This window comes from Gottfriedia acidiceleris (assembly GCF_050457485.1).
Taxonomy (GTDB): domain Bacteria; phylum Bacillota; class Bacilli; order Bacillales; family Bacillaceae_G; genus Gottfriedia; species Gottfriedia acidiceleris_D.
The window spans coordinates 1-57,671 of record NZ_JBCMJM010000029.1; the positions used below are offsets into that span (position 1 = coordinate 1).

Annotated in this window: 54 protein-coding genes, 1 pseudogene and 1 other annotated feature (1 of these 56 running past the window's edge); of the genes and pseudogenes, 51 read left to right on the plus strand and 4 right to left on the minus strand. The window is 33.8% G+C overall.

Annotated elements, in window-relative coordinates; all coding sequences use genetic code 11:
* Positions 1-158: 158 nt before the first annotated feature.
* Positions 159-1,415, minus strand: coding sequence for a sporulation integral membrane protein YlbJ (ylbJ, locus tag ABEY15_RS22805; RefSeq protein ID WP_429892300.1), 1,257 nt, complete (start codon positions 1,413-1,415; stop codon positions 159-161).
* Between the two features lie 140 nt (positions 1,416-1,555).
* On the opposite strand from ylbJ, the gene ABEY15_RS22810 reads away from it, so the two are divergent.
* Both ABEY15_RS22810 and ABEY15_RS22815 read left to right on the plus strand, forming a co-directional pair.
* Positions 1,556-2,362 (plus strand): patatin-like phospholipase family protein, encoded by an 807-nt coding sequence (locus tag ABEY15_RS22810; protein ID WP_429892301.1) that lies wholly within the window; start codon positions 1,556-1,558, stop codon positions 2,360-2,362.
* On the plus strand, positions 2,337-3,362 hold the full coding sequence (locus ABEY15_RS22815; RefSeq protein WP_429892302.1) for a SepM family pheromone-processing serine protease: 1,026 nt from the start codon (positions 2,337-2,339) through the stop codon (positions 3,360-3,362). The genes ABEY15_RS22810 and ABEY15_RS22815 overlap by 26 nt, the downstream gene beginning before the upstream one ends.
* Positions 3,363-3,457: 95 nt before the next feature.
* Here ABEY15_RS22815 and ABEY15_RS22820 read toward each other — a convergent pair whose 3' ends face one another.
* Positions 3,458-4,729: a nucleotidyltransferase gene (locus ABEY15_RS22820; RefSeq protein WP_429892341.1), complete on the minus strand. Its 1,272-nt coding sequence runs from the start codon at positions 4,727-4,729 to the stop codon at positions 3,458-3,460.
* A gap of 762 nt (positions 4,730-5,491) precedes the next feature.
* On the opposite strand from ABEY15_RS22820, the gene ABEY15_RS22825 reads away from it, so the two are divergent.
* From ABEY15_RS22825 to ABEY15_RS22840, 4 genes are all read left to right on the plus strand, one after another.
* Positions 5,492-6,007 (plus strand): YceD family protein, encoded by a 516-nt coding sequence (locus ABEY15_RS22825; protein ID WP_429892303.1) that lies wholly within the window; start codon positions 5,492-5,494, stop codon positions 6,005-6,007.
* 55 nt (positions 6,008-6,062) lie between these two features.
* A complete protein-coding gene (gene rpmF, locus ABEY15_RS22830; protein WP_025672195.1) occupies positions 6,063-6,236 on the plus strand; it encodes a 50S ribosomal protein L32 in 174 nt (57 codons plus the stop codon).
* A 174-nt stretch (positions 6,237-6,410) separates the two neighbouring features.
* Positions 6,411-7,178, plus strand: coding sequence for an enoyl-CoA hydratase/isomerase family protein (locus ABEY15_RS22835; RefSeq protein ID WP_429892304.1), 768 nt, complete (start codon positions 6,411-6,413; stop codon positions 7,176-7,178).
* A 76-nt stretch (positions 7,179-7,254) separates the two neighbouring features.
* Positions 7,255-7,836, plus strand: coding sequence for an RsfA family transcriptional regulator (locus tag ABEY15_RS22840; RefSeq protein ID WP_429892305.1), 582 nt, complete (start codon positions 7,255-7,257; stop codon positions 7,834-7,836).
* Between the two features lie 47 nt (positions 7,837-7,883).
* Here the strand turns inward: ABEY15_RS22840 and ABEY15_RS22845 are convergent, their stop codons facing one another.
* A complete protein-coding gene (locus ABEY15_RS22845; RefSeq protein WP_248266466.1) occupies positions 7,884-8,297 on the minus strand; it encodes a GNAT family N-acetyltransferase in 414 nt (137 codons plus the stop codon).
* A 147-nt stretch (positions 8,298-8,444) separates the two neighbouring features.
* Here ABEY15_RS22845 and ABEY15_RS22850 point away from each other — a divergent pair, with 147 nt between their 5' ends.
* The 17 genes from ABEY15_RS22850 to ftsZ all read left to right on the plus strand — a co-directional run bounded on the left by ABEY15_RS22850 (position 8,445) and on the right by ftsZ (position 29,040).
* The gene (locus ABEY15_RS22850; RefSeq protein WP_429892306.1) at positions 8,445-9,332 is read left to right on the plus strand and encodes a 2-dehydropantoate 2-reductase; all 888 of its coding nucleotides are present in this window, start codon (positions 8,445-8,447) and stop codon (positions 9,330-9,332) included.
* Positions 9,333-9,338: 6 nt separating this feature from the next.
* Positions 9,339-9,731 (plus strand): DUF3397 family protein, encoded by a 393-nt coding sequence (locus tag ABEY15_RS22855; protein ID WP_056471117.1) that lies wholly within the window; start codon positions 9,339-9,341, stop codon positions 9,729-9,731.
* Positions 9,732-9,757: 26 nt separating this feature from the next.
* A complete protein-coding gene (gene bshC, locus ABEY15_RS22860) occupies positions 9,758-11,386 on the plus strand; it encodes a bacillithiol biosynthesis cysteine-adding enzyme BshC (protein WP_429892307.1) in 1,629 nt (542 codons plus the stop codon).
* A gap of 196 nt (positions 11,387-11,582) precedes the next feature.
* Positions 11,583-12,014 carry a division/cell wall cluster transcriptional repressor MraZ gene (gene mraZ, locus ABEY15_RS22865; protein WP_025672272.1) on the plus strand — a complete coding sequence of 144 codons (432 nt, stop codon included), beginning with the start codon at positions 11,583-11,585 and terminating at the stop codon, positions 12,012-12,014.
* 30 nt (positions 12,015-12,044) lie between these two features.
* A complete protein-coding gene (gene rsmH / locus ABEY15_RS22870) occupies positions 12,045-12,977 on the plus strand; it encodes a 16S rRNA (cytosine(1402)-N(4))-methyltransferase RsmH (protein WP_429892308.1) in 933 nt (310 codons plus the stop codon).
* 12 nt (positions 12,978-12,989) lie between these two features.
* Complete coding sequence (gene ftsL, locus ABEY15_RS22875; RefSeq protein ID WP_429892309.1) at positions 12,990-13,355, plus strand: cell division protein FtsL; 366 nt, start codon at positions 12,990-12,992, stop codon at positions 13,353-13,355.
* A gap of 11 nt (positions 13,356-13,366) precedes the next feature.
* Positions 13,367-15,559, plus strand: a complete 2,193-nt coding sequence (locus ABEY15_RS22880; protein ID WP_429892310.1) for a penicillin-binding protein — start codon at positions 13,367-13,369, stop codon at positions 15,557-15,559.
* Positions 15,560-15,691: 132 nt separating this feature from the next.
* A complete protein-coding gene (locus ABEY15_RS22885; RefSeq protein ID WP_429892311.1) occupies positions 15,692-17,644 on the plus strand; it encodes a stage V sporulation protein D in 1,953 nt (650 codons plus the stop codon).
* 25 nt (positions 17,645-17,669) lie between these two features.
* The gene (locus ABEY15_RS22890) at positions 17,670-19,136 is read left to right on the plus strand and encodes a UDP-N-acetylmuramoyl-L-alanyl-D-glutamate--2,6-diaminopimelate ligase (RefSeq protein WP_429892312.1); all 1,467 of its coding nucleotides are present in this window, start codon (positions 17,670-17,672) and stop codon (positions 19,134-19,136) included.
* Positions 19,137-19,244: 108 nt separating this feature from the next.
* Entirely contained in the window at positions 19,245-20,219 is a 975-nt protein-coding gene (mraY, locus tag ABEY15_RS22895; RefSeq protein WP_097975606.1) for a phospho-N-acetylmuramoyl-pentapeptide-transferase, read from the plus strand.
* Positions 20,220-21,572 (plus strand): UDP-N-acetylmuramoyl-L-alanine--D-glutamate ligase, encoded by a 1,353-nt coding sequence (gene murD / locus ABEY15_RS22900; protein ID WP_429892313.1) that lies wholly within the window; start codon positions 20,220-20,222, stop codon positions 21,570-21,572.
* 61 nt (positions 21,573-21,633) lie between these two features.
* Positions 21,634-22,707 carry a stage V sporulation protein E gene (spoVE, locus tag ABEY15_RS22905; protein ID WP_429892342.1) on the plus strand — a complete coding sequence of 358 codons (1,074 nt, stop codon included), beginning with the start codon at positions 21,634-21,636 and terminating at the stop codon, positions 22,705-22,707.
* Between the two features lie 227 nt (positions 22,708-22,934).
* Positions 22,935-24,026 carry an undecaprenyldiphospho-muramoylpentapeptide beta-N-acetylglucosaminyltransferase gene (murG, locus tag ABEY15_RS22910; protein WP_429892314.1) on the plus strand — a complete coding sequence of 364 codons (1,092 nt, stop codon included), beginning with the start codon at positions 22,935-22,937 and terminating at the stop codon, positions 24,024-24,026.
* A 74-nt stretch (positions 24,027-24,100) separates the two neighbouring features.
* Complete coding sequence (gene murB, locus ABEY15_RS22915) at positions 24,101-25,009, plus strand: UDP-N-acetylmuramate dehydrogenase (protein ID WP_429892315.1); 909 nt, start codon at positions 24,101-24,103, stop codon at positions 25,007-25,009.
* A gap of 594 nt (positions 25,010-25,603) precedes the next feature.
* Entirely contained in the window at positions 25,604-26,359 is a 756-nt protein-coding gene (locus ABEY15_RS22920; RefSeq protein ID WP_429892316.1) for a cell division protein FtsQ/DivIB, read from the plus strand.
* A gap of 222 nt (positions 26,360-26,581) precedes the next feature.
* Positions 26,582-27,862 carry a cell division protein FtsA gene (gene ftsA / locus ABEY15_RS22925; protein ID WP_429892317.1) on the plus strand — a complete coding sequence of 427 codons (1,281 nt, stop codon included), beginning with the start codon at positions 26,582-26,584 and terminating at the stop codon, positions 27,860-27,862.
* Positions 27,863-27,897: 35 nt separating this feature from the next.
* Positions 27,898-29,040, plus strand: a complete 1,143-nt coding sequence (ftsZ, locus tag ABEY15_RS22930) for a cell division protein FtsZ (RefSeq protein ID WP_429892318.1) — start codon at positions 27,898-27,900, stop codon at positions 29,038-29,040.
* Between the two features lie 49 nt (positions 29,041-29,089).
* Here ftsZ and ABEY15_RS22935 read toward each other — a convergent pair.
* Positions 29,090-29,758: pseudogene (locus ABEY15_RS22935) on the minus strand (class I SAM-dependent methyltransferase).
* Positions 29,759-29,959: 201 nt separating this feature from the next.
* Here ABEY15_RS22935 and spoIIGA point away from each other — a divergent pair.
* From spoIIGA to ABEY15_RS23075, 28 genes are all read left to right on the plus strand, one after another.
* Positions 29,960-30,865, plus strand: a complete 906-nt coding sequence (spoIIGA, locus tag ABEY15_RS22940; protein WP_248269387.1) for a sigma-E processing peptidase SpoIIGA — start codon at positions 29,960-29,962, stop codon at positions 30,863-30,865.
* Positions 30,866-30,875: 10 nt separating this feature from the next.
* A complete protein-coding gene (gene sigE / locus ABEY15_RS22945) occupies positions 30,876-31,595 on the plus strand; it encodes an RNA polymerase sporulation sigma factor SigE (RefSeq protein WP_069035602.1) in 720 nt (239 codons plus the stop codon).
* 269 nt (positions 31,596-31,864) lie between these two features.
* Positions 31,865-32,644: an RNA polymerase sporulation sigma factor SigG gene (gene sigG / locus ABEY15_RS22950; RefSeq protein ID WP_056471070.1), complete on the plus strand. Its 780-nt coding sequence runs from the start codon at positions 31,865-31,867 to the stop codon at positions 32,642-32,644.
* Positions 32,645-33,386: 742 nt separating this feature from the next.
* Positions 33,387-33,668 (plus strand): YlmC/YmxH family sporulation protein, encoded by a 282-nt coding sequence (locus ABEY15_RS22955; RefSeq protein ID WP_069035603.1) that lies wholly within the window; start codon positions 33,387-33,389, stop codon positions 33,666-33,668.
* A 247-nt stretch (positions 33,669-33,915) separates the two neighbouring features.
* Entirely contained in the window at positions 33,916-34,740 is an 825-nt protein-coding gene (pgeF, locus tag ABEY15_RS22960) for a peptidoglycan editing factor PgeF (RefSeq protein WP_429892319.1), read from the plus strand.
* Positions 34,741-34,744: 4 nt separating this feature from the next.
* The gene (locus ABEY15_RS22965; RefSeq protein ID WP_429892320.1) at positions 34,745-35,419 is read left to right on the plus strand and encodes a YggS family pyridoxal phosphate-dependent enzyme; all 675 of its coding nucleotides are present in this window, start codon (positions 34,745-34,747) and stop codon (positions 35,417-35,419) included.
* A 5-nt stretch (positions 35,420-35,424) separates the two neighbouring features.
* The gene (locus ABEY15_RS22970; RefSeq protein ID WP_429892321.1) at positions 35,425-35,937 is read left to right on the plus strand and encodes a cell division protein SepF; all 513 of its coding nucleotides are present in this window, start codon (positions 35,425-35,427) and stop codon (positions 35,935-35,937) included.
* A 4-nt stretch (positions 35,938-35,941) separates the two neighbouring features.
* Complete coding sequence (locus ABEY15_RS22975; protein WP_429892322.1) at positions 35,942-36,202, plus strand: YggT family protein; 261 nt, start codon at positions 35,942-35,944, stop codon at positions 36,200-36,202.
* A 68-nt stretch (positions 36,203-36,270) separates the two neighbouring features.
* Positions 36,271-37,044, plus strand: a complete 774-nt coding sequence (locus ABEY15_RS22980) for an RNA-binding protein (RefSeq protein WP_429892323.1) — start codon at positions 36,271-36,273, stop codon at positions 37,042-37,044.
* A gap of 89 nt (positions 37,045-37,133) precedes the next feature.
* Complete coding sequence (locus tag ABEY15_RS22985; RefSeq protein WP_088013026.1) at positions 37,134-37,622, plus strand: DivIVA domain-containing protein; 489 nt, start codon at positions 37,134-37,136, stop codon at positions 37,620-37,622.
* A gap of 55 nt (positions 37,623-37,677) precedes the next feature.
* Positions 37,678-37,901 (plus strand) — a binding site (T-box leader).
* Between the two features lie 197 nt (positions 37,902-38,098).
* Positions 38,099-40,855: an isoleucine--tRNA ligase gene (gene ileS / locus ABEY15_RS22990; protein ID WP_429892324.1), complete on the plus strand. Its 2,757-nt coding sequence runs from the start codon at positions 38,099-38,101 to the stop codon at positions 40,853-40,855.
* A 158-nt stretch (positions 40,856-41,013) separates the two neighbouring features.
* Entirely contained in the window at positions 41,014-41,379 is a 366-nt protein-coding gene (locus tag ABEY15_RS22995; protein WP_429892325.1) for a hypothetical protein, read from the plus strand.
* 115 nt (positions 41,380-41,494) lie between these two features.
* A complete protein-coding gene (locus ABEY15_RS23000; protein ID WP_429892326.1) occupies positions 41,495-42,175 on the plus strand; it encodes a CAP domain-containing protein in 681 nt (226 codons plus the stop codon).
* A 253-nt stretch (positions 42,176-42,428) separates the two neighbouring features.
* The gene (locus tag ABEY15_RS23005) at positions 42,429-42,752 is read left to right on the plus strand and encodes a TraR/DksA family transcriptional regulator (RefSeq protein ID WP_097975574.1); all 324 of its coding nucleotides are present in this window, start codon (positions 42,429-42,431) and stop codon (positions 42,750-42,752) included.
* Between the two features lie 71 nt (positions 42,753-42,823).
* Positions 42,824-43,282, plus strand: coding sequence for a signal peptidase II (lspA, locus tag ABEY15_RS23010; protein WP_419471617.1), 459 nt, complete (start codon positions 42,824-42,826; stop codon positions 43,280-43,282).
* On the plus strand, positions 43,279-44,187 hold the full coding sequence (locus ABEY15_RS23015) for an RluA family pseudouridine synthase (RefSeq protein WP_429892327.1): 909 nt from the start codon (positions 43,279-43,281) through the stop codon (positions 44,185-44,187). The genes lspA and ABEY15_RS23015 overlap by 4 nt, the downstream gene beginning before the upstream one ends.
* Before the next feature lie 186 nt (positions 44,188-44,373).
* Positions 44,374-44,916, plus strand: coding sequence for a bifunctional pyr operon transcriptional regulator/uracil phosphoribosyltransferase PyrR (pyrR, locus tag ABEY15_RS23020; protein ID WP_056471028.1), 543 nt, complete (start codon positions 44,374-44,376; stop codon positions 44,914-44,916).
* A 139-nt stretch (positions 44,917-45,055) separates the two neighbouring features.
* Positions 45,056-46,354 (plus strand): solute carrier family 23 protein, encoded by a 1,299-nt coding sequence (locus tag ABEY15_RS23025; RefSeq protein ID WP_429892343.1) that lies wholly within the window; start codon positions 45,056-45,058, stop codon positions 46,352-46,354.
* Positions 46,355-46,433: 79 nt separating this feature from the next.
* Positions 46,434-47,345 carry an aspartate carbamoyltransferase catalytic subunit gene (locus ABEY15_RS23030; RefSeq protein WP_429892328.1) on the plus strand — a complete coding sequence of 304 codons (912 nt, stop codon included), beginning with the start codon at positions 46,434-46,436 and terminating at the stop codon, positions 47,343-47,345.
* Positions 47,329-48,615, plus strand: a complete 1,287-nt coding sequence (locus tag ABEY15_RS23035) for a dihydroorotase (protein ID WP_429892329.1) — start codon at positions 47,329-47,331, stop codon at positions 48,613-48,615. Before ABEY15_RS23030 ends, ABEY15_RS23035 begins: the two co-directional genes overlap by 17 nt.
* A complete protein-coding gene (locus ABEY15_RS23040) occupies positions 48,612-49,712 on the plus strand; it encodes a carbamoyl phosphate synthase small subunit (RefSeq protein WP_429892330.1) in 1,101 nt (366 codons plus the stop codon). Before ABEY15_RS23035 ends, ABEY15_RS23040 begins: the two co-directional genes overlap by 4 nt.
* Positions 49,697-52,909 carry a carbamoyl-phosphate synthase large subunit gene (gene carB / locus ABEY15_RS23045; protein ID WP_429892331.1) on the plus strand — a complete coding sequence of 1,071 codons (3,213 nt, stop codon included), beginning with the start codon at positions 49,697-49,699 and terminating at the stop codon, positions 52,907-52,909. Before ABEY15_RS23040 ends, carB begins: the two co-directional genes overlap by 16 nt.
* Complete coding sequence (locus tag ABEY15_RS23050; protein WP_056471012.1) at positions 52,906-53,676, plus strand: dihydroorotate dehydrogenase electron transfer subunit; 771 nt, start codon at positions 52,906-52,908, stop codon at positions 53,674-53,676. The genes carB and ABEY15_RS23050 overlap by 4 nt, the downstream gene beginning before the upstream one ends.
* Positions 53,673-54,614 carry a dihydroorotate dehydrogenase gene (locus tag ABEY15_RS23055; RefSeq protein WP_429892332.1) on the plus strand — a complete coding sequence of 314 codons (942 nt, stop codon included), beginning with the start codon at positions 53,673-53,675 and terminating at the stop codon, positions 54,612-54,614. Before ABEY15_RS23050 ends, ABEY15_RS23055 begins: the two co-directional genes overlap by 4 nt.
* Complete coding sequence (pyrF, locus tag ABEY15_RS23060) at positions 54,586-55,299, plus strand: orotidine-5'-phosphate decarboxylase (protein WP_056471007.1); 714 nt, start codon at positions 54,586-54,588, stop codon at positions 55,297-55,299. The genes ABEY15_RS23055 and pyrF overlap by 29 nt, the downstream gene beginning before the upstream one ends.
* The gene (gene pyrE, locus ABEY15_RS23065) at positions 55,296-55,934 is read left to right on the plus strand and encodes an orotate phosphoribosyltransferase (RefSeq protein ID WP_429892333.1); all 639 of its coding nucleotides are present in this window, start codon (positions 55,296-55,298) and stop codon (positions 55,932-55,934) included. The genes pyrF and pyrE overlap by 4 nt, the downstream gene beginning before the upstream one ends.
* 373 nt (positions 55,935-56,307) lie before the next feature.
* Positions 56,308-56,850 carry a DUF1572 family protein gene (locus ABEY15_RS23070; protein WP_429892334.1) on the plus strand — a complete coding sequence of 181 codons (543 nt, stop codon included), beginning with the start codon at positions 56,308-56,310 and terminating at the stop codon, positions 56,848-56,850.
* A 403-nt stretch (positions 56,851-57,253) separates the two neighbouring features.
* On the plus strand, positions 57,254-57,671 hold the 5' portion of the coding sequence (locus tag ABEY15_RS23075; RefSeq protein ID WP_429892335.1) for a YiiX/YebB-like N1pC/P60 family cysteine hydrolase. It continues 308 nt past the right edge of the window; the window shows 418 of its 726 coding nt (coding positions 1-418); its start codon is at positions 57,254-57,256; its stop codon lies off the right edge, out of view.

A 57,671-nucleotide genomic window follows, 5' to 3' on the forward strand; every position in this document is an offset into this window, starting at 1 on the left:
TCTCGCCCCATGGAAAGCGAGCAGACTGTAGTGGAAATCAACCACACTAAACTCCTTTTGCGAAAATTTGGTAATATTTTTGACGAGTTTGTTTTTCAATAGCGTTAGAAACCTCAAGTCTAATTTGAACTGAGGTTTCTTTTTTTATATAAAAAGGTTTAAGCAGATAACTTTTTAATATACAGTTTATAAATCAAGATGATTACATAAATGTAAAGAGAAATTAATGTTATAAATGAACCTGTTGAAATCAATGATTCGAGGTTTAACTGTTTCTCTGTAAAAATCTTAATAACAGGTAACGCATTTTTAGTAGCATTAGAAGTTAACTGATTAAGATATAGTGGCTTCCAAAAGATAATTGACAATATAGGTGCAATTCCAGATTGTAATAAACGACCAATTAAATAAGGTTTCATACTTAATTTCACTTCAGAAATAATACTTGCTACTTGGGCTTGTATTGAAAAACCACCAAATCCTAAAATAAAGCTTGTTAAAGCCACTTGTTGCAATAATGTACTCTTGCCTAATTCACTGACTAATTTAGATCCTAAAGTAATCTCAAATAATCCAGATAAGAAAGGCGTAGATAAATTGTGATTAATCTTTAAATTTGAAAAGCAATATGCAATTATTTTTCCAACATTAGATATAAATCCAATTTCAATTAAAAGCATATTAAGAACAGAAAAAACGATAATAAATCCACCAATCATTAATAATGTCTGTACGGAAGAAGCTATTGCGTCCCCTAATATTTTTCCAATCGGTCTTCTTTCACTTAATCTTTTTTCATGCATAACTTTAAAAGCGTATTTAAAGCGGTTAGAATGGATTCTTTCTTTACGAGAGTAGTTAGGTTGGTTTCTTCCATAAAACCTCATAATGAGGCCTACAATAGCGTTAGATAAATAATGACTGAGTGCAAGTACGAGCCCGATTTTTGGGTTATGAAAAAAGCCAACAGATATTGCAACAAAAATAAACAACGGATTAGATGAATTTGTAAATGAATTTAGTCGTTCGGCTTCTAATTTTGTTAATTCCCCATCTTTATATAATTTTGCAGAAAGTTTTGCACCTGAAGGAAACCCTGATGCCATCCCCATAGCCCAAACGAATGCCCCAACACCCGGAACTCTAAATAAAGGTCTCATAATCGGCTCTAAAAATACACCAATAAATTGAACAATTCCAAAGCAAATTAGAAGTTCACTTAAAATGAAAAAAGGAAGGAGCGAAGGAAATACGATTCCCCACCACATATTTAACCCTCTAATTGACCCTTTAAATGCTACCTCTGGATGCAAAATAATTGTTGAAGTCAGAAATATGAGTAATAAAAAAATTAGTAAGGTAATGAAGTAATTTTTTTTCACATATAAACCTCCAAAGATAAACTTAAAAACCATATAGATTTTTGTCTAATTGTAGTAATACCAATGAGTAGGAAATAAGATAGTAATATATGTATAAAAAAAACTTGTACAATTAAATATACGTTGCTGGAATTCAATTTTAGACCAAAGAGTTTAATTGGAGGGGAAACAACTTGGAACCGAAAATTGGTATAGCATTAGGTTCAGGAGGTGCACGAGGATTTGCACATGTTGGTGTAATTTCCGTTTTAAAAAAGCATAATATTCCTATAGATCTGATTGCAGGCAGTAGTATCGGTGCTTTAGTTGCTGTTTTATACGGTGCTGGTGCGGATGTAGATCGTCTATATAAAATTGCAAAAGTATTTCAATCTAAATACTATATTGACTATGTTGTTCCAAAAATGGGTTTGATTTCTGGGAACAGAGTGAAAGAATTGATAAAAGTACTATCATTTGGTAGAAAGCTTGAAGAATTAGATTTGCCAGTGTCGGTAATCGCTACAGATTTATTAACAGGAGAAAAAATTGTATTTCAAAAAGGAGATATTGCTACTGCAGTCCGTGGGAGTATTTCAATACCGGGAATTTTTGTACCAGAAAATTGGAATGGAAGACTTTTAGTTGATGGTGGAGTCATCGATCGTATCCCCGTTTCAGTTGTAAAGGAGATGGGGGCGGATTTTATTATTGGAGTAGATGCTTCACCGATTCAAGTTAGTGGTGAAGTTTCGACGATCTATGATGTGATTATGCAAAGTATTGAAATAATGCAGCACGAGCTCGTTAGAAATAGAGAATTTGCTTCGAATGTTATGATAAGACCTAAATTAGACCATGTTAATTCTAGAAACTTTACTGACCTTGAAAATGTCATAAAAATAGGTGAAGAAGCTACAGAAAAATTAATACCAGAGATTCTTGAAAAGATTGAGCAATGGAAGGAGAAAAATGGTGATAAAAAGGATCAGAATTCTTAATGTACTATTAGTACTTGGTATTACGCTAATTCTTTTATATTTCATTCCATTACCATACTATGTTACAAAACCAGGCTTAGCCGAGCCTTTAAGGCCATATGTAAGAGTTGAAGGTGCAAAAAAAGATAAAGGTGAATTTATGCTAACGACCATAGCAATGGGGAAGGCAAATGTCTATTCATATATCAGTACGAAAATTAATGACAATTACCATTTATACAAGATAGATGAAATAAAAGTAAAAGGTGAAAGTGATGAAGATTATCAATTCCGCCAATTAAGGTATATGGAGGAGTCAAAGCAAGCTGCAATTTTAAACGCATATAAGCAGGCTAAAAAATCTTATAAAGTGACGGAAAACGGAATAGTAGTTGTATCTGTTTTAAAGGATATGCCAGCCCATAACGTATTAATGCTAGGTGACATTATCACTAAAATCGACGGGAAAGAAATTCGTACGATTAATGATTTTACCAATACTGTAAAAAGCAGAAAACCTGGTACAAATTTTAATCTAGAAGTAAGTAGAAAAGGAAAAATTAAATACTTTAATATTAAAACTAAAGCTTTTAAAGACGAACCGAATCGTGCTGGAATTGGTGTTTCTATAGCAGAAAATTTAAATCTAACTACAAATCCAAAAGTTAAAATAAATTCAGAAGAGATCGGTGGACCTTCAGCGGGACTGATGTTTGCTCTAGAAATTTATGATCAATTAAAAGACGAAAGTCTAGCAAAAGGTCATGAAATAGCTGGAACTGGAACAATTGATAAAAACGGAGTCGTTGGTCCGATAGGTGGTATATCTCAAAAAATAATTGCAGCTTCGGATTCGGGGGCAGAGATTTTCTTTGCACCAAATGAGAACGGTAAAAAGAATTCTAATTATAATGAAGCTATAAAAAGTGCGAAAAAACATGACTTGAAAATGAAAATAATACCAATTGATACATATGACCAAGCAATCAATTATCTTGAAAAGTTAAAGACAAAAAAATAATGATTAGAATAAGTGCATGATAAAAAATGGCAGGATATAAGGGGGATCTCCCTAAACCTGCCATTTTTGAGTTTATATTATTTAGTTGAAACAACTTAAGATCTACTAAATTGATTACTTTTTTCATCATAAATAATTGGATACAGTGAATATTCGGTTTTTATTAATTTTTGTTGGTTTTTTAATGAAAGCATCGAAGCATAAGTATGGGTTGCTTTCAAATCAGTACTTAGTTCTTTTTGATTTTGTTGATTAATGGTCGTGTAAATTGGTAATTCAATTAATTTTTTTTTGCTATTTAAATAAGTTTTTCCCATTGAACTCATACCAAGTAAACGAATATAAGGAACTCGATCTTTCTCTAATATTGCTGCCATTTCCTTTTTCGATGTATTTGTTAACATATGTGTTAACAATCTTTGAATTCGAGTCCAAGTATATCTCTTTGTTTTTATTGAGGTCATTAACTCTTCAAAATTAAGACAGTTTAATACAGAATGTAATACTCTTCTTTCTAAACCTTCGACAGCTTCGTATATTCCTTCAAGTTCTTCTTTAGTTGAAGTCATTAATTTATATTTCAAAAATGGTAAATATTCATTCCAAGAATGAAGAGCACCATACTCGTTTATGTAATCTTCAATCGAATTTTTAGTAAAGCTTGGAACAAAGTCAGAAATCGATTGATTGTCACCTTTTAGAATTTTTCTAATTGCTGTAGCGCTAGCGATGCTATGATGATTGGTTTCTTCATCATGATAATTTGCAGCTATTCGCTGAATTGTTCTTCCTTCCATTCGACTATTAAAGTGTTCAATAGCTTCTAAATAATGTATTCCTAAAATATTATTTGGAAGTGAAACATCTAGTTTTGATGATTCAAGATTTTTTTGTAAAGCAGTGCTATATGCAGCTGGATAACTTAGTCCTTCATCAAGAAAAGTACGTATACTTGTATTGATTGAAGAAGTAAGCTGCTTCTTTTGTTTGATTAACTCGTAAAATGTCTCAATTTTACCCTCTTCACTTCCAAAACAAACATAATCACATTTTAAAGAATCAAGAATTGAAATAGCTCCCTTGGCAAAGATGCTAGCGTGTTGAGTCGAATAGCTATAAGGTAATTCAATAACAAGATTTGCACCTGCTTGTAAAGCCAACTTTGTTCGTACATGCTTTGGAACGACTGCTGGCTCGCCTCTTTGTAAAAATTGACCACTCATTACCGCAATAACAACATCAGCATTAGTATTTTTTTTAGAACTAGTTAAGTGAAAAACATGTCCATTATGTAATGGGTTATACTCTACTACTACACCAACCGAACGCAGAGAAATGCACCTCCAATATTTACTAATTTCACGAATTTATACATTAAGAATACCAGTTTTGAGAAATAATTCGCAACCTAGTGTGAATTGTATTGAATTTTATTGTGGAAAATAATATATTAGATAGGTTACATATAAGAAGCAAGGTCAAGGATTTAAGGGGAAAGCTAGTAACCAAGTCTAAAACTTTTAGTGAATTTTTCGTCTTATGCTTGTCGGAGCTTAGTCAATGAAGTAGAAATGATGTCTAGCTTCCGGCTCCTAACTCCTCGAGTCATAAGCCAATTTTCATCTAAGATTAAAGAGCAAATCTTAGCTAAAAACCTTTTTATGCTTGTCGGGAATTCAGTCAAAGAAGTAGAAAAGATGTCTAGCTCCGGCTCCTAGCTCCTCGAGGTCATAAGCCAATTTTCGTCTAAGATTAAAGTTCAAATCTTAGCCAAAAATCGTCTTATGCTTGTCGGGAATTCAGTCAAAGAAGTATTTATGATGTCTAGTTCCATAAGCTAGCTCTTTTATGTTGAAAGCCAAAATTTTTAAAGTTAAATATTTATAGTGGAAAAAAGTAAATTTTTAACTAAGAAAGATATATGTTCGATGTCTAGCTCCAGGCGTTTGCCCCTCGAGGTCATAAGCCAATTTTCGTCTAAGATTAAACTGCAAATCTTAGACGAAAATCGTCTTATGCTTGTCGGGGCAGAGCGAACGCCTTCCGCTTTTCTAACTGTAAAGAAAAAATATTGACAAGTGATTATAAAGAATATATAATTTTCATTGTTGCCTTGAGGTGGTTTATTTATGAAATGGTCAGTGCACCAGTTGCAGAAATTAAGACATAAAGGTTTAAATTTAGATGAGACAATTGATGTAAGTCAAATAAAGGAACGTAATTCTGATATTCGAGAGGTTTCTCCAATTCGAGTTACTGGACGAGTTGATTTTGGAACGAACCGTTATACGTTTCATTTAACAATAACTGGATATTTAATTTTACCTTGTGTAAGAACATTAGTTGATGTAAAATATCCTTTGTCGATTACCACAACAGAAACATTTTTTACAACATCTGAATGGAAAAGTGAAGATGAGAATTTTCACATCCTAGAGGGTGACGTGTTAGACTTAACCCCAGTGATTGAGGAATGTATCTTAGCTGAGATTCCAATGCAGATTTATGCAGAGGATGTTGAGGGGAAAGAAACAGCTCCAATGTCAGGAACAGATTGGGAAGTTAGGGAACATGTCGAAGTAGAGCAAAAAATTGACCCTCGACTTGCTGGTTTAGCAAAATTTTTTGACAAACAAGATAATTGAGAAGTACCGGATAACCGGCTTCATAACAAACACTCACTTTAAGGAGGTGGGATCAATGGCAGTACCTGCAAGAAGAACGTCCAAAACTGTAAAAAGAAAGCGTCGTACGCATTTTAAATTAGCGGTACCTGGAATGGTTGAATGCCCAAACTGTAGTGAATTAACATTAGCACACCGCGTATGTAAATCATGCGGACACTACAAAGGAAAACAAGTACTTAGCAAATAAGCTAGTCTTTGAATGAGCACATAGGAAACTATGTGCTTTTCCTTTTGCCTTTAAACGTAGTTTGTCCATGATTGATTCCTCTAAAATCATGCTTCCTCTTACCTCTGCCCATATCAATTTCTGTATAGTATAATAAAAACTAATAGGAAACTAGGTAAAGAGAGAGGGATTCCAATGTCTGAAGTAATTACTTATCAAAGAGATGAAATAGATTATATATTTTTAAATAGGCCTAATTACGGGAATTGCATTGATGAAAATACTGTAGAAAAACTTTCTGAAATTATCCGAGAAATCCGAATGAAATCCCAAAGTAAACTAGTTGTATTAACTGGGGAAGGTATGAAATATTTTTGTACCGGTGGAGATTTAAACACAATTCTAAAGTTTAAAAATAATTTAAATGGATTGGAATCTTTTAATCTAAAAATGTGTGATGTAATCTATCAAATAGCTATGTTACCTCAAATTACAATCTGTTTTATTAATGGTTATGCTTTAGGTGGCGGCTGCGAGCTGGCAAGTGCATTCGATTTTAGATACGCGAGTCACAATGCAAAAATAGGATTTATTCAAGGAAGAATGGGAATTCCAACCTCATGGGGTGGAGGTACCGTACTTCAAGAAAAAATGAGTCATCAAGATTGGATTACATTACTATCATCCTCAAATATTTACACCGCATTTCAAGCTAAGAAGATCGGCTTTATACATGAACTATCAAAAGATTTAACAAATTTACATAATGAAAGCTTTATTAGTTTAGCTAGAAGTATTCCAGCACAAATTCATCATCAAAATAAAAAAATACTTATTCGCAAATGGACCGAGCAAAATCTTAAGAGAAGAATGGAAGAAGAAGTTATTTCTGCTATGCCACTTTGGTTTTCAGAGGAACATATAAAAAATATCGAACAATTTACAAAAAAATTGGAAAAGTAATCTTCTACCTTCATTTTTTTGTGCATATGAATTAGTAAAATCTGCTTATTGCATAAGAAATTGGAGGGGATTGCAAATGGTTGCAAATCGCCAGGATGCATGGACGAAAGATGAAGATAACTACTTAGCTGAAGTAGTTTTAAAAACGATAAATGAAGGTTCAACTCAATTAATGGCATTTAAAGTTGTAGCAAAGAACTTATCAAGGACAGCTGCTGCATGCGGTTACCGATGGAATTCTTTTGTTAGAAAGTTCTACAAAGAAGAGATTGAAAAAGCAAAAAATAGTAGTAAAAAACAAACTGCTCCCTCAAATGAAGTAGAACCAACGCACAATTCGGAAATAATTACGAACGAGATTCACGAAGAGGCTACATCAGAAAAAGGCCATTCCGAAATAACATTTGAGTCAGTATATAAATTCCTTGAATATTTGAGATTAAAAGTTGATGCAAGTGGACGAATTAAAGATATACAATCTTTAGAAAAAAAGCTATTAAAATATAAACAAGAAAATGAACAATTGAAAATTGAAAAGCAACAATTAGTTGAAAAACTAAATGAGCTCCAAAGTGAATATGAACATTTATTTGATTTTTTAGATCAAAAACGAAAAATAGTAAATGTTAGTTCTAAAAATGACACGAAGGTAAAATAAAATAAAAAAACTCAACATCTCCAAAAGGGGTGTTGAGTTTTTTGTCTTTATTTATTTTCAGGTTTCCAAATGACAAACTCAGAATCTGCTTCAATGAAACCTTGTTTTTTCCAAAATTCATTTGAATTTGCTCTTGGTATCGTTTTAATTGTTTTCTTAAAGGATTTAGCAAAATTTACTAATTCTTTTCCGTACCCATTCTTTTGATAATAAGGTAGAACTTCCATTTTATTAATTTCAATTATTTCTTCATTATTTTCACTATGTGTATATAAACTCATTCGGGCAATAAGTGCCTTGCCTAAGTAAATACCATAGAAAGGAGATTGAAACTCGTTATCAATTAAATTTGATTCAAGATCTTCAAGCATTGATAGCTCTTGTAAACCGTAACCGGAAAATTGCTGAAATTGTTCAAGTGTTTTAAAATTTATTTGTAAACGTTCTATCTTGATGTTCAAAAAAGCTCCCCCTTAAAAAGAATGTAAATTTTTAATATTTTAAATATAATTATATCGTACAATTAAATTTAAAAAAAGATAGATTCGGTGTAAATTTATTATCACAAAGATAATAATGGAAAAATAATTTTTCGATTGGAGAAATCAATGAAAATAGGCATAATTGGTGGTGGTGCCGTCGGTCTTCTTACAGCATCGTATTTGTATCAAAATAAACATAATGTTACATTGTTTACGAGAACAGAAGAACAGGCAAATCTTATAAATAACTTAGGTGTTATACTTTCAGTAGATGAAAAAACGAAACAAATGTGTATAACATCAAATAAATTATTACCAAAAATAAACACGTTCGATCTATTAATTGTTTGTGTTAAGCAATATCATTTAAATCAAATTGTTAACACGTTAAATCAATATGAGGGTGAGAATATATTATTTCTTCAAAATGGAATGTCTCATATTGAAATCGTTAAAAATTTACCCATTCCAAATTGCTTTATAGGTATAGTTGAACACGGTGCATTAAAAACTTCTCCGAATGAAATCACACATACTGGTAAAGGTATAATTCGAATTGGACAAATAAAAGGGAAAATAGATGCTTTAAATCGCTTATCAAGTTTACATACAGCCGAGTTTCCAATCAAAAGCCAAGATGATTGGGAGTATATAATGAAACAAAAGTGTTTAATAAATTGTGTTATTAACCCTTTAACGTCTATATTGAACGTTCGAAATGGTGAATTAATCACTAATGAGTATTTTAAACCAATTTGTAAATTATTATTTAATGAGGTTGCAACCATCCTAGATTTAAATAACCAAAAAGAGTGGGATAAATTAGTAGAAATTTGTGAGAAAACGAAAGAAAACTACTCATCAATGAATCGAGATTTATTTCACGGTAGACAAACAGAAATTGAAAGTATGCTAGGATTTGTTAAAAAATTGGCAATTAATAAAAAAATAAATGTACCGACAATTGAACTTGTGTACAATAGTATAAAAGGACTTGAGAAGAAAAAGGGGTAATTCTTTTTGGAAAAATTTTTCATTTTCTTTATTTCACTATTAATTGAATTTCCGATTTTTTCAACAATATTTATCTATATGTTTTTGAAATTATTTTTTAAAAATAACAAGCGTAAACTTTTGCTTTTTACGTTAGATTTATCTACAATTCTATATATTAGTTCATTTTATTTTGTATTAAATATGATTTTTCCAACTGCAACAGGTTGGATATTAATTAATTTATTATTGGTTATCTTATTTATTAGTATTATTCTTCAATGGAAAGCAAAAAGAGATATTCGGTTTACTAAGCTACTAAAAGGTTTTTGGAGAATGTCATGTATTCTGTTTATTATTCTTCACTGTATTACCGTGTTGGCTGGTTTAGTATTAAAAATAACTGAGTATAATGCTTAACTGAAGAGCGAGAGAGGAAGTTCGTAATGCAAATTAGTAAAGTCCATTTAGACGGGCAAAATAAATTGCTGAATGATTTTGTAAATGGAAATGAAGTAATTTCTTCTTTCTTTGGTGAAAATCCATTAGTAAAGGAAGAAATGGAATATAGAATTAAAAATGTAATGGAGCGTTCTTATAATCGCACAGGATTAGTTAATGCACTAGAGAAGTTTCATTATAAGCATAATGCAAGTAATGAATCATTAGAAAATGTGAAAAAATTACTTAATAAAGATTCATTTGTTGTAATTGGTGGACAACAAGCTGGCTTATTAACTGGCCCATTGTATTCTATACATAAAATTATTTCAATTATTCAATTGGCTAAGAAATATGAAAAGGATTATGGTCTAACAGTTGTCCCAGTATTTTGGATTGCTGGTGAAGATCATGATATTGATGAAATTAACCATATTCATACAATTGAGAACAATACAGTAAAAAAACAAACCTTTTATCAAAAAACGACTTATTCCCATGCTGCTTCTAGAACAGAATTAGATCAACAGGAAATGAAAAAGTGGATTGATAAAATCGTTAAAACTTTTGATGAAACGAATTATTCGAATGATTTACTTGAAGAACTATATTCGATGATTGAGCAATCTACTACTTACGTAGATTTTTTTGCGAAAATTATTTTTAAATTGTTCAAAAAAGAGGGACTTGTCTTAATTGACGCTGACGATCCAAATGTCCGTGAGTTGGAATCAGCTTTATTTAATGAAATGATTCAAAAGCAAGAGAACGTAAGAGGGATTTTAAAGGATACGAAAAGCAGATTAATAAAATCTGGGTACCACGAAACACTTCAAATTTCTGAACAGAGCATTCATCTTTTTTACCATAGTAATGAAGGTAGACAGTTACTTGAAGTATCTGAAAATGAAGATGTTTTTCAAACAAAAAATAAGAATTATCAATTCTCTAAACTTGAGTTGATCAAAATCGCTAATGAACAGCCAGCCTTATTAAGTAATAATGTCGTTACTAGACCAATTATGCAGGAGTATTTGTTTCCTACATTAGCATTTGTTGGTGGCCCTGGTGAAATTGCTTATTGGGCTGAGTTAAAGGACATTTTTAATCTATTTAACCTTCAAATGCCACCTGTGTTTTTAAGACATATGTTTACTATTTTTGAAAGAAATATTGTATCAGCATTAGAAGATTTTTCATTAGATATTAATGATGTACTGAAAACATCTTTAGAAGAGAAGAAAGCCGAATGGATTAAAGATCAAGTAAAACTAGACTATAAAGAAGTGTTTAGTCATGCTAAAAAATCTTTAGAAGAATTGCATAAACCTCTTCAAGATGTAACGAAAAAAGTAACGCCTAACTTAAAGGATTTTTCTATAAAGAATTATGTAAAGATAGAAGAACAAATTCTACTTTTAGAACGGAAAATAGAAGAATCAATTTTAAAGCAAAATGAAGAGCAAATTGAAAAGTGGAATCGAATCATATGTTCAATTTCTCCTAATGGGAAACCACAGGAGAGAACACTAAATATTCTCTACTATATTAATAAATATGGTTTTGATTTTGTTCATGAGCTGTGTGATTTAGAACTATCATGGGATTACGCTCATCAAATTGTAAAAATTTAAGATGATAATCAAATATATTGCCTTTATTAATATGAATAAGTTGAAACAATCCTTTGAAATAAGCTGAATTTTATAATAAAAATGAAATCCTGCTGCACTGTTAGCAGGATTTTTTGTTTTTTTAAAGAATTTTTTAGAAAAGGTGGTAAGAAGTGGGGGAATGTGGTAAGTTTGTGTTAGAAAGTGGGGGAATAGGATGTTTATCGGTGAATATCAACATAATATCGATGTTAAAGGACGTCTTATTATACCTTCAAAATTTCGAGACAAGCTTGGTGAAAACTTCATTGTTACAAGAGGTTTGGATCAATGCTTATTTGGCTATTCATTGGCCGAATGGAGTGTAATTGAAGATAAACTGCGCACACTACCACTAACCAAAAAAGATGCGAGAGCATTTACCCGTTTTTTCTTCTCAGGAGCTATGGAATGTGAAATGGATAAGATGGGGAGAATTAATATAACACCTAACTTACGTAGTTATGCAAAATTAGAAAAAGAATGTGTAGTAGTTGGTGTTACAAATCGTATTGAGATTTGGGATTTATCAACTTGGAATACATATATGAATGAATCAGAAGAGTCATTTGGTGAGTTGGCAGAAAACTTAATCGGATTTGACTTGTAAAAATTAACAAATTGAAAGTAGTGAAACATCATGTTTGAACATATTACGGTTTTATTAAAAGAAACTGTGGATTCTTTAGATATAAATGAAGATGGCATTTATGTAGATTGTACACTTGGCGGTGGAGGTCATAGTGAATACTTACTATCTCAACTTTCATCAAATGGTAGATTAATCGCTTTTGACCAAGATGAAACAGCAATTAGACATGCAAAAGAGCGATTGAATAAATATGAAAATCAATTAACAATTGTAAAAAGTAATTTTAAACATATAAAAGAAGAACTTCATAATTTAGGCATCTATGAAGTAGATGGAATCTTATTTGACTTAGGTGTTTCTTCGCCGCAATTAGACGTTGCTGAACGTGGATTTAGTTTTCATCAAGACGCACCACTTGATATGCGTATGAATCAAGAACAAACATTATCAGCATATGAAGTTGTAAATGACTGGCCGTATGAGCAGCTTGTGAAAATATTTTTCCGATATGGAGAAGAGAAATTCTCTAAGCAAGTTGCAAGAAGGATAGAAGAATTAAGAGCTAAGAAACCGATTGAAACAACTTTTGAGTTAGTCGAAATCATTAAAGATGCAATACCTGCACCGGCAAGAAGAACAGGTGGACATCCTGCTAAAAGAATCTTTCAAGCAATTCGTATAGCTGTAAATGATGAACTAGGTGTATTTGAAGAAGCTCTAAAGGATGCAATTACACTAATTAAACCAAAAGGAAGAATAAGTGTCATAACATTCCATTCGTTAGAGGATCGCATTTGTAAAACGATTTTTAAAGAAGCTAGTTCACTTCCGCCGTTACCACCAGGTTTACCAATTATTCCAGATGAGTTTAAGCCGAAGTTAAAATTAGTAACAAGAAAGCCACTTTTACCAACAGATGAAGAAGTCGAATTTAATAAGCGAGCAAGATCTGCAAAGTTAAGGGTTGCAGAAAAATTATAAGGAGGGAATATAATGAGTAATTTGGCTAGAAAGCTTCAACAAAAACAAGTTACTGATTTACAACAAAGACCTTCTAACAAGAAAAAACAAAAGAAAGTATCAAAAATTACACCCTTTGAGAAAATACTTTATTTAGTATTTATTTTTGCATGCTTCTTTATGGGTACAAAAATCATTAAAACTCAAGCTGAAATATATGATACAAATTTAAAAATTCAAAATGTGAAAAATGAAATAGCGGATGGAAAACAGCGTAACTCTGAGCTTAAAATGAAGATTGATGAATTAAGCACATATGAGCGCATATGGCAAAAAGCAAAAGAGTTAGGATTAAATATTGATAGTAATAATGTAAAGTTTACCGACACTAGCAAGTAGGAGATTGTGATATGAGTAAGAAAAAGAATAAATACACAAATTATGGTATTCGTTGGTTTTTTCTAGGTACTTTACTCCTTTTTATATCACTTGTAGCTAGACTTGGCTATATACAATTATCAGACACAGTTGAAGGTAAAAATTTAAAAGTTTATGCGGATGAAAATTACAATACATCTCAAAAAATTCCAGCAAAAAGAGGAACAATCTATGATTCACATGGAGTTCCACTTGCGGAAGAGGTGACAGCATACACAGTGTCGGCAGTTCTAGATCCAAGAGCCTCCAAAAACTCGAAAGTGAAAAGGCATGTAGTAGACAAAGAAAAAACAGCTAGAGAATTATCATCAATTTTAGGTATCGATGAATCGGAACTTTTAGCGAAATTAGGTAAACCAAAATATCAAGTTGAATTAGGACCAGGTGGAAGAAATATTTCTCAAAGCACAAAAGAACAAATTGAGAAATTAAAGCTACCTGGTATTGTTTTTACTCCATCACAACAGCGATATTATCCAAATGGTGTATTTGCTTCTCATACGTTAGGGTATACGAATGTAAATGATAATGGTGACCTAATTGGCGAAATGGGATTAGAAAAAGCATTGAATAATGAGTTAACTGAGAAAGATGGAAAAAGAAGCTTTTTACGTGATCGAAAAGGAAATATTCTACCATATGAAAATGAGAAGGTTACTCCTCCACATAATGGTGATGATGTGTATTTAACAATAGATACAAAGATTCAAAGTTTACTAGAAGACGCAATGACTAGCGTTGAAAAAAAATATGAGCCAGAAAAGATTATGGCAATCGTTTCTGATCCAAAAACCGGTAAAATTGTTGCAATGAGTAATCGTCCTAGCTTCAATCCGAATCTTCATGATATTACAAGCTATACGAATGACCCGATTTCATATGCAATTGAGGCAGGTTCTACGATGAAAATATTCACTTTAGGTGCTGCAATGAATGAGGGCGTTTATAATGGAAATGAATATTTCCAATCAGGTCGATATAAAGTACCAGGTGGAGGCACTGTCCATGATGTAAATCGAAACGGATGGGGTTCAATTACTTTTGACGAAGGGATTCAAAGGTCTTCAAACGTAGGTATTTCGATTCTGCTTAATGAAAAATTAGGTGCAGATCGCTTTTTACAATACTATAAAAACTTTGGGTTTACGCAAAAAACAAATATTAATCTTCCAGGTGAGTCAAGTGGTAAATTAGTATTTAATTATCCACTTGAAAAAACAACAACTGCTTTTGGACAAGGATCTACAGTAACTGGAATTCAAATTATCCAAGCTGCAAGTGCTATTGCTAACAATGGAAAAATGATGAAGCCATATATTGTAGATAAAATTGTCAATCATGATACGAATAAAATTATTAAAGACTATAAATCTCAGGTTGTTGGAAATCCAATTTCAGAAGAAACAGCAAAAAGAGAAAGAGCGCTATTAGAAACGGTTATTACTGCGCCACATGGTACTGGGCATAACTATGCGATTGAAGGTTATACTGTCGCTGGTAAAACTGGTACTGCCCAAGTTGTTGACGATCATGGGAAATATCTTAAAGGACGTGGTCAAAACTTATTTTCATTTATCGGTATGGCACCTGCAGATAATCCAAAATTAGTCGTTTATGTAGCAATGCTTCGTCCAAAACTTGAAGCGACTGAAATCGGTTCAGATGGTGTTTCTGAAATATTTAGAACCGTGACTAAGGGCGCATTAGAGTATATGAAGGTTGAGCCTGTTGAAAATGCCAAAGTAGACAAATTAATTGATAAAGAAAGTATAGAAATTCCGAATTTGAAAGGTCTAACTTTAGATGAAGCAAAATCTTTAGCTATATCTGAGGGATTAAAACCTGTATTATTAGGAAATGGGTTAGAAGTTACTGGTCAATCAATTAAGTCAAAAACTCAAGTTGTCAGAGGTACTACTATATATCTTAAGACAAATGGGACAAATACAATGCCATCTATTATTGGTTGGTCAAAATCGGATGTTAACCGTTTAGGTAAATTATTCAAGCTAAATATCTCTACAAAGGGATCTGGATTTGTTACAAGCCAGAGTATTAAAGAAGGTTCAGAGCTACGGGATCGTGACTATTTAACAATTGAATTAAATAAACCTAATGGAGCGACAGACGAAGATAAAGATGTAAAAGTAGATGTACAAGAGTAAAATGGCTGAAATAAGTTTAATTAAATAAAAATGACAATAGACCATTCTAGGACAATAAAAAGCTAGAAGGTCTATTGTATTTGGTACAAGCATATATTGAAACGAACATAATGTAGAGGAGTGTTCGTTTCGATGCGAGTATCTAATGTAACAGTTCGAAAACGATTATTTTTTGTATTCATTGGTGGTTTATTAATTTTTTCTATTATTGCAACGAGGCTTGGTTATGTACAATTTGCTATGGGTGATCTTTTAACTGAGCGAGCGAAAAATTCGTGGAGTCGAGATATTCCATTTGAACCAAAGCGTGGTGAAATTTTAGATCGTAATGGTGTTGCTCTTGCTACTAATAAAAGTGCTCCATCTGTATTAGTTGTTCCTAGGCAAATAAAAGATCCTAAGGAAGCGACTGAAAAACTTGCCCCAATTTTAAAAATCTCCGAAGTAAAACTTTATAAAATTTTAACGAAAAGATCTAGTATGGAACACATTCGAACAGAAGGTATAAAAATTACAAATGAGAAAGCTAAACAAATCCGAGATCTTAACATTGCAGGTGTATACATAGCAGAGGATTCTAAAAGGTATTATCCATTTGGTGACTATCTTTCTCATGTTTTAGGTTTTGCTGGAATCGATAATCAGGGCTTAAACGGATTAGAACTATATTATGATAAGCAATTAAGTGGTGAAAAAGGTAGTGTACAATTTTATTCTGACGCTAAAGGTCAAAGAATGCCTAATATTGCAGATGACTATATTCCGCCAATTAATGGTTTAAATTTAAAATTAACTGTAGATTCGCGAATACAAACAATTCTTGAACGAGAAATGAATAATGCTACTGCTCAATATAATCCTGATTCAATGATTGGAATAGCGATGAATCCTAATACGGGAGAAATTCTTGCAATGAGCAGTCGTCCAAGCTTCGATCCTACTAATTTTAAAAATGTATCGCCTGAAGTATATAATCGAAATTTACCTGTTTGGTCAAATTATGAGCCAGGTTCTACGTTTAAGATTATTACACTAGCAGCTGCATTAAATGAGGGATTAGTAGATTTGAATAAAGAACATTTTTATGATGATGGGGCTGCTGAAGTAGCTGGAGCTCGTTTGCGTTGTCATAAAAGAGGTGGACACGGCTCTCAGACTTTCTTAGAGGTAGTTCAAAATTCTTGTAACCCAGGATTTGTAGAATTAGGTAATCGACTAGGAGAAGATCGTTTATTTAATTATATTCGTAACTTTGGTTTCGGCAAAAAAACAGGAATTGATTTACAAGGTGAAGCATCTGGTATTTTATTCAGCATGGATAGAGTAGGTCCAGTTGAAGCAGCAACAACTGCTTTTGGTCAAGGTGTATCAGTTACACCAATTCAGCAAGTTGCAGCAGTATCAGCTGCTATTAATGGAGGCATTCTTTACCAGCCTTATATAGCCAAAGAGTTTGTAGATCCCGTTACAAACGAAGTAGTAAGTAGAAAAACACCAATTGCAAAAAGACGAGTTATTTCTCCTGATACATCTAAAAAGGTACGATTAGCTCTAGAAAGTGTTGTTGCACAAGGTACTGGTAAAGGTGCATTTGTGGAAGGGTATCGAGTTGGTGGTAAAACTGGAACAGCGCAAAAAGTAAAAGATGGACGATACGATGATAGTAGCTTTATCGTTTCGTTCGTAGGCTTTGCACCGGCTGACAATCCTCAAATAGTCGTTTATATTGCAGTTGATAATCCAAAAGGTACTGTTCAATTTGGGGGAGTTGTAGCTGCTCCGATAGTAGGGAATATTATTCGTGATAGTATGCAAGTTTTAGGCGTACCACCTAGAAAAAATCAAATTCCAAAAAAATTCGTATACGGTGATACACCAACATATGAAGTGCCAAATTTAATTGGTTTGGAGAAAAAAGATTTGCAACCTTTGCTAGATACTTTTACTATTGAATATAGTGGCAGTGGAAATATTGTCGTTGACCAAGCACCAAAAGCAGGTGTTAAACTAAAAGAAGGTTCTAAAATAAGAATTTATTTAGGAACGAAAGAAGAAACTAAATCTAAAACTAAAGATAAAAAATGATTTAGTGAATACGAAAGGAATTACTATGAAACTTCATACTTTACTATCAAGATTAAAGCCTTTAGTGAATCTTCCATCTGAAAATCCGGAAATCACTGGGGTTGAAATGGATTCAAGAAATGTAAAACCAGGTTATTTATTCATCTGTATAGAAGGGTATACAGTTGATGGCCACAAGTACGTAAATCAAGCGATTGAAAAAGGCGCAGTAGCGATACTTGCACAAAAACCAATTGAATCGAATGTTCCAGTAGCTTATGTAAAAGACACAAATCGTTCGATGGCTATTGTTGGTAATGCCTTTTATGAAAACCCAACGCAAAAACTAAATCTAGTTGGCATTACTGGTACAAATGGTAAGACCACTACTTCATATATTATTGAAGAGATTGTTAAACACAATAAGAAAAAAACAGGTGTCATCGGCACAATTGGTATGAAAATAGGAGAAGAGATTTTTGAAACAAAAAATACAACTCCTGATAGCTTAACATTACAATCAATGTTTGCAAAAATGGTTGATGCAAATGTGGATACTGCAGTTATGGAAGTTTCTTCACATGCATTACATTTAGGGCGTGTTCATGGCTGTGAATATGATATAGCTGTTTTTACAAATCTATCACAAGATCACTTAGATTATCATGGAACGATGGAAGAATATAAAAAAGCTAAAGGTTTATTATTCTCTCAATTAGGTAACAGCTTCTCAACGCAAAAACCTAAATTTGCAATCTTAAATAATGATGATACTGCTTCTGATGAATATATGAAGTTTACACAAGCAAATCTAATAACTTATGGTTTAAGTAAAGAAGCTGACTTGTTTGCTGATGAAATTGAATTAACGAATGCTGGTACTAGATTCACATTACATTTTTTAAATAAACAATATGTTGTAGAAATGAATCTTATTGGAACATTTAACGTATATAATGTGTTAGCAGCAATTGGTGCAGGAATCGCATTAAATATAGAAATGGAGACAATTCTAGATGCGGTCGCGACAATTGAAGGAGTACCAGGACGTTTCCAAGCCGTTAATGCTGGGCAAGATTTTACAGTTATTGTAGACTATGCACATACACCAGATAGTTTAGAAAATGTATTAAATACTGTTAAGCAATTTGCAAAAAATGATATTTTAACTGTTGTTGGTTGTGGTGGAGATCGTGACCGAACAAAACGACCACTAATGGGTAAGATTGCAGCGGATCTATCAACAAAAGCGATCTTTACATCTGATAACCCAAGAACAGAAGACCCAACTTTAATTTTAGAAGACATGAAACGCGGATTAGAGCATAATAATATTACGGTAATAGAAGATCGTAAAAAAGCTATAACATTTGCGATTCAAAATGCAAAAAAACATGATATTATTGTTATTGCAGGTAAAGGTCATGAGACATATCAGATTGTAGGAACGAATGTTTCACATTTTGATGATGTTGAAGAAGCTAAAGAAGCTATTTTGCAAAGAAGAGGATAGTATCCTCTTCTTTGTAATGTGAAAAATTGATTTCATAATTCTTTATAAAAGAATTAAACTATTAAGTAAACAACAACAAAGAAGAGAACTTAGAAAGGAGGGCGTATAATGCTAGAACCGTCAATTTTAGTTGCTATGATTACAGCATTTATCATTGCAGTCATTTTATCGCCTATTTTTATACCGTACTTAAGAAAACTTAAATTTGGACAGAGTATTCGAGACGAAGGTCCACAATCTCATAAAAAGAAATCAGGAACCCCAACTATGGGTGGGATTATCATATTAATTGCTTTAAGTTTATCTGCACTTTTAATTTCTATGTATTTTGATGTTTTATCAACACGTACATATGTATTATTATTTGTCACAATTTGTTTTGGAGTAATTGGATTTTTAGATGACTATATTAAGGTTGTTAAAAAAAGAAACCTAGGACTAACATCTAAACAAAAATTCATTTGCCAAGTTATTGTGTCAATCATTGTCTTTTTTGCAATCCGTGCTATGGGAATCTCTACATCTATTTCGATACCTGGGACACATTATTCATTTGATTTAGGCTTTATCTATGTATTATTAATTATCTTTATGCTAGTTGGTACTTCAAACGCTGTAAATTTAACAGATGGATTAGATGGACTTGTGTCAGGTACAGCAGCAATCGCATTTGGTGCATATGCAGTACTTGCTTATAACCAACACCAGCTTGATGTGGCAATATTTTCAATAGCAGTTGTAGGAGCTGTATTAGGTTTCTTAGTATTTAATGCACACCCTGCAAAGGTCTTTATGGGAGATACGGGCTCATTAGCATTAGGTGGGGCGCTGGCTGCAATTGCAATCGTTACACACTTAGAAATTTTACTTGTTATTATTGGTGGTATTTTTGTTATTGAAACACTATCAGTAATGATTCAAGTTGCATCTTTTAAGGCAACTGGTAAAAGGGTATTTAAAATGAGTCCGCTGCACCATCATTATGAATTATCTGGATGGTCAGAATGGCGTGTAGTAGTAACTTTTTGGTTTGTAGGATTACTTTTTGCATTATTAGGAATCTATATTGAGGTGTGGATGTAATTGAATAACATATCGAACTTTCAAAATAAAAATGTATTAGTATTAGGAATGGCAAAGAGCGGTTATGCAGCTAGTAGATTATTAAAAAAATTAGGTGCGACTGTATCTGTTAATGATCGAACTCCTTTTGAACAAAATGAAATCGCACAAAAGCTAAAAAGTGAAGGTTTTAACGTAGTTTGTGGTGAGCATCCACTATCATTATTAGATGATCAACCATTTTGTATCGTCAAAAATCCAGGAATTCCATATACGAATCCAATATTAATAGAAGCTGTAAAACGTAATATTCCGATCTATACGGAAATAGAGCTTGCATATTTAATAAGTGAAGCACCATTTATCGGAATTACAGGCTCAAATGGGAAAACGACAACGACAACTTTAGCATTAAATATGTTACAAGAAGGCAATAAAAAACCACTTGTTGCAGGAAATATTGGAACTGTTGCATGTGAAGTTGCTGAAACTGCAAATGAAGATAATATTATTGTAACTGAACTTTCTTCATTTCAATTGATGGGAATCGAAAGTTTCCGACCAAAAATTTCATTAATCACAAATATTTTCGAAGCTCATTTAGACTATCATGGTACAAAAGATGAGTATATTAAGGCAAAAGCCAATATATTTAAAAATCAAACAGAAAATGATTTTGCTGTCGTTAATTTTGATGATGAGAATGTAATGGCAATGGCTTCTCAAATTAGAGCAAAAATTATTCCATTCTCTACAACTAAAATTATGCAAGATGGTGCATATGTTCAAAATGGCTTTGTTTATTTTAAAGAGAAAAAAGTAATTGAAGTTGAAAAAATTGTCTTACCAGGTAAACATAATTTAGAAAATATATTAGCAGCAGTAGCAATATCTAAACTTCTAGAAGTTGAAAATGATGCGATTGAAAAGGTATTAACAACTTTCACTGGTGTAGAGCACCGACTTCAGTTTGTTACAGAAATAAATAAGAGAAAGTTTTATAATGATTCAAAAGCTACTAATATTTTAGCAACACAAAAAGCAATTTCTTCATTTCAAAAACCAGTCATTTTAATAGCTGGTGGATTAGATCGAGGAAATGGTTTTGACGATTTAATTCCTTATTTTAAAAATGTTAAAAAAATGGTCACTTATGGTCAAACCGCAGAAAAATTAATTGGATCAGCAGAAAAAGCAGGAATGAAAGCAGTAAAATCGGTAGATAATGTTGAAGATGCTGTAAATGAAGCGTTCGCTCATTCAGAAGTTGGAGATATTATTTTATTGTCACCTGCTTGTGCAAGCTGGGATCAATTTAAGACTTTTGAAGAACGTGGTAATAAATTTATACAAGCAGTGCATAAGTTAATGTAAGGCTTGTTTAATTCAAAAGTTGAGGTGTATTTAAGTGCCAACAAAGAAAAATAGTCCTGACATGATTCTTGTTCTCGTTACGCTATCATTATTAACAGTAGGTATGATTATGGTTTACAGTGCTAGTGCAATATGGGCATCTTATAAGTTTCATGATTCGTTCTTTTTTGCTAAACGGCAATTATTATTTGCTGGGGTTGGAGTAGTTGGAATGTTTGTTGTTTCAAATATTGACTACTGGCTTTTCAAAACACATGCAAAAAAAATATTAATCGCTTGTTTTATCTTGTTGGTACTTGTACTTGTACCAGGAGTTGGTCTAGTACGAGGTGGTGCACGAAGTTGGATAGGAATCGGTGCATTCTCGATCCAGCCCTCTGAGTTTATGAAACTTGGAATGATGGTATTTCTATCAAAATACTTAGCAGATAACCAGAAAAATATAACGTCTTTTAAAAAGGGTCTTGTACCATCATTAGGTCTTGTGTTTTTGGCATTTGGTTTAATTATGCTTCAACCAGATTTAGGAACAGGTACAGTAATGGTAGGTACTTGTGTAATCATCATATTCGTAGCTGGAGCAAGAATTTCTCATTTTATGGGATTAGGTATTGTTGGTGTTGCAGGATTTGTAGGCCTAATAGCTTCTGCTCCATATCGAATAAAAAGGATTACATCATTTCTAGATCCATGGTCTGATCCATTAGGAACTGGATTCCAAATTATTCAATCACTATATGCAATTGGTCCTGGTGGATTATTTGGTTTAGGATTGGGACAAAGTAGACAAAAGTTTATGTATTTGCCAGAACCACAAACTGATTTCATCTTTGCTATTCTATCAGAAGAATTAGGATTTATTGGCGGAACTTTTGTCATCTTATTATTCTCTTTATTACTCTGGAGAGGGATTCGAATTGCTTTAACTGCTCCTGATTTATTCGGTACTTTTTTAGCAGTAGGAATTGTCTCAATGATAGCAATACAAGTAATGATTAATATAGGCGTTGTAATAGGATTAATGCCTGTTACAGGGATTACATTACCATTTTTAAGCTATGGTGGTTCATCTCTAACATTAATGCTATTAGCCGTAGGTGTATTATTAAATATTAGTAGACATGCGCGTACATAAAAGGACCGACTCAAATTGAAACAAGTACATGTTGTACTTGAATTTTTCAAAAATGAGTCGGTCCTTTTTATGTTGTAAAGTAATATGTTCTTGCTTATTTACTTTCCAATTGGTAAGTTTTCTTTATTTTTATAGAAAAAACAATTAGAATGATAGTGATAAAATTGGTATAATAACTACTTAAACTGCTTAAAGTTATTTATGTATTGTAATTTAGGAGGATCTTTATGAAAATTTTAGTTAGTGGTGGGGGTACTGGTGGTCATATTTATCCAGCACTTGCGCTAATTAAAGAGTTAAAAAAACAAGATTCCAATGTAGAATGTTTATATGTTGGTACAGAAAATGGATTAGAAAAAGGGATTGTATCTAAAGCAAACATACCTTTTAAATCTATTGTTATTACAGGGTTCAAGAGAAGCATATCACTAGAGAATTTTAAAACAGTCTATCGATTCTTAAAGGGTGTATCAGATAGTAAGAAAATAATTCGTGAATTTAAGCCAGATGTAGTCGTTGGAACAGGTGGATATGTTTGTGGTCCTGTTGTTTACGCAGCATCAAAACTAGGGATCCCGACAGTTATACATGAACAAAATAGTATACCTGGACTAACAAATAAGTTCTTAAATCGTTATGTAACAAAAGTTGCAATTTGTTTTGAAGAGGTTGCTGACTATTTTAATAAAGAGAAAGTAGTGTTTACTGGAAACCCGAGGGCTTCTGAAGTACTTGGAGAATCAAATCCAGCAGTATTAGAATCATTAGGATTAAAATCAGGTAAACGCACAGTACTAATTGTTGGTGGTTCGAGGGGAGCAAGACCGATTCATCAAGCCTTTTTAAAAAGTGTCAATCAATTAGGTGAAAAAGATTACCAAATGATTTATGTAACAGGTGAAGTACATTACGATTCTGTCATTGAGGAAATAAATAAAGTAGGTAACCCAGAAAATGTAGTGGTTAAGCCATTTTTACATAATATGCCTGAAATTTTAAGAGAAGTGGATTTAGTCGTATCAAGAGCGGGGGCAACTACATTAGCAGAATTAACTGCATTAGGAAAACCTAGTATTCTAATACCAAGCCCATATGTAACGAATAATCATCAAGAAGTTAATGCTAGATCACTCGAGAAGAATGGTGCGGCAATTGTTATATTGGAAAAAAACTTCAATAGTGAATATTTAGTAACTGAAATTGAAAAAGTATTACTAAATCCTATTAAACTTGAAGAGATGAAAAATGCATCATTAAAAATGGGTGTACCAGATGCTGCAAAAAAACTAGTAAATGTATTAGAGAAAATACGTAAATGAACTTGCACGAACAAGTTTGAAATAAAATAAAAATACAATAGAGGATACTATAAGCTAAAGGGGGAAAATATCGAATGTTTGAATCAAAATTAAAGGAAATATTAAATGACTCGAGTCTTCTAATAAATGAGCCTTTAGCAAATCATACGACAATGAAAATTGGAGGACCAGCTGAGTATTTGGTCATTCCTAAAACTGTAAATGAAATTAAAGAGATTATTAACCTTGCAAATGAACACGGGGTAAATGTGACTGTAATTGGTAGAGGATCAAATTTACTTGTATCGGATCAAGGTATTGAAGGTGTCGTAATTAAAATTAGTGATTGCTTAGACCATATTGAAGTAGAAGGTACAAAAGTAGTTGTAGGTGCAGGGTATTCAGTAATTCGTTTAGCTACCCAACTAAGTAGAAAAGGATTATCTGGTCTAGAGTTTGCAAGTGGAATTCCTGGTAGTGTTGGTGGCGGTGTATATATGAATGCAGGTGCTCATCAATCCGATTTTTCAAAAATTACTTCTAGAGCACATATTCTATTTCCTGATGGAACAATGGAATGGCTATCAAATGAAGAATTAGACTTTTCTTATCGAACTTCAGTTTTACAACATAAACGTAAAGGATTTGTATTAGAAGCAGAACTTCAGCTTCAAGAGGGATCAAAAGAAGCGTCAACTGCTTTAATGCAAAAAAACAAAGATTATCGAAGAGAAACACAACCTTGGAATTATCCATGTGCTGGAAGTATTTTCCGTAATCCATTACCACAGTATGCTGGTAATTTAATTGAACGTGCTGATTTAAAAGGATATCAAATTGGTGGTGCGAAGGTTTCTGAAATGCATGGTAACTTTATTGTAAATGCTGGAAATGCCACTTCAAAAGATGTATTAGACTTAATAGCATTTATTAAGAAAACTATATTAGAAAAATTTAATGTGCAACTTGAAACAGAAGTAGAAATTGTTGGGAAAAAAATGTAAGTTTCTTCTAAACTAACCATATTATATGCTATAATTTACATAGCATATGATGACCAAGATAGAATGGCATTCATTTGCTATTCTATTTTTTATTATTCTATTATTAAGTCAAGAACACTCGTGATTTAAATTATGAGATGAATCGACTTCGGATGCAAAATAGTATTAAAAAAACGTCATATTATTTTACTATACTAGTATCCGACATGAAGTATAAGATAAAATCATATCGGACACTTGAACTAGAACGAATTCAATTATGGTGCTTGTTGCGTGAATAGAACTTGTTTGGTGGCTGTCGTTCGCCAATACCTCTCGAAAGTCGCAAAGAGAACAACCGTAATACCCCTCAGTATAAAATCAAGCTGAGTGCGTTTCACCTAGCGTTAGGAAAACTTAACCGTAGGGACTACGGGGATAGCTTGGTAAATAAAAGAAACCTCTGCTAGTAAAGAAATACGCTAGCAAGTATGCTTTGTTCCCAAGAATCTTGTAACTTTAGTCATGAGTAGTTCAATATTCTTAAATTACTTCTTAAGCAAAAGTAAATTAAAAAGGTATTTTTAGTTGAACATTGATAATGGAGGCATATTTATGCAGGAAAATAAGATTATTAGTTTAGAAGACCGTGTACCTGTTTTACGTAATAAAAAACGTAAAAAAGCAAATATGCGATTACTGGTCACAATTCTTGTGTTTTTTTCTTTGCTTTTATGTGTATTGTATTTCCAAACATCAATTGGTTCAAAAATTCACTTAGTAATTAATGGAAACCAACTGTACTCTGATAAAGAAATTCAAAAATTAGCCGAAGTTAGCGTTGATGATAGCTTTTTGACAATTAGGTCAAAAAGGGTAGTAGATCAGCTTGAAAGTCAAAATACAATTCAATCTGCAATCGTACATAAAAGATTTCCTAATAAAGTAGAAATCGATGTTAAAGAATTTCAGCCTGTTGGACAAGGGTTATTCAGCGGGAAAAAGTATCTATTATTAGAAAGCGGAGTGCTTATTAAAGAGAAAAATTCACTAGGAAATACTACAGCACCTGATTTAATTGGTTGGAAACAAGGAGACGAGTTGCAGGAAATGGCTGCGGAATTGAAAAAAATGCCACAAAGTATATTTCATTCAATTTCTGAAATAGATTATACTCCAAGTAAGGATGATCCTTTGTTAATAACAGTTTTTACGAATGAAGGGTATGAAGTAAGGACAACGATTCGAAAATTCTCAAATAAAATGTCAAATTACCCATTAATTTTAAAGTCAATACCTAAAGATCAAAAAGGGGTTATCCATTTAGAAGTTGGTGCGTATTTTTCTCCATATAGTACTGTTACTAAATAGTTGATTTAACATTAGTTAACGGTACTTTCAAGTCTTTTTTAACTTTACATGTTAGTGTAGACTAGTAGTTAAATAGAATTAATGAAAAAAATTAAAAAGATTATGAAAAATCAAACTTAAAAAAGAGGAAAAACCCCGTAAATGTTGAATAGTTGTCATATATGATATTTAAGAATGAATTGATGCTCGATTATAATAGATAGAGAAAAAGGAGGTGCCATCATGAACAGCAATGAGATCTATGTGAGTCTTGACGTTGGAACTTCAACAATTAAAGTAATCATAGGAGAACTAGTTAACGACACACTTAACATTATCGGTGTTGGTAATGTTAAATCTTCAGGCTTAAAACGTGGGTCAATAGTTGATATAGATGAAACAGTCAAATCAATCAAAAAAGCAATTGATCAAGCAGAAAGAATGGTTGGCATTCATATTGACAAAGTAATTGTAGGGGTTAGTGCGAATCAAGTGCAATTGATTAGTACTAACGGCGTAGTAGCAGTTTCTAAAGAAAATAAAGAAATTGACAATGAAGATGTTTTAAGAGTAATGGATCAGGCTCAAGTAATTTCTATACCACCTGAAAGAGAAATTATCGATGTTGTTCCACATGAATACATTGTTGATGGCCTTTCTGAGGTAAAAGACCCAAGAGGAATGATTGGTGTACGATTGGAAATGGAAGGTACATTAATCACTGGTTCAAGAACTCTAGTACATAATATACTTCGTTGTGTTGAAAGAGCGGGGTTAGAAGTAACGGATATATGTCTACAACCTATGGCTGCAAGTACGATAGGACTAAAGCAGGATGAGAAAAACTTAGGTGTAGCACTTGTTGATATCGGTGGAGGCTCAACTACAATTTCTCTTTTTAGAGAAGGGGTATTAATGGCAACTTCAGTCCTACCTGTTGGAGGAGACCATATTACAAAAGACATATCAATTGGGCTGAAAACTTCAACAGAAGATGCAGAAAAAATTAAAGTGAAATTTGGACATGCTTTTTATGATACTGCATTACCTGAAGAAGTATTAAGTGTACCAATAATGGGTAGTGAACAACATCAACAATACAATCAGCAAGAAATTTCCGATATTATTGAAGCTAGATTAGAAGAAATCTTCATTATGGTTCAAAATGAGCTTGTAAGAATGAGGGGAAGCAATTTACCAGGTGGATTTGTTCTAACTGGTGGTACAGTTACAATGACTGGTGTAATCGATTTAGCTCAAAAGGTATTTAAAAATAATGTAAGGGTTGCAACACCAGATTATATTGGTGTAAGAGAACCTCAATACATTACTGGCGTAGGTCTAATCAAGTATGCTTTTTATAAATCAAAAATGCGTGGAAAAAAACTTAGCTCTAATATTGCATTCGAATCAAATGAACGAAAACCTGTAGCTGTTTCAAATTCAAATACAAAACCAAAACAGCAGGATGAAGAGCGCGTCATGAGTAAAGTTAAAAGCATTTTTAAATATTTATGGGATTAAATTTGTGATGAATTTGAATAGTAGGGGGATCAATCATGTTAGATTTTGATACAAATGTAGATGCTTTAGCGAAGATAAAAGTAATTGGTGTAGGTGGCGGAGGAAATAACGCCGTTAATCGAATGATCGAACATGGAGTACAAGGTGTAGATTTTATTGCTGTGAATACTGATGCACAAGCTCTTAATCTATCAAAAGCTGAAGTGAAAATGCAAATCGGTGGCAAACTTACTCGTGGTTTAGGGGCAGGAGCTAATCCAGAGGTAGGTAAAAAAGCAGCAGAAGAAAGTAGAGAACAATTACAAGAAGCTCTTAAAGGAGCTGACATGGTATTCGTAACTGCTGGAATGGGTGGAGGTACAGGAACAGGTGCAGCTCCAGTAATTGCACAAGTAGCAAAAGAATTAGGTGCATTAACTGTAGGTGTAGTTACTCGTCCATTTACATTTGAAGGTAGAAAGCGTTCAACTCAAGCGGCAACTGGAATCGCTGCAATGAAGGAAAGCGTTGATACTTTAATTGTTATTCCTAATGACCGATTATTAGAAATCGTTGATCGTAATACCCCAATGCTTGAAGCATTCCGCGAAGCAGATAATGTACTTCGTCAAGGGGTTCAAGGTATTTCTGACTTAATCGCTGTTCCGGGATTAATTAACCTTGACTTTGCAGATGTTAAGACAATTATGTCTAATAAAGGTTCTGCATTAATGGGTATTGGTGTTGCTGGTGGAGAAAATCGTGCGGCAGAAGCAGCTAAAAAAGCTATTTCTAGTCCATTATTAGAAACTTCAATTAATGGTGCACAAGGTGTACTTATGAATATCACTGGTGGAACTAACTTAAGCTTATATGAAGTGCAAGAAGCAGCAGATATCGTATCGACTGCATGTGATGCTGAAGTAAATATGATTTTTGGATCTGTAATCAATGAAAACTTAAAGGATGAAATTATTGTAACGGTTATTGCGACTGGATTTGAAGGTGTAATTACAGCACCGCCTACTCCAAAACCAATGGCGAGACAAACAATTTCAACACCTACGCAAGCTCCACAACCAACTATTAAACGCGAACCAATTCGCGAAGAAGTTCCGGTTGTAGAAACGACTAAAAATGTAACTAGTCTTGATGACTTAGATATTCCGGCGTTCTTACGTAATCGTAAAAGACGCTAATAAATGTAAAAAAAACCAAGATAAGATAAATCTCTTATCTTGGTTTTTTTCATACTATCGAGTAGTGATTTTGTAAATTAGTTAGATTACTAATGACACTCTTGAACTTTTCGTTACAGCCCTTAGGGAATAAGACACCTAAACCATGTGAGTGTGTAAATTCAAAAGATGGGAGTTGTTGTTTAATGCCTTCCCAAAATTTATAAACCCCAAAATCTTGTATTCGTACTTCAGTATCATGGATTAAAACAATACCTTCTTGAGATACTTTGGATAGCCAAGTAGTGTAATCATGTAGCACAGCTTCAAAAGTATGAAACCCGTCAATATGAAGTATATCGATCGTATTATCTTCGAAATTCTGAATTACTTCGTCGAAAGACTTACGTACAATTTTAGCTTCTTTTTGGTAATGTTTTTGAACAACTTCATGTACTGTATCAAAAACTTCATTACTATACAATCCACTATGCAGATCACCTTGCCAAGTATCAACTGCAAAACATTCACATGACAGATTATGATCTTTCACACTCTGACAAAAACAGAAAAAAGAAAAGCCAAAGTGGGTACCTAATTCTACAATTTTTTTTGGTTTCACGAATTGAACTAAATCGTAAGCAAATTTAGCGTGACCTTTCTAGGCAGAGTGTTGTCTTATTGTTGGTTTAGTTCCGTCAAACTCAAAAATGGGTGAATGAAATATCCAGTTATCCAAATCCTCACTCCTTATTGGGCAGATTTATTAGAAATAAAGTGAAAGATTTCTATAAAATATTGACCTGTCCAATCCATATATAGAAAATGTATTGTCGAAAAACTCTTCAATAAAGCTTCCTTTTTTTGACAGACTTCTTACCGTGCTCATCCTATACTTACATATAAATGAATATTCTATAGAGGATGGCGAACAAAATTGGTGATATATGGCGATCTTGTTTGGTTATTAAACTTGTTAATGGACTTCTTGATCATTCAGTTGACAGGCTTAATTCTAAAAAGAAATGTATCTATTTTGCGGTCATTGTTAGGGGCATTATTAGGTTCAATCGTTGTTCTAATGACGTTTACTCCTTATGCATATGTTTTTGGCTCACCTTTTATGAAAATATTATTATCGTTTTTTATCGTATTTTTTGCATTTGGAAGGCAACGGATTATCACTTTTTTACAGCTATTAAGTATCTTCTATTTTTCAACATTCATTTTAGGTGGCGCATTATTAGGCTTACATTATTTATTTGCTACAAATGAATCAAATTTAACGAAATCATCCTTTTATGGTGATCCTGTTAGCTGGTATTTTGTAATTGGAATGCTACCAATTGTCATATTTTACGCTAGAAAATCGATCAATCAAATCTCGTTTACAAAATGGAAATTGAATGAAATGTATGAAATGGAAATTGTGTGGCGTAACACTTCGATTAAAATTAGAGGGTTAATGGATAGTGGTAACTCTCTACATGAACCGCTTTCTAGGAAACCAGTTATTATTTTAGATTGTTCCACTAGTGATTATGGATTGCCAATAGAACTAGTAAAGTTAGTTAGAGACTCTGAAAATACATTACATAATACTGAAGCACTCGATGTCTTAAGTTTTTTTCAAGGAACTTATATACCTTATAAAAGTATTGGTCAAAGTAATCAATTCCTCGTCGCAATAAAACCTACTGTTGTTAAATTGAAAATTAATGGGAAATGGTATTCATCGAGTTCGGTTTTAGTTGGATTGAGTCATGTTACTTTGTCTTCAGACAATTTATATGAATGTATCCTTCATCCAAAAATGATGCAGGGAACAATTAATGAAATTGCATAGGAGGTAGAAAATGAATCGATTGTTCTTAAAACTAAAGTTAGGTTTGTATAAGCTATTAGTAAAGCTTGGTTTGAAAGCCGACGAAGTATACTACATTGGGGGAAGTGAAGCATTACCACCTCCTTTGACAAGGGAAGAAGAAGAAAAGCTGTTACAGAAACTACCGAATGGAGATTTAGGTGCTAGATCACTATTAATTGAGAGAAATCTACGATTAGTAGTTTATATTGCTAGAAAGTTTGAAAATACGGGCATTAATATTGAAGATCTGATTAGCATTGGTACAATAGGATTGATAAAAGCCGTTAATACCTTTAATCCTGAAAAGAAAATTAAATTGGCAACTTATGCTTCAAGATGTATCGAAAATGAAATTCTGATGCATTTACGTAGAAATAATAAAAACCGTTCTGAAGTCTCATTCGATGAACCATTAAATATTGATTGGGATGGTAATGAATTATTACTTTCTGATGTATTAGGTACAGAAGACGATATCATAACGAAGGACTTAGAAGCCAATGTCGATAAATCTTTATTAACTAAGGCATTAGATCAACTCAATGATCGTGAAAAACAAATAATGGAACTACGATTTGGACTAGATGGAACCGAAGAAAAAACCCAAAAAGATGTAGCTGATATGCTTGGAATATCGCAATCATATATATCCCGATTAGAAAAACGTATTATTAAAAGGCTTCGAAAAGAGTTTAATAAAATGGTTTAAAATTTAAGAACCGATTAGATTTGATTTATTCAAATACTAATTGGTTTTTTTATGTATAAAGGGTAACCAAATAATTTTAAAAAATATTTTCATTTGTCCTACGTACTAAATTTCATTAAATCAGCCTAGAAAATCCTAGTTTTTTCTCTAATTGCTATGCTTTTTTACACCTGAATTTATTATTTTTGTATATTTTATTTTGTGCATAAATTTTCCACCGAAGGAGATACTTACCTATAGTACAGCAACTCCAAGTAGGAGGGAACATCATGACACGAAACAAAGTAGAAATATGCGGTGTAGATACATCAAAGCTTCCAGTTTTAAAGAATGATGAGATGCGTAAGTTATTTCATGCAATGCAAAGCGGTGATCGAAGCGCAAGAGAAACAATTGTAAACGGCAATTTGCGACTAGTCCTAAGTGTTATTCAGCGTTTCAATAATCGCGGAGAATTTGTGGATGACTTATTTCAAGTAGGCTGCATAGGCCTTATGAAGTCTATTGATAATTTTGATTTAAGCCAAAATGTAAAATTTTCGACGTATGCTGTACCTATGATTATTGGTGAAATAAGAAGATATTTAAGGGATAATAACCCAATAAGAGTGTCTAGATCATTAAGAGACATTGCTTATAAGGCATTACAAGTTAGAGAGCGATTATTAGCAGAGAACTCAAAAGAACCAACTCCTGTTCAAATCGCAGAAGTACTAGGCGTAACACATGAAGAAATCGTCTTTGCATTAGATGCAATTCAAGACCCAGTTTCGTTATTTGAACCGATATATAACGATGGCGGAGATCCAATCTTTGTAATGGATCAGCTAAGTGATGATAAAAATAAGGACGAGCAATGGGTTGAAGAACTAGCACTACGTGAAGGTATGAAACGACTAAACGATCGAGAAAAAATGATCATAAGCAAAAGATTTTTCCAAGGAAAAACACAAATGGAAGTTGCCGAAGAAATCGGAATTTCCCAAGCACAAGTATCCAGACTAGAAAAATCAGCAATAAAACAAATGAATAAAAATATACAGGGCTAACGAAAAGCGGAGGCGACTGTTCAGCCCCGACAAGCATAAGGCGAAGACGGAGGAAAGTTGCTTTTTACTTTCCTCGGGCTTCGACTTATGACCTCGAGGGGCTAGGAGCCGGAGCTAGACATAATACTATTTCTTTCCCTGATCATAGAGTAATTTCTCAAAAGAAAAGTTGCTTTTTAACCTTTAGCGGAAATTGGCTTATTACCTCGAGGAGCTAGGAGCCGGAGCTAGGAGCCGGAGCTAGACATCATACCATTTCTTTGCCTGAATAAAGAGGAAATACTCAAAATGAAAGTTGCTTTTTACTTTCATCGGGCTTCGACTTATGACCTCGAGGGGCTAGGAGCCGGAGCTAGACATCATACTATTTCTTTGCCCGATCATAGAGTAATTTCTCAAAAGGAAGGTTGCTTTTTAACATTTAGCGGAAATTGGCTTATGACCTCGAGGAGCTAGGAGCCGCAGCTAAAAATCGTATGGAGGCAAACTTCAATCAAGCTTCAATTCTTGTATAATGAATTGGTTATTATTATAATGAAATCTAAAAAACAAACAATTATATAAACTAAATAATCCAATAACTACTAAATAGTAAGTTAATCTGGAAGAATGAAAATACGATATTAATGTGTTAGACAATGGATGAGCATCGAACAACCTTGTCTAACACATTTTTATTTGAATTTTATCATGATGTTTGGCCCTTACTTCATATATTTTATAAAAAGGATGGTGAAGTTAAATGGCCAGAATTTCAGATTTTCAAGTTAAAGATGTTGTAAATGTTGCCGATGGAAAGAAATTAGGCAATATTGTTGATTTAGATATTGATCAATCAAATGGAAAAATCACTTCGATTATTTTAACAAAACCAGGGAAGGGCTTAAATTTTTTTAGTAAAGAAGAGGAAATGACAATTTATTGGAATGATATTGTGAAAATAGGTGAAGATGTTATTTTGGTAAAATATCGTTCATCTGTGGATTTGGATGAAAACCAAGCAAGTCCAGTTAAATACACATAGAAAAACTCGTTGACTGACGAGTTTCAAGGCGATGAATGGGGCGTAGTTGCACTTTTACTTTATTATTAAAATAGCCTACCACGTAAAATAAGATGCCTTGCAGGTAATTTTATTTTCGAAAGTGAAAAAAATAAGTGTGTTTTGTCAAAAATAATCAAAAATGTGAAATCTATGGTAAAATATAGGAAACCATCAACTGGTTTACATACTATATTTACTAAATTAGTTTCTGTGAGGTCTTATAAATATGAAAGAGAGCTTCATTCAATCGACTGAAAGTACTTTTATGATTCAACCTTGGGAAGACTCATACAAACATTTAGTTGCTGGATTTACAACAAAAAATGATGGAGTTAGCCAAGGTTGTTTCACTTCTTTTAATCTTGGATTACATGTAAATGACTCGAAGGATATTGTCGTAGAAAATAGAGAACTCCTTGCGAGTAAATTAGAGTTTTCAAAGACGAAATGGGTTTGTTCAGAACAAGTTCATGGGAATAATGTCGTGAAAGTAACAAAAAAAGATTGTGGCAAAGGTGTTACTGATTACGAAACTAGCATCGAGACAACAGATGGTTTTTATACGAATGAGGAAAATATATTATTAACTTCCTGTTATGCAGATTGCGTTCCATTGTATTTCCTTGAACCAACAAGTAAATTTATTGGTTTAGCTCATGCAGGTTGGAAAGGTACTGTTCAAAACATTGGCGGACGTTTAATCGAAAAATTAATTAAAGAAGAAAACTTACAACTTAAAAATATCCAAGTTGCAATCGGGCCATCAATTGGTGATTGTTGTTATGAAGTGGATGATTTTGTGATGAATAAGCTAAATGATGCTTTTGAACATAAGATTCCTAATAATATTTTAACCACTTTACAAAATGGGAAATTCAAATTGAATTTAAAAGAAGCAAACAAACAATTACTCATTAGGTCGGGCATTAGTGAAGAGAATATAATAATGACAAATTATTGTACAAGTTGTAACCCGAACTTATTTTTTTCTCACCGTAGAGATGGTGGAAAAACAGGAAGAATGATGAGTTATATTGGTTGGAGGAATTAGCATCATGACAGTCAAACAAAATTATGAACGTATTAGTGAACAAATTAATGCAGCCAAAGTAAGAGCAAATCGAAATGATGAAATCACTCTAATAGCTGTTACTAAACAAGTATCCACTGAAGTGGCTAAAGAAGTTTTAGCTGAAGGTATACAACAATTAGGCGAAAACCGTTTTGAAGGTCTTAAGGAAAAACAAGATCACATTAAAAGTGATGTTGTTTGGCATTTTATTGGTTCACTTCAAACTAGAAAAGTAAAAGACGTCATACATAGAATTAATTACTTACATTCTTTAGATCGACTATCCTTAGCAGAAGAGATACAAAAAAGAGCAGAAGAACCATTAAAATGTTTCCTACAGGTCAATGTATCTGGAGAAGACTCAAAGCATGGAATACATCCAAATGATGTAATCGAATTTGCTAGACAACTTTCAGAATTTGATAAAGTACAAGTTGTTGGGTTAATGACAATGGCACCATTTACAGAGGATGTAACAATCATTCGAAATAGTTTCAAAGGATTAAAGGAATTACAAGAAAAAGTAAAAGAACTACAGATTGCAAATATTCCATGTTCTGAATTATCAATGGGTATGTCTAATGATTTTGAGATAGCAATAGAAGAAGGTGCTACATTCATAAGAATAGGTACTGATTTAGTAGGAAAGGGAAGGTAGAGAAGATGAGTATTATTGGGAAAGTAAGAAACTTTTTTGCAATGGAAGATGAGTATGAAGATGATTATGAATACGAAGAGCAACAACAACAGCAACAGCAACAGCAACAGCAACAAAAACAATATCAACAACAGCATCAACAACAACAATTTTCTAAACATGTGAATGAAGAAATTAACCATGAGAGAAATGCATCAAAGCAAAAATTAGTAAGTATACCAGGAGGAGCTTCTTTGTCGTCAAAAGTTGTATTAGCGCAGCCGCGTGAATATGCAGAAGCACAAGATGTTGCAGACCATTTAAAATCAAAAAAAGCAGTTGTGATCAATTTACAACAAATGCAAATCGATCAAGCTAAACGCTTTGTTGATTTCTTAAGTGGTACAGTTTATGCAATAAGTGGAGATATAAAAAAAATTGGTACAAATACGTTTATTTGTACACCTGATAATATTGATATTTCTGGAACAATTACAGATATGTTATTTGAGGAAGACAATTCCATTAAAAGGTGGTAATTAAATGGATATACTTTTTTATATTTTATACAAATTAATCCAATACTATAGATACGTCATCGTAATTCATATCATTTTATCTTGGTTCCCTCAAATAAGACAATCAGGCTTCGGTCGCTTAATTGGTAGGTTATCAGAACCATATTTAGAGCCGTTCCGTCGAATTGTTCCGTCAATCGGTATGTTTGATTTTTCACCAATTATTGCATTATTTGCTTTAGAATTTGCTGGATATGGAATAGCAAGTATTTCTCATTACTTTTAAAAAGAGAATCTAACAGGTTCTCTTTTTTAATTAATATTGATAGTTTGATGAAAAAGAGGATTGCATCAATGAGTATTTATGATCATTATCGAAAAGAAGAGCATGTTTTCGTAGACAAGGTTCTCAGTTGGAAGGAACAAGCAATTGAACGCTATTCTATTAAGTTGACAGATTTTCTAGATTTAAGAGAACAAATGATTATGCAATCAATTATCGGTAATCAAGGAGAGTGTTTTGTCGCTTTTTTTGGTGGTCGTGAGGATTGTGAACGAAAGCGTGCAATTATTTATCCGAGTTTTTATACACCAGTTGAAGATGATTATTCTTTGGTTGCATTTGACTTAGTTTATGCAACTAAATTTCACACTTTATCTCATCGGCAAGTATTGGGAACATTAATGTCTTTAGGAATCACAAGAGGGAAATTTGGTGATATTCTAATTAAAAATGATATGATCCAAGTTATTGTTGCTGATGAAATAGTAAGTTTTGTAGAAAGTAATTTAAATTCTGTAGGAAAATCGCCAATTAAATTAAAGAGAATTTCATTTAAAGAATTGATTGAATCAGATGATATTTGGCAAACTAATAATGGGACAGTATCATCACTAAGATTAGATGTCTTATTGAGTGAATTCTATAATATATCGAGACAAAAAGCTCAAAGCTTAATTAAAGCCGAACACGTTAAGGTAAATCAGCGAGTTATTGATTCTACTTCGTTTATATGTGAAGAAGGAGATTTATTCTCTATCAAAGGTTTTGGTAGAGGAATGTTAATGTCAATTGATGGCTTATCAAAAAAAGAAAAATGGCGGATAAACTACGGTGTTAAAAAATAGTCAGAAATTGTAGAAGGAAAAACGTAGAAACTGTCGAAAATTTATTATAACCTATAAATAAAGAACATACATACATGGAGGTGGCTTAATTGCCTTTAACACCACTTGATATTCATAATAAAGAATTTGGTAAAAGTTTTCGTGGCTATGACGAAGATGATGTTAACGAGTTTTTAGATCAAGTCATTAAAGATTATGAATTAGTTATTCGTGAGAAGAAACAATTAGAAGAACAAATTCTTGATATGAAAGAAAGATTAAAGCATTTTTCTACTATAGAAGAAACTTTAAATAAGTCAATTTTGATTGCGCAAGAAGCTGCTGAAGATGTAAAAGGTAGTGCCCAAAAAGAAGCTAAATTGATCATTAAAGAAGCAGAGAAAAATGCTGATCGTATTATCAATGAAGCTTTAATTAAATCTAGAAAAGTTACAATGGAATTTGAAGAGCTTAAGAAGCAATCGAAAGTTTTCCGAACTCGTTTAAGAATGGCTATTGAAACACAATTAGAAATGTTAGGTCACGAAGATTGGGATCATATTTTAGAAGATAAAGAAACAGAAGAAATCGCAAACTAGTCGTATAAGCCTTGACGATTTGTAAAGTTTTACATATAATTTATTAGATATTAATAGTAAATCGGTGACAGGGAAGAGTACTTCTATAAATCTAGGTAGCGAGTCAAGGATAGTGTAAGCTTGATATAGATAATAGAAGGAAAATCACCCTAGAGTGCTTTTCTGAAAATGAGTAAGAAAAGACGTTTCATTCACGTTACGAATGCTAAGTGGACAATGATTTAATGAAATTTATTGTCAATTAGGGTGGTACCACGGGAAACCTTTCTCGTCCCTTTTTTGGGATGAGGAAGGTTTTTTGCGTCTTATACGATTTATTATACATAATAGACAACTCCACTAATAAAAGGCTTGTAAGATGGATACAATGCGTTAATGTGGAATTTAAAAAATGTAAAGTAAGCTGGCATAGAGTAGCTGACTTGCCTAATACGGCTAGCTTTAGATCAATTAAGTTTAAAAATGGAGGAAAGCAAATGGAGTACAAAGATACGTTACTTATGCCAAAAACTGAATTTCCTATGAGAGGAAATTTACCTCAACGTGAGCCACAAATTCAAGAAGAGTGGAACAAAAAAGATATTTATGCAACTGTTCAAAAACATAACGAAGGAAAACCGTCATTTATATTACATGATGGACCACCTTATGCAAATGGTGACCTTCATATGGGACATGCACTTAATAAAGTATTAAAGGATTTCATTGTTCGTTTTTATAATATGAATGGATACCGTTCTCCTTACGTTCCAGGTTGGGATACTCACGGTTTACCAATTGAACAAGCATTAGCAAATAAAAAAGTAAATCGTAAAGAAATGTCAGTAGCAGAATTCCGTAAACTATGTGAAGAATATGCTTACGAGCAAGTAGACCGTCAAAAAGAACAATTTAAACGTTTAGGAATTTTAGGTGATTGGGACCGACCATATATCACACTTGAAAAAGAATATGAAGCTGAACAAATTAAAGTATTCGGTAAAATGGCTACTAAAGGTTTAATCTATAAAGGTCTTAAACCAGTATATTGGTCTCCATCAAGTGAATCTGCACTTGCAGAAGCAGAAATTGAATACCAAGATAAGCGTTCAGCATCAATCTATGTTGCATTTGCAGTTGAAAATGGGAAAGACGTTCTAAACGGTGGAGAGAAATTCATTATTTGGACGACAACTCCATGGACGATCCCGGCTAACTTAGCTGTATGTTTACATCCTGACTTAAGCTATGATGTAGTATCTGTAAATGGTGACAAGTTCGTAGTTGCTAGTGAGCTAAGAGAATCTGTCGCAAAAGAACTAGGTTGGGAAGATGCAGTAGTTGAAAAGACTTTTAATGGTTCTGAACTTGAAGGAATCATTTGTAAGCATCCATTGTATGATCGCCAGTCAGTCGTTATTTTAGGTGATCATGTAACAACTGACGCTGGAACAGGTTGTGTTCATACTGCACCAGGTCATGGTGAAGATGATTTCCGTGTAGGTCAACAATATGGTTTAGAAGTGCTTTGTCCAGTAGATGAAAAAGGTGTTCTAACAAAAGAAGCTCCTGGTTTTGAAGGTTTATTCTATGATGAAGCTAATAAAGAAATTACAAAAGCATTAGAAGAAAAAGGTGCTTTATTAAAATTACAATTTATCACACACTCTTATCCACATGACTGGAGAACGAAAAAACCAATTATATTCCGTGCAACTGCACAATGGTTTGCATCAATCGAAGCAATTCGTGAGCAATTAATGCAAGCTGTTCAAGATACTAACTGGTTCCCAGCTTGGGGTGAAACTCGACTATTTAACATGGTTCGTGATCGTGGAGATTGGTGTATCTCACGTCAACGTGTATGGGGAGTTCCAATCCCAGTATTTTATGCTGAAGACGGAGAAGCAATTATTACTGAGGAAACGATTGAACACGTTTCGAACTTATTTAAAGAACATGGTTCAAATATTTGGTTTGAAAAAGAAGCGAAAGAATTATTACCAGAAGGATTTACACATCCTGGTTCACCAAATGGTAACTTTACGAAAGAGAAAGATATCATGGATGTATGGTTTGATAGTGGTTCATCACATCAAGCAGTATTAAACACTCGTGAGGAATTATCATTCCCTGCTGATATTTACTTAGAAGGTTCTGACCAATACCGTGGTTGGTTTAACTCTTCATTAAGTACAAGCGTTGCTGTAACAGGTCAAGCTCCTTATAAAGCTGTAGTAAGTCATGGCTTCGTATTAGATGGTGAAGGCCGCAAGATGAGTAAATCAATCGGAAACATCGTTCTACCATCAAAAATTATGAATCAATATGGTTCAGATATTTTACGTCTATGGGTAGCTTCTGTAGATTATCAATCAGATGTTCGTATTTCTGACGCATTAATGAAACAAGTTGCTGAAGTATACCGTAAAATCCGTAATACGTTCCGTTTCTTACTAGGGAACTTAGATGGATTTAACGCAGAACAAGATGCTTTAAAATATGAAGAGCTACGTGAATTAGATCAATACATGCTAGTTAAATTAAACAATGTGGTTAAAACTGTTCGTGAATCATACGAGAAATATGAATTTGCAAATGTTTACCACACAATTCAAAACTTCTGTACAACAGAATTAAGTTCTTTCTATTTTGATTTATCAAAAGATGTTTTATATATCGAGCCAAAAACGAATAAAGATCGTTTAGCAATTCAAACAGTATTACATGAGTCATTACAAGCACTAACTCGTTTAGTAGCTCCAATTTTACCTCATACATCTGAAGAAGTTTGGTCACATATGGCAGGAACTACTGTTGATAGTATTTTCTTAACTGAAATGCCAGATGTTAAAGATTTCGGGGATACTCAAAGCTTAGAAGCTAAGTGGGAAAAATTCATGGATTTACGTGATGACGTATTAAAAGCACTTGAAGTTGCACGTAATGAAAAAGTTATCGGTAAATCGCTAACTGCAGCAGTGAAAATCTATCCTAATGCAGAAGTAGCAGAGCTATTAAATTCTATAAATGAAGACTTTAAACAATTATTAATTGTTTCTCAAGTAGAAATTGCTAGTAGCGATGAGCAAGCTCCTGAAACAGCGCAAAAATTTGATACATTAAGTATCGAAGTAACTCCTGCTACTGGTGAAACATGTGAACGTTGCTGGGTAGTTACTGAAGAAGTTGGTAAAGATGAAGCACACCCAACCCTTTGCTTACGTTGTGCAAGTGTTGTAAAAGATATGTAATTGAATGTGCAGCATTAAAATCAAGAGCCGAAAGATCAAACTTTCGGCTCTTTTAAATTTAGATTTGTTTTAACATTTTTCAAAAATTGTAAAAAAGTATGTATTGGTGTATTTTATGTTTACAGTACTAAAAATAAGATATAAGAGGTTAATACATAATGAATCATGAAAATAATCCAAATTGGGATAAATTAACTGATTTAATGAAGAAGAGAGTAGATTTAAGGGAAAAAGGATATAGTTACCAAGAAATAGCTGACTTAGAACAGAAAAGTCGTTCAAGTATACAACAAAGTATCAAGCGCTCATATTACCTGTTAGGAATAAAGGAACCAAATATTAAAGGTATCCTCAAAAAAGAAATTGATCAGTCCGTTCATATTGAAGGAATTAGAAATGAAATCCTTGAAGAAATGAAAAAACAAGGAATTAGAGAATTTGTAAAAGAGTTCATTAAAAGAGATGATGTAAGAGAAATTCTTAAAGAAGAATATAGAAAAGAATTCGAAGATGAAAAAGGATGATCGTTAGGTAAAATCTTCCTTTTTTTATTTTTTATTGTATGTATGTATGTGTTGATGTAACATTGTTCTTGTAAGCGATAACAACAACTAAAATCAAACATTGGGGGAATACAATTTGAATAAAAACATCAAAAAAGTAACTCAAACTGTTCTAGGAATTGCGATCGCAGCGCCAATGATTTTTGGATTAGGATCATATGCAGGAGCAACTTCAGGTGCAGTAACTGCTACTAAAGTAGCTGTAAAAGACAAAGCCAGCTATCGTGCTAAAACAGTTGGATATCTAGCTAAAAATCAAAAAATTAACTATTCAGGTTACAATAGTACGTTTGTAAAAGTTAACTATAAAGGTAAGACAAGATTTATTCTGAAAAAATACGTAAAATATGTACCATCAACAAATCCAGCAACACCAGCAAATCCAACTACAACACCGTCTAACCCGACTATACCAGCAAGCTCAAATGATTCGATTCATCAACAAATTTTAGACTTAGTAAATATCGAGCGTGGTAAAGGCGGATTAAAGCCATTAACACTATCTAGCTATCTGGACGGAACGGCTCAAGCATGGTCACAAACAATGAGTAATGCGAACAATATGTATCATTCAACATTAAGCTTTAATGGTGGATACAAGGGTGAAAACATCGCACATGGTCAAACAACTGCAAATGAAGTAATGACTGATTGGATGAATTCACCAGGCCATCGAGCGAACATCATGAGCCTTAATTTTAAACAACTTGGAGTAGGTAAAGTCGGAACTTATTGGACGCAACAATTCACAGACTAATAATACTACTCAATCATTAATTGAAATTTTTGAAAGATATAAGGAAAACCCGCAAAAGGACATGGAGCCTAAGCGGGTTTTCTTTTTTTAGTTTAAATAAAAAATCTTTCTTTAAGAGCAATTATTACTTTATATCACAATTATGAATGGAAATATCTTTAGCCATTTCCTTTAAAGGAAAAAGTTTCACCTATTATGGACTTCAGTTTGAGGGAAAAGTATTTTTACATAAAAAAAATTGGGAGTGAAGAAGATGAGGAGCAATGAAATTTTCTATATTAAACAAGAGCTCGAACTAATTAAAAATGAATTGCTACATCGTTTATTTTCTGAACCAATAAGTTCTACTGATATTGAGCAGCATCATTCAATTTTCGAGGAGACCAATAAACATCATATTCTCGTTGAAGACATGCAAAATGATTTATATGATATTGAGATTGCCTTGCAAAAAATTGACCATGGATTATTTGGTTATTGTGAAGTAACTGGGCAAGCTATTCCAATTGAAAAGTTAAAAGTGCTTCCAACAGGACGAACGTTGGAGGATTTTAGTTTTGTAAGAAATCATTACTAATACTATTCATTGTATAAACGTTTCCCCTATGCTAAAATTTGATGAGATATCTAATAAGGTAGGGGATAAATTTGGCATATATTATTGCGTTAATTGTCATTTTAATTGATCAGCTGACAAAACTTGCTGTATTAAAGAAGATGTATTTAGGAGAAAATATTGAGATTATTAAAAATATTTTTTACATAACATCACATCGCAATCAAGGAGCGGCTTGGGGAATGCTCCAAGGTAAAATGGGCTTCTTCTATTTAATTACTTTAGTCTTTGTGGTAGCAGTGATTTACTTTATTCAAAAGCACGCAAAAGGAGATCGATTCCTTGGTTTATCTTTAGGATTAGTTTTAGGTGGTGCAATAGGTAATTTTATTGATCGATTCTTCCGTAAAGAAGTAGTTGATTTTATTCACGTTTATATTTTTAATTATGATTTCCCAGTGTTTAATATCGCCGATTCAGCACTTTGTGTAGGTGTTATTTTATTATTTATTATTACTTTATTGGAAGATAAAAGAGGAGTTAAGAAATGACAGTTTTTGCTTTTACAGTTCAAGAGGATCAACATTTAGAAAGAATCGATACGTTTATTGCAACTCAAAATGATGAGTGGTCAAGGTCACAAGTACAAACATGGTTAAAAGACGATTTTGTATTAGTGAACGGTGAAAAAATTAAACGTAATTATAAAGTAAAACAGGGCGATGAAATATCAGTTTCAGTACCTGATCCAAAGCCATTAGAAGTAATAGCAGAGAATATTCCACTGGATGTTTATTATGAGGATGCGGATGTTATTGTCGTAAATAAACCACGTGGAATGGTAGTTCATCCTGCATTAGGTCATGAAACGGGTACTTTAGTGAATGCATTAATGTATCATTGTAAAGATTTATCTGGCATAAATGGTATATTAAGACCTGGTATTGTACATCGAATCGATAAGGATACTTCAGGTTTATTAATGGTTGCAAAAAATGATGTAGCTCATGAAAAGCTTGCAGAGCAATTACGTCAAAAAACCACTGTACGTAAGTATATTGCGATTGTACATGGGGTAATTCCGCATGAAGAAGGCACAATCGATGCGCCAATCGGACGAGATAAAAGTGATCGTCAAAGTATGACGGTTACTGAAGATAATAGTAAAGAAGCAGTGACTCATTTTAGAGTATTAGAGCGATTTGATGAGTTTACTTTAGTTGAATGTCAGCTTGAAACAGGCCGTACACACCAAATCCGTGTTCATATGAAATACATAGGATATCCGTTAGCTGGTGATCCTAAATATGGACCACGTAAAACATTAGATATAGATGGTCAAGCACTACATGCAGCTGTTTTAGGATTTAATCATCCAAGAACAAATGAGTATATTGAGTTTTCAGCACCTGTACCAGAAGTACTAGAAAATATTATTGAACAATTACGCAGATAACTGTTGACAATGATTGTAACATAGGTCATAATGAGGACAGTTGAATGAACCTTTAACACAACCCCGTGAGGTTGAGAAGGAAGCGGAAAAAAGAAAAGGGATAATTGTATCCTTTTGCGCTACCCTCTTGTCCATCGGGCAAGAGGGTTTTTTGCTTCTACACTATAAAAGTAGGAGGTAAGGTAAATGACTGAAAAAGCAATCATCTTAGACGAACTAGCGATCAGACGTGGTTTAACAAGAATTGCACATGAAATGTTAGAAAATAACAAAGGTATTGAAAATGTTGTTTTGGTTGGTATTAAAACAAGAGGTGTTTATCTAGCAAAACGAATTGCTGAAAGAATTAAACAGATTGAAGGTAAAGACGTAATCATGGGTGATTTAGATATTACTCTTTATCGAGATGATTTATCGACAAAGACAGAAAACAAAGAACCATTAGTGAAGGGTTCAAATGTTCCAGTAGACTTAACAAACAAAAAAGTAATTTTAGTTGATGATGTGCTTTACACAGGTAGAACAGTTCGTGCCGCAATGGACGCTGTTATGGACTTAGGTAGACCGGCACAAATACAATTAGCAGTTTTAGTAGATCGAGGACATCGTGAACTTCCAGTAAGAGCAGACTATGTTGGGAAAAATATTCCAACTTCGAGTAATGAAAAAGTAGTCGTAGCATTAAAGGAAACAGATGACCACGATAAAGTAAGTATATTTGAAAAATAGAAGTCCCTTTTAAAATTGGTCCAGAGAGGCTAACAAAGGGTCTAGTTAGTTGCTGCCTTATTTGAAGCAACGCACTTGGACTCTTTGTGTACAAATCACAAAGAGTTTTTTTATTGGGAAAATTGGAGGAAACAACATGATAAAACAAAAACCTGTCCTAGAGATAAATGAAAAACCGAATATAGGTCAATGGATTTTCCTAAGTTTACAACACTTATTCGCAATGTTTGGATCGACAGTATTAGCACCAATCTTAATCGGCATAAATCCTTCAATCGCACTCATTTCAAGTGGGATTGGAACAATCGTGTTCGTACTAATTACAAGAGGTAAAGTACCATCTTACCTAGGATCATCATTCGCCTTCATCGCTCCGATGATCTACGCGAAAACAAATTTAGAACCTGGTGCAGCGTTCGTAGGGGTTTTCATCACAGGTATTATTTATGCAGTAATCGCACTAATCATTAACAAAGTTGGCGTAAAATGGTTATTCAGAGTATTACCACCAATCGTAGTGGGGCCGGTAATTATCGTAATCGGATTAAGCTTATCAACAGTAGCGGTTGGAATGGCAATGAATGGTGCAGATGGCAAATACAATTCAACATCAATCACAATCGCATTAATAACACTAGCAATCACAATCATAACAGCATTATTTACAAGAGGTTTCTTATCAGTCATACCAATCTTAGTAGGAATTATCGGTGGATACATTACTTCAATCTTCTTTGGAGTAGTAAATTTTACGGAAATTAAAAAAGCAGATTTGATAGCAGTTCCTGATTTCTCAGTCCCATTTGTTCACTACACACCACATGTCACTTTCCAGCTACTAATCATCTTTGTACCTGTTGCAATCGTGACAATCTCTGAACATATTGGACACCAAGTTGTACTAGGAAGTGTCGTAGAGAAAGATTTAATAAAAGATCCTGGATTAGATAAATCATTATTCGGAGATGCAGTTTCAACAATGATAGCAGGCTTAATTGGAGGACCTACAACAACAACATACGGTGAAAACATTGGAGTTCTAGCAATCACAAGAGCTTACAGCGTATACGTATTCATAGGTGCTGCAATCTTGGCCATGTCATTTGGATTCAGCGGAAAAATCTCAGCGGTGATTAGTTCAATCCCGACACCTGTAATGGGTGGTATCTCAATCCTACTATTCGGAATCATCGCATCAAGCGGATTACGAGTACTAGTAGAAAACAAAACTGATTTTGCTAAACAACGTAACTTAGTTATCGCTTCAGTCATCCTAGTACTAGGAATTGGTGGAGCAGCAATACACATTGGGAATCAATTCGCATTAGAAGGAATGGCTTTATCAGCTTTAATTGGAGTTGTACTAAATTTAGTCCTACCAGAAAACATCGGTGGCGATCGTACAATTGAAAATAAGGATAAGAGCTTAACTTCATAATTGACTTTTAAATGGGGCATTCTTACAGTGATAAGACTCCAAAAATAAAACAGATGAAATTCATTTAGGGGGATGACGGATGAATCATTTATTAACCATGTCTGATTTAACAATTGAAGAAATTCAAGATTTGCTTAACGAAGCACAAAGCTTTGCAAATGGAGAAATAAGTAGCCTAAAACGTCAGACATTTGTTGCAAATTTGTTTTTTGAAAATAGTACGAGAACTCGCTTTAGCTTTGAGGTAGCTCAAAAGAAACTTGGACTTGAAGTTATAAACCTAGCTGTTGAAAGCTCAAGTATTCAAAAAGGTGAAACTTTATATGATACAGTTAAAACCCTTCAAGCAATTGGGGTTGAAGCAGTCGTAATTCGTCATACACAAGACGAGTATTTTCAAGAAATAAAAGATGCAGGAATGCCAATCCTGAATGCCGGCGATGGATGTGGAAATCACCCAACGCAATGCCTACTTGACTTACTAACGATCAAACAAGAATTTGGGAGCTTTGAAGGATTAAAGGTAGCAATTGTTGGAGATTTAAGACACTCAAGAGTTGCACGCTCTAATGCTGAAGCACTAACTAGATTAGGAGCAGAAGTATACTTCGCAAGTCCTGATGAATGGAAAGATGATAAAAATACTTATGGAACATATAAAAATTTAGATGAATTAGTCGAAGAAGTTGATGTCATGATGCTATTAAGAGTTCAGCATGAAAGACACGACGAAGAAACAAATCACATAATGGAAAATTACTTACAAAAGCATGGCCTAACAGTTGAAAGAGCAGAAAAAATGAAATCTACAAGCATTATCATGCATCCAGCGCCATTTAATCGAGATGTTGAAATTGCAAGTGAATTAGTTGAATGCAAGCAATCAAGAATCTTCAAGCAAATGGAAAACGGAGTATTTGTACGAATGGCTGTGTTAAAAAGAGCCTTACCAACAGTATGGGGAGAGATGAAAAATGAAGTACTTGTTTAAAAACGGTGTCATCTTACAAGAAAATGGTGAACTTCTAAATCGAGACGTATTAGTAGTTAATGGAAAAATCTCAGTAATCGCTGAAACAATCGTTGATGAAGATGCAAAGCAAATTGAATTAGATGGCAAATTGCTTTCACCAGGTTTAATAGATGTTCATGTGCATCTTCGTGAGCCGGGCGGTGAACATAAAGAGACAATCGAAACAGGTACGAAGGCAGCGGCAAGAGGAGGATTTACAACAATTGCTGCAATGCCAAATACTCGACCAGTACCAGATACAATCGAGCACCTAAGCGCATTAAACAAAAAAATAGAAGAAACAGCAGTCGTTAACGTATTACCATATGCATCAATTACGATCCGACAAGCTGGTGAAGAGCAAACAGACTTTGAAGTCTTAAAAGAAAATGGAGCTTTTGCATTCACAGATGATGGTGTAGGAGTGCAATCTGCAGAAATGATGTACAAAGCAATGCAAAAAGCGGCTGAACTAAATGTATCAATCGTTGCACACTGTGAAGAAAACACACTGATTCAAAAAGGTTGTGTCCATGAAGGTAAGTTTTCAAAAGAAAATGGTTTAAATGGAATTCCTTCAATTTGTGAAAGTGTTCAAATTGCTCGAGATGTATTATTAGCTGAAGCTACAGGTTGTCACTATCATGTTTGCCATATCAGTACGAAAGAATCAGTAAGAGTAGTACGCGATGCAAAACGTGCTGGAATTAATGTAACGGCTGAGGTTTCTCCACACCATTTAATTCTTTGTGAAGATGATATCCCAGGCTTAGACACAAATTTCAAAATGAATCCTCCATTAAGAAGTGCAGTCGATCGAGAAGCATTAATCGAAGGATTACTTGATGGAACAATCGACATGATTGCAACAGATCATGCACCTCATACAGAAGAGGAAAAAGCTCAAGGAATGCAATTAGCACCGTTTGGAATTGTAGGGTTAGAAACTGCTTTTCCATTATTAAACACTCATTTTGTTGAAACAGGTAAAATGACTTTACAACAAGTAATAAACTTTTTAACAACTAAACCTGCTGAAGTTTTTAACTTAAATAGAGGAAAAATTGAAGTTGGAGCGGTAGCAGACCTAACTGTAATCGACTTAGAGTTAGAAGAGGAAATCGATTCAACAACATTCCTTTCAAAAGGTAAAAACACTCCATTTAATGGTTGGAACTGTAAAGGTTGGCCAGTAATGACAATGGTAAATGGCAAATTAGTATATGAAAGAGAGGAACTAACAGTATGATGCGTCAATTAATATTAGAAGACGGAACAGTTTTTGTAGGAGAAGGATTTGGTAGCGAAGTTGAAACAACAGGAGAAATCGTATTTACAACAGGTATGACAGGATATCAAGAGGTATTAACTGACCCATCTTACTGTGGACAAATCGTAACATTCACTTTCCCTTTAGTAGGGAACTATGGTATCAACTTAGAGGATTTTGAAAGCATCGTACCAGCAGTACATGGCTTAATTGTAAAAGAATATGCTGAGCATCCATCAAATTTCCGAAACAAAATGAGCTTAGATCAATATTGCAAAGATAAAGGAATTCCAGGTTTAGCAGGAATCGATACACGTATGTTAACGAAAAAGCTTCGTGAAGTTGGAACGATGAAAGGTAAATTCTGCAGCATGGAAGCAAATGTTGATGAAGTAGTTGCAGAACTAACAAATACACCACTATTTACAAACCATGTTGCGCGAGTTTCAACACAAAAGCCATATAGAAGTCCAGGTAGAGGACACCGAGTGGTTTTAGTAGATTTCGGTATGAAGCACGGTATTTTAAGAGAATTAACAAACCGTAAATGTGACGTTACAGTTGTACCTTATAACGTCTCAGCAAAAGAAATATTCTTACTGGCTCCAGATGGAATTATGTTAAGTAATGGACCTGGAGATCCAAAAGATGTTCAAGTAGCAATCGAAATGATTAAAGAAGTAGTAGGTAAAGTACCATTATTCGGAATTTGCTTAGGTCACCAATTATTCGCTCTAGCAAATGGTGGAAATACTTCAAAACTTAAATTCGGTCACCGTGGAGCGAACCATCCAGTTAAACATTTAGAAACAGGAAAAGTAGCAATCACTTCACAAAATCACGGTTATGCAGTAGAAACGGATTCAATTGAAGGAACTGATTTAGTAGTAACACATGTTGCACTAAATGATGGAACTGTAGAAGGACTTAAACATAAAACATACCCAGCATTCACAGTACAATACCACCCAGAAGCATCACCTGGACCAGAAGATGCAAACTATTTATTTGACGAATTTATCAGCATGATGGAAGCACAGAAACGAGAGGGGAACTTACAATGCCAAAACGCGTAGACATTAAAACAATCTTAGTAATCGGATCAGGACCAATCGTAATCGGTCAAGCAGCAGAATTTGACTATGCTGGAACACAGGCTTGTCAGGCATTGAAAGAAGAAGGATACAAAGTAATTCTTGTAAACTCAAACCCTGCAACAATTATGACGGATGTACAAACAGCTGATAAAGTATACATCGAACCACTAACAGTAGATTTCGTTAGTCGAATCATTCGTAAAGAACGCCCAGATGCACTTCTACCAACATTAGGAGGTCAAACAGGACTTAACCTAGCGGTAGAATTAGATAAATCTGGCGTATTAAAAGAGTGTGGAGTAAAAATTTTAGGAACAACTCTAGAAGCGATTAACCGCGCAGAAGATCGCGACCTTTTCAGAACATTAATGAACGACTTAAGCGAGCCAGTACCAGAAAGTACAATCATCCATACTTTAGAAGAAGCATATGACTTCGTAGAAGAAATTGGCTACCCAGTTATCGTAAGACCTGCCTTTACTCTTGGAGGAACAGGCGGAGGAATTTGTAATGATGAAGAAGATTTAAAAGAAATTGTAGCAAGCGGATTAAAAAATAGTCCAGTGACACAATGTTTATTAGAAAAAAGTATCGCTGGTTTTAAAGAAATCGAATATGAAGTAATGCGTGATGCAAATGATCATGCGATTGTAGTATGTAACATGGAAAACATCGACCCAGTTGGTGTTCACACAGGAGATTCAATCGTAATCGCTCCATCTCAAACATTAAGTGATCGCGAATATCAAATGTTACGAAATGTATCATTAAAAATCATTCGTGCATTAGGAATTGAAGGTGGATGTAACGTACAGCTTGCACTAGATCCAGATAGTTTCCAATACTATGTAATCGAAGTAAATCCACGTGTATCACGTTCAAGTGCGCTTGCTTCAAAAGCAACAGGTTATCCGATTGCAAAATTAGCAGCAAAAATCGCAGTAGGCTTAACATTGGATGAAATGATTAACCCAGTTACAAAGAAAACTTATGCTTGCTTCGAGCCAGCATTAGACTATATCGTATCAAAAATTCCACGCTGGCCATTCGATAAGTTTGAAACGGCAAACCGCCAGTTAGGAACTCAAATGAAAGCAACTGGAGAAGTAATGTCAATCGGTAGAACACTAGAAGAGTCATTATTAAAAGCAGTACGCTCTCTTGAATTAGGAATAAGTCACATCGAGCTTAACGCAGTAAAAGAACTTTCTAAAGAAGAAATGATTACTCGCATGGCAAAAGCTGACGATGAAAGACTATACATTGTTGCTGAAGCAATGAGAACTGGTATGACATTAGAAGAAATACACGATATTACTAAAATTGATTTCTTCTTCCTACACAAAATTGAAAACATCATTAAAATGGAAAAACAAGTTAAAGATAACCATTTTGAACTAGAGGTACTGTTAAAAGCTAAGAAAATGGGCTTCAGTGATGATTACATCGCATCACAATGGAATGCTACAAATAAAGAAATATACGAATTTAGAAAACAAAATCAAATCATTCCAGTCTATAAAATGGTTGATACATGTGCAGCTGAGTTTGAATCTACAACACCATACTTCTACGGAACATATGAAATTGAAAACGAATCAATCGTGACTGATAAAACAAGCGTAGTAGTACTTGGCTCTGGTCCAATTCGAATCGGTCAAGGGATCGAGTTTGACTATGCAACAGTACATTGTGTAAGAGCAATTAAAGAAGCTGGATACGAAGCAATCATTATTAATAACAACCCAGAAACAGTTTCAACTGATTTCAGTATCTCAGACAAACTGTATTTCGAGCCATTAACAATTGAAGACGTTATGCACATTATCGATTTAGAAAAACCGATGGGAGTAGTTGTTCAATTCGGTGGTCAAACAGCAATTAACCTTGCAGGCAAATTAGTAGAACGTGGTGTGAAAATTCTTGGAACTTCACTTGAGGATTTAGATCGTGCTGAAGACCGCGACAAGTTTGAAGAAGCACTTCAACAATTAGGTGTACCACAACCTCTTGGTAAAACAGCAATGACACCTGAAGAAGCAGCTGATATCGCCGATGAAATTGGTTATCCAGTATTAGTAAGACCATCATATGTACTAGGTGGACGTGCGATGGAGATTGTCTACCACCGTGAAGAAATTCTTCACTACATGCAAAATGCAGTTAAAATCAATCCAGAACATCCAGTACTAGTTGACCGTTACTTAACTGGAAAAGAAATTGAAGTAGATGCAATCTCTGACGGAATCGATGTATACATCCCTGGTATTATGGAGCATATCGAACGTGCTGGAGTTCACTCAGGAGATTCAATCGCAGTATACCCTACACAAAATGTATCAGCGGCTGCGAAGGAAAAATTAATCGACTATACAATTAAACTAGCAAAGGGCTTAAATATCAAAGGCTTACTTAACATCCAGTTTGTTGTAACAGATAAAGATGAAGTATTCGTACTAGAAGTAAACCCAAGATCAAGCCGTACAGTACCATTCTTAAGTAAAATTACAAATGTACCAATGGCGAATATCGCAACAAAAGTAATCTTAGGTCAAACATTAGCTTCATTCGGATATGCAACAGGCTACCACCCAGAAGGAAATGAAGTATATGTAAAAGCACCAGTGTTCTCATTCGCTAAACTACGCTCAGTAGATATAACATTAGGCCCTGAAATGAAATCAACTGGAGAAGTAATGGGAAAAGATGTAAGTCTTCAAAAAGCATTATACAAAGCACTAATTGCTGCGGGAATGCAAATCCCAACACACGGTTCAGTAATCATTACAGTAGCTGATAAAGATAAAGAAGAAGTAGTAAATATCGCAAAACGATTCCATGAAATTGGATTTACAGTATTCGGTACAGAAGGAACTAAAAATCATTTAGAAAACCACGGTGTACCAGTAAAAGCGGTAAACAAAATTAACGAGCATGAAGACAATATGCTAGATATGATCAAGCGTGGAGATGCACAGTTTGTTATCAATACATTAACAAAAGGTAAAAAACCAGCTCGTGATGGATTCAGAATTCGTCGTGAATCAGTTGAAAACGGAGTAGTTTGCTTAACTTCACTAGATACAGCGACTGCAATATTATCAGTAATTGAAAGCTTAACATTCTCAACTTCTGCACTACCAAACAAAGAAATGAAGGCTGGCGTATTAGTATGATAAAAAAGGAACTCATGACAATTGTCTCAAACAGAGAAATTGCCCATCAAATTGTCGAAATGACATTAAAAGGTGAACTAGTTCAGGAGATGCACTCTCCTGGGCAGTTCGTCCATATAAAAGTGACTGGTGGACTAACGCCACTATTAAGAAGACCAATCAGTATATGTTCGATCGACAAAGAGAAAAGTGAGTTCACGATGATATTCCGAGCTGAAGGTGAAGGAACGAAGCTTTTAAAAGAAGCAAGCGTTGGACAACAAGTTGATGTGTTAGGTCCTCTAGGTCAAGGTTATGATGTTGAAACTCTTTCAGAAGGAGATACAGCACTACTAGTTGGTGGTGGAATTGGAGTACCTCCGATGTATGAACTTTCGAAGCAATTTAAAGCTCGTGGTGTAAATGTAATTCATGTGTTAGGATTTGCATCAAGTAACGTAGCTTTTTATGAAAAAGAATTTTCGGAATTAGGACCAACCTTTATGGCAACGGTAGATGGAACTCTAGGTACGAAAGGATTCGTAACAGATGTAATTCGTGAAAAAGAGCTTCAATTTGATCAATACTTTGCATGTGGTCCAACTGTGATGTTAAAAGCTTTGCAACAGCAATATAAAGGTATGAAGGATGGCTATATATCACTTGAAGAACGAATGGGCTGTGGAATCGGAGCTTGTTTCGCATGTGTATGCCATACTGAAGACGGGTCATATCGTAAAATTTGTAGCGATGGACCAGTATTCCAAGCTGAGGAGGTAGTACTATGATTTCATTACAAACAAAACTTCCTGGCTTAGATTTAAAAAATCCTATTATGCCAGCTTCTGGTTGCTTTGGATTTGGTAGAGAGTTTGCAAATCTTTACGATCTAAGTATTCTTGGAGCTATTATGATAAAAGCAACAACAGTTGAAACGCGATACGGAAATGAAACACCTCGTGTAGCTGAAACTCAAGCGGGGATGTTAAATGCGATTGGACTTCAAAATCCTGGTTTAGAAAAAGTAATTGATAGTGAATTAAAATGGTTATCAAATTATGATGTACCAATCGTTGCAAATATTGCTGGATCTACTATTGAAGACTATGTAACAGTCGCAAAAGAAATTTCAAAAGTAAGTAATGTAAAAGCACTAGAATTAAATATTTCTTGTCCAAACGTAAAATGTGGTGGGATTGCATTTGGAACGGATGCTGCAACAGCGGCTGAAGTAACTAAGAAAGTTAAAGAAGTAAGCGAAGTTCCGCTATACGTAAAATTATCTCCGAATGTAACCAATATTGTTGAAATCGCAAAAGCAATTGAAAATGCAGGAGCAGATGGTTTAACAATGATCAATACATTACTAGGGATGAGATTAGATTTAAGAACTGGTAAACCAATTTTAGCTAATAAAACTGGTGGATTATCAGGTCCTGCAATAAAACCAGTAGCAATTCGTATGATTCATGATGTGAGCCAAGTAGTAAACATCCCAATCATCGGAATGGGTGGGGTTATGAATGCAGAAGATGCACTAGAGTTTTTCTTAGCAGGAGCAAGTGCAATCGGTGTAGGTACGGCAAACTTTGTTGATCCATTTGTTTGTCCAACAATCATAGATGAACTACCTGAAGTGCTACACAAATATGGATATCAGTCAATTGAAGAATGTATTGGAAGGAGCTGGAAACAACATGTCATCACAAGTGGTCATCGCGCTTGATTTTTCATCAAAAGATGAAGTAATGAATTTTGTAAAAAAATTTCAAAAATCTCTATATGTAAAGGTAGGGATGGAGCTATTTTACAAAGAGGGTCCAGCGATCATAAAGGAATTAAAAGAATTAGGACATCAAATCTTCCTAGATTTGAAACTTCATGATATTCCAAATACAGTAAAACATGCAATGAAAAATATCGCATCTCTAGAAGTAGACATGGTTAATGTTCATGCAGCTGGTGGAACGAAAATGATGAAGGCAGCATTAGAAGGTCTAGAAGAAGGCACTCCAGCTGGTAAAAAAAGACCTTTACTAATTGCAGTAACTCAACTTACAAGCACTTCAGAAGAACAAGTAATCCATGAACAAGGCATTTCTTCTTTACAGGATTCGATTAAACTATATGCTGCTATAACAGAAGAAAGCGGTCTTGACGGTGTAGTTTGCTCTCCACTTGATGTAGAGTTAGTTCAAGCAGCAGTTGAAGGAGAGAACTTCCTTACTGTAACACCTGGTATTCGCCTAGCAGATAATAGTGTAGATGATCAAGTACGAGTAACAACTCCAGCGAAAGCTAGACAATTTGGAAGTAGCTATATTGTAGTAGGACGCAGTATTACAAAAAGCGAAAATCCAGTAGAAGCATATGAAGAAGTAATTGCACAATGGGAGGGCGTAACAATATGAAAAAGAATATCGCAGCAAACTTATTAAGCATTGGGGCTGTAAGCCTTCAACCTGAAACTCCATTTACTTGGGCATCAGGAATCAAATCTCCAATCTATTGTGATAATCGCCTAACTCTTGGCTATCCAGAAATTCGTAAAAACATTGCAAAAGGCTTAGTAGAACTAATCCAAACTAAATTTGCTAACGTAGATGTAATCGCTGGAACTGCAACTGCTGGAATTCCACACGCAGCCTGGACAAGTGATTTAATGGAATTACCAATGGTTTATGTACGTAGCTCAGCAAAAGGCCACGGCAAAGGAAACCAAATTGAAGGCCCAATTAAAACTGGACAAAAAGTAGTAGTAGTAGAAGATTTAATCTCAACCGGCGGCAGCGTAATTACATGCGTTGAAGCTTTACGCGAAGCGGGCTGCGAAGTACTAGGCGTAGTCTCAATCTTCACATACAATCTTCCAGCAGCAGTAGAGAAGTTCGATGCAAACGACGTAACATACTATTCTCTAACTGACTATGACACACTAGTTGAAGTTGCAAAAGAACAAGGCTCAATCGAAGCAGAACATGTAGCAAAACTAACTGCATGGAGAAAAAATCCACAAGATGCTAGCTGGATGACTGTTGAAGTTTAATACTTAGAATAGGAAAGATGACTTTTTTGAGTCATCTTTTTTTTGTGGGGTGAATTTGGGATGCAAATAATGAGGTGGCAGTGCATTAAGTGGACTGCAAATAAATCGATTGAAAGTGCAAATAAAAAAAGTGGACTGCAATGACTGCTTCTCAATAGTAAATTCATATAATAATCTACCAAACTTTAAACCGGCTAAAATGATCAGGATTCACATGAAAAATCATACAAAATGATAAATTTTCACCTGAAAATCTAACTAAATTACTGTTCTTTCACACCCTATACCCAAACAAATTATTTGATAAATAATTAATAAGTTTTTAAACTATTCATACAATTGATTGAAAGAAACTTTAAAAGGAGGGTCAAGTATGTCAATCGCAAAACAATTTCTTTCGAATAGTTTAAAGGAATTCAAAGGGATAAAAAATCTTGGTGATCGTTCGATGGATCAGCTAAATTATGAGGAGTTGCACTTACAACCATCTAGTGAATCGAATAGTATTTCTATAATTGTAAAGCATTTAAGTGGTAATATGATTTCTAGATGGACGGATTTTCTCACGACGGATGGTGAAAAACCATGGCGAAATCGTGATGTTGAGTTCGAGGGTATTTACCAATCAAAGGATGAGTTATTAGCTGATTGGAATAAAGGATGGAATGTTGTTTTTAACACGCTAGAGAGTCTACAAGAAGAAGATGTATTAAAAACGATTAAAATTCGTGGTGAAGATCATACTGTATTGCAAGCAATACATAGACAAATTAGTCATTACGGATATCATATTGGTCAAATTGTTTATATAGCTAAGTTAATAAAAAATGACGAATTTAAGAGTTTGAGTATTCTAAAAGGAAAATCTCAAGAATTTTTAGAAAATAAATTAAATGAAACAAATAAAAAATCTTAAAATCTACGACTTAGGTTGTAGATTTTTTTACGCATTAAGAAAGTATAAGTTGGCAACAGTGTAGCAAGCTCGTCGTAGTAGCCAATTTTAGTAAAATATAATTGCAACTACGCCCTCTGCCTTCGCCTAAAAGCTCTCAAATTTGCGAGTTATCTTTAAAAATTTCTAGCTTTATCTTTCACTTTACTCTGTACTATTACGGATTGAATTTTGTTTATCCACATTTCAAGAACTAAAAAAGTGTCACAAAAGAGACTAAAATTTAGTAAATATTAGTAAACTTTTCCTTATATAATATTCTTGTATAGAATTGTGATGAATGATTCGACAGTAAAATTAATAAACAACACATATCACTCTCTATTTCAAATACAGAAAATTATTTGTAAAAGGAGATGTTTAAATGAAAAAATTACTCGGAGTAAGTGTCTTATCTGCAAGTCTAGTATTAACTGCAACCCCTATTAGCTATGCTAGTACAAACGATTTACCTTATGTAAAAGAAATTTTAGCATTACAACCGAATGTTACAGAAAAAGAACTGTTAAAGGACGTAGAATCCATTTCTAAAAACACTGGTGATACGCAAGAAGCTATATTAGAACAACTTTTTAGTGAGCTTAAACAAAACGAAGCTCAGGGATTGTCAGAAAAAAAATTGCAAGCTAGAGGGGGTGGTGGTGGTACTGTTTCGGTTGGAACAGGAGTAAAAGGCCAGATTTACTATACGGCATCACAAACTGCTTATTTAAATCATGGACATGTAGGAATGTATTATAGTGCTGAAAAAGTAGTCGAATCTGTTCCAAAAGTGGGAGTTC

Excerpts from the sequence above, each read along its gene's own strand:
- spoVE (WP_429892342.1), top strand. The coding sequence starts at position 21,634 with ATGATTCTTGTTCTCGTTACGCTATCATTATTAACAGTAGGTATGATT.
- ABEY15_RS22840 (WP_429892305.1), top strand. The coding sequence starts at position 7,255 with ATGGTTGCAAATCGCCAGGATGCATGGACGAAAGATGAAGATAACTAC.
- ABEY15_RS22825 (WP_429892303.1), top strand. The coding sequence starts at position 5,492 with ATGAAATGGTCAGTGCACCAGTTGCAGAAATTAAGACATAAAGGTTTA.
- ABEY15_RS23030 (WP_429892328.1), top strand. The coding sequence starts at position 46,434 with ATGAATCATTTATTAACCATGTCTGATTTAACAATTGAAGAAATTCAA.
- ABEY15_RS22920 (WP_429892316.1), top strand. The coding sequence starts at position 25,604 with ATGCAGGAAAATAAGATTATTAGTTTAGAAGACCGTGTACCTGTTTTA.
- ABEY15_RS23035 (WP_429892329.1), top strand. The coding sequence starts at position 47,329 with ATGAAGTACTTGTTTAAAAACGGTGTCATCTTACAAGAAAATGGTGAA.
- ABEY15_RS23055 (WP_429892332.1), top strand. The coding sequence starts at position 53,673 with ATGATTTCATTACAAACAAAACTTCCTGGCTTAGATTTAAAAAATCCT.
- rpmF (WP_025672195.1), top strand. The coding sequence starts at position 6,063 with ATGGCAGTACCTGCAAGAAGAACGTCCAAAACTGTAAAAAGAAAGCGT.
- ABEY15_RS22965 (WP_429892320.1), top strand. The coding sequence starts at position 34,745 with ATGACAGTCAAACAAAATTATGAACGTATTAGTGAACAAATTAATGCA.
- ABEY15_RS22890 (WP_429892312.1), top strand. The coding sequence starts at position 17,670 with ATGAAACTTCATACTTTACTATCAAGATTAAAGCCTTTAGTGAATCTT.
- ABEY15_RS22835 (WP_429892304.1), top strand. The coding sequence starts at position 6,411 with ATGTCTGAAGTAATTACTTATCAAAGAGATGAAATAGATTATATATTT.
- pyrE (WP_429892333.1), top strand. The coding sequence starts at position 55,296 with ATGAAAAAGAATATCGCAGCAAACTTATTAAGCATTGGGGCTGTAAGC.
- ABEY15_RS22880 (WP_429892310.1), top strand. The coding sequence starts at position 13,367 with ATGAGTAAGAAAAAGAATAAATACACAAATTATGGTATTCGTTGGTTT.
- ylbJ (WP_429892300.1), bottom strand. The coding sequence starts at position 1,415 with ATGGTTTTTAAGTTTATCTTTGGAGGTTTATATGTGAAAAAAAATTAC.
- ftsA (WP_429892317.1), top strand. The coding sequence starts at position 26,582 with ATGAACAGCAATGAGATCTATGTGAGTCTTGACGTTGGAACTTCAACA.
- ABEY15_RS22970 (WP_429892321.1), top strand. The coding sequence starts at position 35,425 with ATGAGTATTATTGGGAAAGTAAGAAACTTTTTTGCAATGGAAGATGAG.
- pgeF (WP_429892319.1), top strand. The coding sequence starts at position 33,916 with ATGAAAGAGAGCTTCATTCAATCGACTGAAAGTACTTTTATGATTCAA.
- mraY (WP_097975606.1), top strand. The coding sequence starts at position 19,245 with ATGCTAGAACCGTCAATTTTAGTTGCTATGATTACAGCATTTATCATT.
- ABEY15_RS22955 (WP_069035603.1), top strand. The coding sequence starts at position 33,387 with ATGGCCAGAATTTCAGATTTTCAAGTTAAAGATGTTGTAAATGTTGCC.
- pyrR (WP_056471028.1), top strand. The coding sequence starts at position 44,374 with ATGACTGAAAAAGCAATCATCTTAGACGAACTAGCGATCAGACGTGGT.
- ABEY15_RS22995 (WP_429892325.1), top strand. The coding sequence starts at position 41,014 with ATGAATCATGAAAATAATCCAAATTGGGATAAATTAACTGATTTAATG.
- ABEY15_RS23040 (WP_429892330.1), top strand. The coding sequence starts at position 48,612 with ATGATGCGTCAATTAATATTAGAAGACGGAACAGTTTTTGTAGGAGAA.
- ileS (WP_429892324.1), top strand. The coding sequence starts at position 38,099 with ATGGAGTACAAAGATACGTTACTTATGCCAAAAACTGAATTTCCTATG.
- ABEY15_RS22850 (WP_429892306.1), top strand. The coding sequence starts at position 8,445 with ATGAAAATAGGCATAATTGGTGGTGGTGCCGTCGGTCTTCTTACAGCA.
- ABEY15_RS23070 (WP_429892334.1), top strand. The coding sequence starts at position 56,308 with ATGTCAATCGCAAAACAATTTCTTTCGAATAGTTTAAAGGAATTCAAA.
- sigG (WP_056471070.1), top strand. The coding sequence starts at position 31,865 with ATGACACGAAACAAAGTAGAAATATGCGGTGTAGATACATCAAAGCTT.
- carB (WP_429892331.1), top strand. The coding sequence starts at position 49,697 with ATGCCAAAACGCGTAGACATTAAAACAATCTTAGTAATCGGATCAGGA.
- ABEY15_RS22975 (WP_429892322.1), top strand. The coding sequence starts at position 35,942 with ATGGATATACTTTTTTATATTTTATACAAATTAATCCAATACTATAGA.
- pyrF (WP_056471007.1), top strand. The coding sequence starts at position 54,586 with ATGTCATCACAAGTGGTCATCGCGCTTGATTTTTCATCAAAAGATGAA.
- ftsZ (WP_429892318.1), top strand. The coding sequence starts at position 27,898 with ATGTTAGATTTTGATACAAATGTAGATGCTTTAGCGAAGATAAAAGTA.
- mraZ (WP_025672272.1), top strand. The coding sequence starts at position 11,583 with ATGTTTATCGGTGAATATCAACATAATATCGATGTTAAAGGACGTCTT.
- ABEY15_RS22885 (WP_429892311.1), top strand. The coding sequence starts at position 15,692 with ATGCGAGTATCTAATGTAACAGTTCGAAAACGATTATTTTTTGTATTC.
- bshC (WP_429892307.1), top strand. The coding sequence starts at position 9,758 with ATGCAAATTAGTAAAGTCCATTTAGACGGGCAAAATAAATTGCTGAAT.
- murG (WP_429892314.1), top strand. The coding sequence starts at position 22,935 with ATGAAAATTTTAGTTAGTGGTGGGGGTACTGGTGGTCATATTTATCCA.
- ABEY15_RS22980 (WP_429892323.1), top strand. The coding sequence starts at position 36,271 with ATGAGTATTTATGATCATTATCGAAAAGAAGAGCATGTTTTCGTAGAC.
- murB (WP_429892315.1), top strand. The coding sequence starts at position 24,101 with ATGTTTGAATCAAAATTAAAGGAAATATTAAATGACTCGAGTCTTCTA.
- rsmH (WP_429892308.1), top strand. The coding sequence starts at position 12,045 with ATGTTTGAACATATTACGGTTTTATTAAAAGAAACTGTGGATTCTTTA.
- ABEY15_RS23005 (WP_097975574.1), top strand. The coding sequence starts at position 42,429 with ATGAGGAGCAATGAAATTTTCTATATTAAACAAGAGCTCGAACTAATT.
- ABEY15_RS23050 (WP_056471012.1), top strand. The coding sequence starts at position 52,906 with ATGATAAAAAAGGAACTCATGACAATTGTCTCAAACAGAGAAATTGCC.
- ftsL (WP_429892309.1), top strand. The coding sequence starts at position 12,990 with ATGAGTAATTTGGCTAGAAAGCTTCAACAAAAACAAGTTACTGATTTA.
- sigE (WP_069035602.1), top strand. The coding sequence starts at position 30,876 with ATGAATCGATTGTTCTTAAAACTAAAGTTAGGTTTGTATAAGCTATTA.
- ABEY15_RS23015 (WP_429892327.1), top strand. The coding sequence starts at position 43,279 with ATGACAGTTTTTGCTTTTACAGTTCAAGAGGATCAACATTTAGAAAGA.